The sequence below is a fragment of the Acinetobacter sp. I-MWF genome, from assembly GCF_025433935.1.
Taxonomy (GTDB): domain Bacteria; phylum Pseudomonadota; class Gammaproteobacteria; order Pseudomonadales; family Moraxellaceae; genus Acinetobacter; species Acinetobacter guillouiae.
On the sequence record NZ_JAMBAR010000001.1, the window covers coordinates 2,238,572 to 2,296,242 of the forward strand.

The 57,671-nt window shown below is 38.1% G+C and carries 51 protein-coding genes and 1 pseudogene (2 of these 52 running past the window's edge); 19 read left to right on the forward strand and 33 right to left on the reverse strand.

Features of this window, described 5'->3' with window-relative positions:
- On the forward strand, window positions 1-949 hold the 3' portion of the coding sequence (locus tag M2R48_RS10410; RefSeq protein ID WP_262086046.1) for an MFS transporter. It extends 215 nt beyond the left edge of the window; 949 of the gene's 1,164 nt are visible here — the last part of the coding sequence; its start codon lies off the left edge, out of view; it ends in the stop codon at window positions 947-949.
- Between the two features lie 54 nt (window positions 950-1,003).
- On the opposite strand, the gene M2R48_RS10415 is transcribed toward M2R48_RS10410, so the two are convergent.
- Complete coding sequence (locus M2R48_RS10415; RefSeq protein WP_004821497.1) at window positions 1,004-1,699, reverse strand: LrgB family protein; 696 nt, start codon at window positions 1,697-1,699, stop codon at window positions 1,004-1,006.
- On the reverse strand, window positions 1,699-2,139 hold the full coding sequence (locus M2R48_RS10420; RefSeq protein ID WP_262086047.1) for a CidA/LrgA family protein: 441 nt from the start codon (window positions 2,137-2,139) through the stop codon (window positions 1,699-1,701). Before M2R48_RS10420 ends, M2R48_RS10415 begins: the two co-directional genes overlap by 1 nt.
- Window positions 2,140-2,238: 99 nt before the next feature.
- Here M2R48_RS10420 and M2R48_RS10425 point away from each other — a divergent pair, with 99 nt between their 5' ends.
- Window positions 2,239-3,138, forward strand: coding sequence for a LysR family transcriptional regulator (locus tag M2R48_RS10425; RefSeq protein WP_262086048.1), 900 nt, complete (start codon window positions 2,239-2,241; stop codon window positions 3,136-3,138).
- A gap of 285 nt (window positions 3,139-3,423) precedes the next feature.
- Here M2R48_RS10425 and M2R48_RS10430 read toward each other — a convergent pair whose 3' ends face one another.
- On the reverse strand, window positions 3,424-3,762 hold the full coding sequence (locus tag M2R48_RS10430) for a hypothetical protein (RefSeq protein WP_262086049.1): 339 nt from the start codon (window positions 3,760-3,762) through the stop codon (window positions 3,424-3,426).
- A 416-nt stretch (window positions 3,763-4,178) separates the two neighbouring features.
- Here M2R48_RS10430 and M2R48_RS10435 point away from each other — a divergent pair, with 416 nt between their 5' ends.
- The 4 genes from M2R48_RS10435 (at window position 4,179) to M2R48_RS10450 (ending at window position 8,024) form a co-directional block, all read left to right on the forward strand.
- Window positions 4,179-4,748 (forward strand): TetR/AcrR family transcriptional regulator, encoded by a 570-nt coding sequence (locus M2R48_RS10435; RefSeq protein WP_034613038.1) that lies wholly within the window; start codon window positions 4,179-4,181, stop codon window positions 4,746-4,748.
- Between the two features lie 146 nt (window positions 4,749-4,894).
- On the forward strand, window positions 4,895-5,914 hold the full coding sequence (locus M2R48_RS10440; protein WP_262086050.1) for an MBL fold metallo-hydrolase: 1,020 nt from the start codon (window positions 4,895-4,897) through the stop codon (window positions 5,912-5,914).
- Window positions 5,915-6,111: 197 nt separating this feature from the next.
- Window positions 6,112-6,660, forward strand: a complete 549-nt coding sequence (locus M2R48_RS10445) for an RrF2 family transcriptional regulator (RefSeq protein ID WP_262086051.1) — start codon at window positions 6,112-6,114, stop codon at window positions 6,658-6,660.
- Between the two features lie 158 nt (window positions 6,661-6,818).
- Window positions 6,819-8,024, forward strand: a complete 1,206-nt coding sequence (locus M2R48_RS10450) for an NAD(P)/FAD-dependent oxidoreductase (protein WP_262086053.1) — start codon at window positions 6,819-6,821, stop codon at window positions 8,022-8,024.
- Between the two features lie 428 nt (window positions 8,025-8,452).
- On the opposite strand, the gene adeE is transcribed toward M2R48_RS10450, so the two are convergent.
- From adeE to M2R48_RS10465, 3 genes and pseudogenes are all read right to left on the reverse strand, one after another.
- Window positions 8,453-11,566 carry a multidrug efflux RND transporter permease subunit AdeE gene (gene adeE / locus M2R48_RS10455; RefSeq protein WP_262086054.1) on the reverse strand — a complete coding sequence of 1,038 codons (3,114 nt, stop codon included), beginning with the start codon at window positions 11,564-11,566 and terminating at the stop codon, window positions 8,453-8,455.
- Between the two features lie 11 nt (window positions 11,567-11,577).
- Window positions 11,578-12,702, reverse strand: a complete 1,125-nt coding sequence (locus M2R48_RS10460) for an efflux RND transporter periplasmic adaptor subunit (protein WP_262086056.1) — start codon at window positions 12,700-12,702, stop codon at window positions 11,578-11,580.
- Window positions 12,703-12,799: 97 nt separating this feature from the next.
- Window positions 12,800-12,982 (reverse strand): annotated as a pseudogene (locus M2R48_RS10465) (IS982 family transposase); the annotation flags it as partial.
- A gap of 91 nt (window positions 12,983-13,073) precedes the next feature.
- On the opposite strand from M2R48_RS10465, the gene M2R48_RS10470 reads away from it, so the two are divergent.
- Window positions 13,074-13,712: a TetR/AcrR family transcriptional regulator gene (locus M2R48_RS10470; protein WP_262086057.1), complete on the forward strand. Its 639-nt coding sequence runs from the start codon at window positions 13,074-13,076 to the stop codon at window positions 13,710-13,712.
- A 45-nt stretch (window positions 13,713-13,757) separates the two neighbouring features.
- Window positions 13,758-13,883, forward strand: coding sequence for a hypothetical protein (locus tag M2R48_RS10475; RefSeq protein ID WP_262086058.1), 126 nt, complete (start codon window positions 13,758-13,760; stop codon window positions 13,881-13,883).
- 120 nt (window positions 13,884-14,003) lie between these two features.
- On the opposite strand, the gene M2R48_RS10480 is transcribed toward M2R48_RS10475, so the two are convergent.
- Window positions 14,004-14,708, reverse strand: coding sequence for an SDR family oxidoreductase (locus M2R48_RS10480; protein WP_154130902.1), 705 nt, complete (start codon window positions 14,706-14,708; stop codon window positions 14,004-14,006).
- A gap of 120 nt (window positions 14,709-14,828) precedes the next feature.
- On the opposite strand from M2R48_RS10480, the gene M2R48_RS10485 reads away from it, so the two are divergent.
- Together M2R48_RS10485 and M2R48_RS10490 are read left to right on the forward strand one after the other, a co-directional pair.
- Window positions 14,829-15,743 (forward strand): LysR substrate-binding domain-containing protein, encoded by a 915-nt coding sequence (locus tag M2R48_RS10485; RefSeq protein WP_262086059.1) that lies wholly within the window; start codon window positions 14,829-14,831, stop codon window positions 15,741-15,743.
- A gap of 358 nt (window positions 15,744-16,101) precedes the next feature.
- Complete coding sequence (locus M2R48_RS10490; protein WP_410004160.1) at window positions 16,102-18,303, forward strand: TonB-dependent siderophore receptor; 2,202 nt, start codon at window positions 16,102-16,104, stop codon at window positions 18,301-18,303.
- Window positions 18,304-18,402: 99 nt separating this feature from the next.
- On the opposite strand, the gene metC is transcribed toward M2R48_RS10490, so the two are convergent.
- The 10 genes from metC to M2R48_RS10540 form a co-directional block, all read right to left on the reverse strand.
- Entirely contained in the window at window positions 18,403-19,575 is a 1,173-nt protein-coding gene (gene metC, locus M2R48_RS10495; RefSeq protein WP_262086061.1) for a cystathionine beta-lyase, read from the reverse strand.
- 400 nt (window positions 19,576-19,975) lie between these two features.
- Window positions 19,976-20,446: an Lrp/AsnC family transcriptional regulator gene (locus M2R48_RS10500; RefSeq protein ID WP_004720411.1), complete on the reverse strand. Its 471-nt coding sequence runs from the start codon at window positions 20,444-20,446 to the stop codon at window positions 19,976-19,978.
- Window positions 20,447-20,648: 202 nt separating this feature from the next.
- Entirely contained in the window at window positions 20,649-21,542 is an 894-nt protein-coding gene (locus M2R48_RS10505; RefSeq protein WP_081409302.1) for a LysR family transcriptional regulator, read from the reverse strand.
- Window positions 21,543-21,590: 48 nt separating this feature from the next.
- Entirely contained in the window at window positions 21,591-22,943 is a 1,353-nt protein-coding gene (locus M2R48_RS10510) for an MFS transporter (RefSeq protein ID WP_262086062.1), read from the reverse strand.
- A 45-nt stretch (window positions 22,944-22,988) separates the two neighbouring features.
- Window positions 22,989-24,275: a salicylate 1-monooxygenase gene (salA, locus tag M2R48_RS10515; RefSeq protein WP_262086063.1), complete on the reverse strand. Its 1,287-nt coding sequence runs from the start codon at window positions 24,273-24,275 to the stop codon at window positions 22,989-22,991.
- 485 nt (window positions 24,276-24,760) lie between these two features.
- Window positions 24,761-25,015 (reverse strand): hypothetical protein, encoded by a 255-nt coding sequence (locus tag M2R48_RS10520; protein ID WP_004720401.1) that lies wholly within the window; start codon window positions 25,013-25,015, stop codon window positions 24,761-24,763.
- Between the two features lie 165 nt (window positions 25,016-25,180).
- Window positions 25,181-27,388: a TonB-dependent siderophore receptor gene (locus M2R48_RS10525; protein WP_262086064.1), complete on the reverse strand. Its 2,208-nt coding sequence runs from the start codon at window positions 27,386-27,388 to the stop codon at window positions 25,181-25,183.
- A gap of 159 nt (window positions 27,389-27,547) precedes the next feature.
- The gene (locus tag M2R48_RS10530) at window positions 27,548-27,886 is read right to left on the reverse strand and encodes a DUF6616 family protein (protein WP_262086065.1); all 339 of its coding nucleotides are present in this window, start codon (window positions 27,884-27,886) and stop codon (window positions 27,548-27,550) included.
- Window positions 27,887-27,952: 66 nt separating this feature from the next.
- Window positions 27,953-28,444, reverse strand: coding sequence for a MarR family winged helix-turn-helix transcriptional regulator (locus tag M2R48_RS10535; protein WP_262086066.1), 492 nt, complete (start codon window positions 28,442-28,444; stop codon window positions 27,953-27,955).
- A gap of 424 nt (window positions 28,445-28,868) precedes the next feature.
- A complete protein-coding gene (locus tag M2R48_RS10540) occupies window positions 28,869-29,477 on the reverse strand; it encodes a TetR/AcrR family transcriptional regulator (protein ID WP_262086067.1) in 609 nt (202 codons plus the stop codon).
- A 179-nt stretch (window positions 29,478-29,656) separates the two neighbouring features.
- Here M2R48_RS10540 and M2R48_RS10545 point away from each other — a divergent pair, with 179 nt between their 5' ends.
- Genes M2R48_RS10545 through M2R48_RS10555 form a run of 3 tightly spaced genes read left to right on the forward strand, consistent with a single transcriptional unit; the run spans window position 29,657 to window position 32,524 of the window.
- Window positions 29,657-30,709 (forward strand): sugar phosphate isomerase/epimerase family protein, encoded by a 1,053-nt coding sequence (locus tag M2R48_RS10545; RefSeq protein ID WP_262086068.1) that lies wholly within the window; start codon window positions 29,657-29,659, stop codon window positions 30,707-30,709.
- 20 nt (window positions 30,710-30,729) lie between these two features.
- A complete protein-coding gene (locus M2R48_RS10550) occupies window positions 30,730-31,611 on the forward strand; it encodes an alpha/beta fold hydrolase (RefSeq protein WP_262086069.1) in 882 nt (293 codons plus the stop codon).
- Between the two features lies 1 nt (window position 31,612).
- Entirely contained in the window at window positions 31,613-32,524 is a 912-nt protein-coding gene (locus tag M2R48_RS10555; RefSeq protein ID WP_262086070.1) for an alpha/beta hydrolase, read from the forward strand.
- A 109-nt stretch (window positions 32,525-32,633) separates the two neighbouring features.
- Here M2R48_RS10555 and M2R48_RS10560 read toward each other — a convergent pair whose 3' ends face one another.
- From M2R48_RS10560 to M2R48_RS10585, 6 genes are all read right to left on the reverse strand, one after another.
- Window positions 32,634-33,659 carry an enoyl-CoA hydratase/isomerase family protein gene (locus M2R48_RS10560; RefSeq protein WP_262086071.1) on the reverse strand — a complete coding sequence of 342 codons (1,026 nt, stop codon included), beginning with the start codon at window positions 33,657-33,659 and terminating at the stop codon, window positions 32,634-32,636.
- 15 nt (window positions 33,660-33,674) lie between these two features.
- The gene (locus tag M2R48_RS10565) at window positions 33,675-34,448 is read right to left on the reverse strand and encodes an enoyl-CoA hydratase (protein ID WP_262086072.1); all 774 of its coding nucleotides are present in this window, start codon (window positions 34,446-34,448) and stop codon (window positions 33,675-33,677) included.
- A 55-nt stretch (window positions 34,449-34,503) separates the two neighbouring features.
- On the reverse strand, window positions 34,504-35,631 hold the full coding sequence (locus tag M2R48_RS10570; RefSeq protein ID WP_262086073.1) for an acyl-CoA dehydrogenase family protein: 1,128 nt from the start codon (window positions 35,629-35,631) through the stop codon (window positions 34,504-34,506).
- 73 nt (window positions 35,632-35,704) lie between these two features.
- Complete coding sequence (locus M2R48_RS10575) at window positions 35,705-37,357, reverse strand: AMP-binding protein (RefSeq protein WP_262086074.1); 1,653 nt, start codon at window positions 37,355-37,357, stop codon at window positions 35,705-35,707.
- 103 nt (window positions 37,358-37,460) lie between these two features.
- The gene (gene mmsB / locus M2R48_RS10580) at window positions 37,461-38,351 is read right to left on the reverse strand and encodes a 3-hydroxyisobutyrate dehydrogenase (RefSeq protein WP_004720378.1); all 891 of its coding nucleotides are present in this window, start codon (window positions 38,349-38,351) and stop codon (window positions 37,461-37,463) included.
- A 15-nt stretch (window positions 38,352-38,366) separates the two neighbouring features.
- Complete coding sequence (locus M2R48_RS10585) at window positions 38,367-39,884, reverse strand: CoA-acylating methylmalonate-semialdehyde dehydrogenase (RefSeq protein ID WP_262086075.1); 1,518 nt, start codon at window positions 39,882-39,884, stop codon at window positions 38,367-38,369.
- A 165-nt stretch (window positions 39,885-40,049) separates the two neighbouring features.
- Here M2R48_RS10585 and M2R48_RS10590 point away from each other — a divergent pair, with 165 nt between their 5' ends.
- Window positions 40,050-40,931: a LysR family transcriptional regulator gene (locus M2R48_RS10590; RefSeq protein ID WP_004720374.1), complete on the forward strand. Its 882-nt coding sequence runs from the start codon at window positions 40,050-40,052 to the stop codon at window positions 40,929-40,931.
- A 150-nt stretch (window positions 40,932-41,081) separates the two neighbouring features.
- Here M2R48_RS10590 and M2R48_RS10595 read toward each other — a convergent pair whose 3' ends face one another.
- The 8 genes from M2R48_RS10595 to M2R48_RS10630 all read right to left on the reverse strand — a co-directional run bounded on the left by M2R48_RS10595 (window position 41,082) and on the right by M2R48_RS10630 (window position 49,826).
- Window positions 41,082-43,286, reverse strand: coding sequence for an OsmC domain/YcaO domain-containing protein (locus M2R48_RS10595; RefSeq protein ID WP_262086076.1), 2,205 nt, complete (start codon window positions 43,284-43,286; stop codon window positions 41,082-41,084).
- Between the two features lie 249 nt (window positions 43,287-43,535).
- Window positions 43,536-44,126, reverse strand: coding sequence for a TerD family protein (locus M2R48_RS10600; RefSeq protein ID WP_262086077.1), 591 nt, complete (start codon window positions 44,124-44,126; stop codon window positions 43,536-43,538).
- A 17-nt stretch (window positions 44,127-44,143) separates the two neighbouring features.
- Window positions 44,144-44,860, reverse strand: a complete 717-nt coding sequence (locus M2R48_RS10605; RefSeq protein WP_004720370.1) for a TIGR00266 family protein — start codon at window positions 44,858-44,860, stop codon at window positions 44,144-44,146.
- Window positions 44,861-44,874: 14 nt separating this feature from the next.
- On the reverse strand, window positions 44,875-46,182 hold the full coding sequence (locus M2R48_RS10610; RefSeq protein ID WP_262086078.1) for a VWA domain-containing protein: 1,308 nt from the start codon (window positions 46,180-46,182) through the stop codon (window positions 44,875-44,877).
- Between the two features lie 116 nt (window positions 46,183-46,298).
- The gene (locus M2R48_RS10615) at window positions 46,299-46,877 is read right to left on the reverse strand and encodes a TerD family protein (RefSeq protein ID WP_004821595.1); all 579 of its coding nucleotides are present in this window, start codon (window positions 46,875-46,877) and stop codon (window positions 46,299-46,301) included.
- Between the two features lie 2 nt (window positions 46,878-46,879).
- Window positions 46,880-47,992 carry a DUF475 domain-containing protein gene (locus M2R48_RS10620; protein WP_262086079.1) on the reverse strand — a complete coding sequence of 371 codons (1,113 nt, stop codon included), beginning with the start codon at window positions 47,990-47,992 and terminating at the stop codon, window positions 46,880-46,882.
- A gap of 16 nt (window positions 47,993-48,008) precedes the next feature.
- Complete coding sequence (locus tag M2R48_RS10625; RefSeq protein ID WP_056511216.1) at window positions 48,009-48,584, reverse strand: TerD family protein; 576 nt, start codon at window positions 48,582-48,584, stop codon at window positions 48,009-48,011.
- Window positions 48,585-48,641: 57 nt separating this feature from the next.
- On the reverse strand, window positions 48,642-49,826 hold the full coding sequence (locus M2R48_RS10630) for a TerD family protein (RefSeq protein WP_262086080.1): 1,185 nt from the start codon (window positions 49,824-49,826) through the stop codon (window positions 48,642-48,644).
- A 365-nt stretch (window positions 49,827-50,191) separates the two neighbouring features.
- On the opposite strand from M2R48_RS10630, the gene M2R48_RS10635 reads away from it, so the two are divergent.
- From M2R48_RS10635 to M2R48_RS10655, 5 genes are read left to right on the forward strand one after another with little or no spacing between them, the layout of a single operon-like run.
- Entirely contained in the window at window positions 50,192-51,148 is a 957-nt protein-coding gene (locus tag M2R48_RS10635) for an ATP-grasp domain-containing protein (RefSeq protein WP_262086081.1), read from the forward strand.
- A 5-nt stretch (window positions 51,149-51,153) separates the two neighbouring features.
- A complete protein-coding gene (locus M2R48_RS10640) occupies window positions 51,154-52,275 on the forward strand; it encodes a phosphoribosyltransferase domain-containing protein (RefSeq protein ID WP_262086082.1) in 1,122 nt (373 codons plus the stop codon).
- Window positions 52,265-53,044 carry an HAD family hydrolase gene (locus tag M2R48_RS10645; RefSeq protein ID WP_262086083.1) on the forward strand — a complete coding sequence of 260 codons (780 nt, stop codon included), beginning with the start codon at window positions 52,265-52,267 and terminating at the stop codon, window positions 53,042-53,044. The genes M2R48_RS10640 and M2R48_RS10645 overlap by 11 nt, the downstream gene beginning before the upstream one ends.
- Window positions 53,037-54,203: a cysteine protease StiP family protein gene (locus M2R48_RS10650; protein ID WP_262086084.1), complete on the forward strand. Its 1,167-nt coding sequence runs from the start codon at window positions 53,037-53,039 to the stop codon at window positions 54,201-54,203. Before M2R48_RS10645 ends, M2R48_RS10650 begins: the two co-directional genes overlap by 8 nt.
- Entirely contained in the window at window positions 54,200-55,126 is a 927-nt protein-coding gene (locus M2R48_RS10655; protein WP_004821613.1) for an HpcH/HpaI aldolase/citrate lyase family protein, read from the forward strand. Before M2R48_RS10650 ends, M2R48_RS10655 begins: the two co-directional genes overlap by 4 nt.
- Window positions 55,127-55,153: 27 nt before the next feature.
- Here M2R48_RS10655 and M2R48_RS10660 read toward each other — a convergent pair whose 3' ends face one another.
- Both M2R48_RS10660 and M2R48_RS10665 read right to left on the reverse strand, forming a co-directional pair.
- Window positions 55,154-56,683, reverse strand: coding sequence for a helix-hairpin-helix domain-containing protein (locus M2R48_RS10660; RefSeq protein WP_262086085.1), 1,530 nt, complete (start codon window positions 56,681-56,683; stop codon window positions 55,154-55,156).
- Window positions 56,684-56,726: 43 nt separating this feature from the next.
- On the reverse strand, window positions 56,727-57,671 hold the 3' portion of the coding sequence (locus M2R48_RS10665) for a PP2C family serine/threonine-protein phosphatase (protein WP_262086086.1). The gene runs 933 nt beyond the window's last position; 945 of the gene's 1,878 nt are visible here — the last part of the coding sequence; its start codon lies off the right edge, out of view; its stop codon occupies window positions 56,727-56,729.

A 57,671-nucleotide genomic window follows, 5' to 3' on the forward strand; every position in this document is an offset into this window, starting at 1 on the left:
GTGGGTACGTGTGGCAACCTGGATGGAAGCTACAATCTGGTTTTTGATTTTTATTATTCCCAACAATATGCAATCAATTGCATTTCTGATGTTGATTTTTAGCTTCTTTCAAAATGCCATACTTGCGCAATTTGAAGGTGTAACGCTGTTTTGGCTGGGTAATCAACATACAGCATTGTATGGGAAAATTAGAAAATGGGGTTCTATTGGATTTATTATTGGCGTATTTAGTATCGGAGCGATTTTAGAAGTTATTGCAATTCAATATTTACCAATGATGTTGTTATGTATTGCATTTACAGCTTTTATTTGGTCCTTTTCGATTAAGGAACCCAGCACAGCACCGAGTGCACAAAAAATATTAGACCCATTACTTCCCATTCTAAAAAGACCTGTGGTTTTTTCATTTTTTATCATTGAATTTATTATGCTTTTTGCACAAGCACCATTTTATAGCTTTTATAGTAATTATTTAAAACTTGCTGGTTACAGTACAACTCAGATTGGCTTTTTATGGTCAGTCGGTGTGATTGCTGAAATTATCATGTTTAACTATGCAAATTTCTTCCTAAACCGTTTTTCATGGCGAAGCTTAGTCGCGCTTTGTTTAATCATGACCAGTATTCGATTTATTTTGGCAGGTTTATTTTCAGAAAGTTTCATTATTCAATTTATTTCTCAAACTTTTCATGCATTTAGTTTTGGTTTATTTCATATTATTGCAATGCGGGTCATTTTGCAGAACTTTGCAGCCAAACAACAGGGCAGAGGGCAAGCACTATACAGTACCATGTGGGGACTTGGCGTTGCGTCAGGCAGTATTTTAGCTGGGCAATATTGGGAAAAATTATCAGGAGAATATATTTTTATCATTGCTGGACTTTCAGCATTGCTTGGTCTGCTATTGATTAATTTTTTACCTAAAACATTACAAACGATTCAAAGATAAATGAATCTCTTTGCAGAAAAGAGATTCAGAACATTCAAATCGATACTGTACGGGTTAATTTAGTAAATAGACAATGAGGTGTACAATAAAAGGTCCAACTAATACCATAAAAATACCAGCTAAAACCATGGTTAAACTGGCAATAACACCTTCATCTTTATCACGCATATAAGCTTTACTTGTACCAAAACCATGTGCTGCATTACCCAAAGACGCACCTTGTGCAAAACTTGATTTCAGCCTTAACCCACCTAATACCAAATCACCAATTAACATACCAGTCACCCCAGTAATCATGGTGAATAAAATCACCAGTTCAACAGAACCGCCGATATGGGTTGTTAGTTCCATTGCAAATGGTGTAGAGATTGAACGAGCCATTAGACTATAGGTTGTTGTTTGGTCAAAATGAAATAACTTGGCAAGGTAGAATGCACTGATCATTCCAGCAAGCATACCAATAACCACACCCATAGAAATTGAAATGAGATGTTCTTTAATGATTTGGCGATATTCAAAAATTGGGATTGCAAAGGCAACAGTTGCAGGCCCTAACATCCATATAATCCACTGACTATCAAGCATATAAGCATCATAAGAAACATGCGCTGACAGTAAAATGGTGATTAAAACAATCGGAACCAAAATTGCTGGAGATAAAATTAAATATGGAAATTTACGATAAAGTTTTTTGACCAACACATACGCGACTAATGTGATCACTAGGCAAAATATTGAAATGGCAGACATTATTTATCTCCCTGTAATACATGTACGGTTTTATGAACATGACGTTGTTTCAACTTCCGCTCTAGTTTAAAACCTATATGAACACTATAAGCAGTAAATACCATCACACAAATTGTACCCAGTACAACCACAACAATCAGTTGCCAACCCTCAGTCATAAATAAGTTTTTATATTTCATTAATCCGATAAAACAAGGAATAAAAAATAGTACCAATTCACCTAGAATGAAATCTGAGCCTGATTTAATCCAATTTAACTTAAAAATACCTGTCATGAGCCCAATCAAAACCATAAATAAGCCAATCACAGCTGCCGAAATAGGTAAATTAAATTGTTTTTGAATGATTGAACCAATCCACCAAATCAAAATTAAAAGCCCAATTTGCAGTGTGACTTTATAAATTGATGAAATTTGATGGCTTTGAGTACACGTAGACATTTTATTGCAGATATTTAAAAAAGATGAGTTATTTTAGTTGCAAACATCACAGCATATTATGAATAATTAAACCATAATTATGCGTTTTTGGAATAATTCGTGGACATTAAGAATCTTAAAATTTTTGTAGAAATCGTCAATTGTGAAAGTTTTACTTTGGCTGCTGATCGTTTGTTTATGACACAGCCTACAATCAGTAAATCAATTAAACATTTAGAAGAAGAACTTGGCACAGCTTTGTTTAAAAGAGGTGAAGCAGGAAGAAAAAGGGAAGTTGCACTTACCTATATTGGTGAATTAATTTATCAACATGCTTTAAATATCTTAAATGAACAAAAGCAAATATTTGAAAATATTGATCAAGTACAGCAGTTAAAAAAAGGTAAATTAACCATAGGCTTACCACCATTAGGCTCGGTATTACTTAGCCCTTTAATTGCTTTATTTCACCAGAATCATCCTGATATTCAATTGAAATTCTTAGAAGTTGGTGCCAATGGTATTGAGGAAGCAATTGCTGATAAAAGTATTGATGTTGGGATTTTACTCGGTAATTTAAGACCAAGTTTTGCGGCAATTCCTGTGATAGATTCACCAATGTGTTTATTGGCTAAGAAAAATTCACATTGGAATCAAAGAGATTCAGTAAATTTGCATGAGCTTAGAGAAGAAACTTTTTTACTTTACGCTGATTCTTTTACATTAAATAAGATGATTATACAGGCTGCAAATTCTGTAGGTTTTGAACCAAAAGTGGTGTGTAAAAGTAGCCAGTGGGACTTTATCACCAAAATGGTGGAGTTTAATATGGGGATTGCCATATTACCCAAAATTTATTGTGATCAGTTAGATCAGGGGAAGTTTTGCTCAGTAATCCTTAATGAGCCTAAATTACATTGGACATTAAGTATGGCTTGGAATACGACTGTAGCAATGAGTCCAGCAACCAAAGCTTGGTTAACGATTGTAGAGATGCATCGAGATAAAATTCATTTCTAGATTAATTGATAGCTTTTAAGTCTTAATAAATTAAGATTAGTGTGGCTTAGGTTTAAATTTTATAATTATTAAAACTATTTATATCAAATTTTTAATTATATTAATTTCGCATAATGTATATTATGTTAAATAAGATATCTAAGACTGTGGCTACACAATGCTGTTGTTGCTACAGTTCAGCAACTTGAATCAGTAAAATTATCTTCAAGTTGCTGAGTATCCCAAGTAACATAATATAAGTTATGCTGAAATCAGATCGCTACTCGATTTTGTATGGTTATGACTTCAATGTACTTTCGTATTTGCTTCAGTTAAATAAGCTTTCTTCGATGTCTTATTCCATAAACACAGTTCTTGCCCTGTTTTGTTTTTCATATGTGCTTGCGGATATTTTCCTTGAATCAAGAGTGCCGAATATCTAACACGATCATCAAACAGCATGACATTGCTTACTGTCTTGGCATTTTTAAGTTGACTTGCTTTTATACAAGCCGCTTTTATTTCCTGATCATGCTTGTTCCATGCCTGCTCGGAACTTCCGAAAGCTACGCTAGTCGCAGCAGAACTTGCCACAAAACCTAAAATAGAAAGATATTTTAAAAATATACGATATCTCAATATCATGATGATTGTCCTGTAAATTCGAGTGTCTGGATCTATACTGAAACAATCTGATGAGATAATCTAGCAATTTACACATGCTGTAACAGCAGATATTCAGGATTTCACATATCTCTGAAAAGTTGTCGTGATTTAAATTTTAAAATATAGATCAAAGACTTAAAAATAGTTCTATTCTATAGAAGCATTACCTGACTCACGTGATTCCATACAGTGATCAATAATTTCTCGCGTCTTATCAGTTGCCGAAATTATAATTATGACTATTAATTAAAGCGCTAACTTTGCTGTGTGGCCCTGTCTATGTGATGCATCTATAGCTTGTGATCTTGAAAAGCCCATCCCTTTTAAAATATATATCTTGCGCTTTATCTATTTTTATGTATGATTGAGTAATCACTCAATTAATATATTTGTCTATGGCCCGTCCTCGTAGTGAAGATAAACGTAATGCAATTTTAAATGCTGCTATTGAAACATTGGCAGAACTTGGAGAGCGTGCATCTACTTCAAAAATAGCCAAAGTCGCTGGTGTAGCAGAAGGTACTTTATTTACTTATTTCAGTAATAAAGAGGAATTACTTAACCAATTATACCTTTCGCTAAAGGCTGAACTGCGTCAGGTCATAATGCTGAATTATCCGAACAATTCAGACCTACAAAGCCAAATGTTTTATATCTGGCAAAGCTATTTGGACTGGAGTTTAGATGCCCCACTCAAACGTAAAGTGATGGCACAGTTGTCGACTTCAGAACAAATTACAGAGCAGAGTAAACACATTGGTATGCAAACTTTTTGTGATTTTACTAGGACTATTCAAGAACATATTGATGACGGCAAATTAAGAGATTATCCACCCTTGTTTATCGGTTCGATTTTGGGTGCACTTGCCGAAGTCACACTCAACTTTATTGCTCAAGACCCTTCTCAAGCTGATCTTTATCGGAAGTCAGGTTTTGAAGCTTTTTGGCATGCAGTTTCAATGTAGATAAAGACTAAAGTAAGGATGTGCAGCATTCTTATTTTTTTAAATTAATTAATGAGTGATTAAATACTCATTTAAATAAATCAAAATAAGCACTTATCTCAAGTTCTTATTTACAGATATAGCTTGCTCCACTCAAGGAAAATAAAATGACAATTTCAAACGCAACAGACTTGCCTTCTCCCTTCATGTCATCACAGCAGCACAATGGGAAATATAGCAATACACGGCCGAATCTGCACATACATTCTTTCGGAAAAACGCTAGGCTTAATGTGGAAATTTTTATTTAACAAACCCAAAAATACGGTGCCAAGCCGAGAAATTCCTGTGTTAAGTTTATCAAAAGAACAACTCATGAGTGCACCAGACCGTTCTTTATTTCGTCTTGGGCATTCGACCATTTTATTAAAATTGCGTAATGAATTTTGGTTAACCGATCCTGTTTTTTCTGAACGTGCATCGCCTTTTCAGTGGATTGGCCCAAAGCGTTTTCACCAACCACCGATTAGCATTGCGGACTTACCTCCCATTAAAGGTGTGATTTTGTCGCATAACCACTATGACCATCTCGATTACCATGCAGTAATCCAACTCAAAGACAAAGTTGAACACTTCTTAACACCACTTGGTGTTGGTGACACACTGATTAAATGGGGCGTGCCAACTGAAAAGGTTCAACAACTTGACTGGTGGGAAACAACCCATGTAGATGGTCTTAAGCTGATTGCTACCCCTGCCCATCATTTTTCAGGCCGTGGTATGAGTGATAGCAACGCAACGCTTTGGGCATCGTGGGTGATTATTGATAATGATCTACGGGTGTTTTTTAGTGGCGATACTGGTTATTTCGATGGGTTTAAAGAGATTGGACATCGTTATGGTCCTTTCGATCTTACCATGCTAGAAACTGGGGCGTATGATCCAGAATGGCCAGATGTTCACATGCAACCTGAGCAAACTTTACAAGCGCATATCGATTTAAAAGGACGTCATTTGTTACCTGTCCATAATGGGACTTTTGACTTGGCCCTTCATGCTTGGGATGACCCATTTGAACGTATCGTGGCTTTGGCTCAGCAAAATAGCTTAGCAATAAGTACCCCTCAAATGGGTGAAGTATTGAACTTAAACCAGCCAAATGTCGAAAATTATTGGTGGCGTTCTTAATTTTTTTCAATCATTTTAAATTATTTACGTCCCTCAATTATCCTTTAAAAGTATTTATATATCAGTAATATAACCCTATTCTTATTATTTATTTTGTCTTTCAATAAAACTAGGACTAACTTTATCTTAGTTTTATGGTTGACTTAAAACACAGACTGCATTAGTCTGTGTTTGTAATTGATCAATTATGAAATGAAATGGCTTATATCACTAGTAGCGTCGAGTATGCGATTCACTGTCTTCTTTTTCTTGTAAATAATGAAGATAAACCATTGAGTAGTAAGGATTTAGCTGAATTGCAAGGTGTCTCTCCTAGCTTTATGGCCAAGATATTTCCTAAACTTGAAAAGGCAAAACTTGTTTTGGCGCAAGAAGGCGTTCGTGGCGGGTATTTACTGGCCCGATCTGCTCACGAAATCAGTTTTCTCGATATTGTGAATGCAATCGAAGGTGAAAAACCGCTTTTTGAATGCCAAGAAGTACGTGGAAAATGTGCAGTCTTTAATAATGCCCCACCCAATTGGGCAACAAATGGGGTTTGTGCCGTACATGCAGTTATGTTGCAGGCCGAGAAAGCGATGCAAGATGCATTAGGCGCGCACACACTTGGTGATATTGCAGACCGTTTTGGTCGTTATGCACCTGATGTATTTTTTAGTGATGTGAATGGCTGGATCAATAAACGCATCGAAGGAAGAACAGCAAAAATGCGGAAAAGTAAAATATCACGCGATATTCCCGACTAAGCAGTGATAGGACTTAGCGTCTTAAAGTAATCACTCCCCTAACCTTTTTAAACCCCTTCTCAGATTTTTCGGACAGTCAGAGAAAGGATTCGCTCACCCAAAATTTTGGGATGAGCTGGAATTTACATGTCCGAAAAATCTATCAAAAGGATAATCAAATGAGTAAGCGTATTATTATTGCAGGTTCTGGCTTTGCTGGTTTATGGGCTGCACTTGCCGCACAACGAGCAATTCATTTGGCTGCGCAAGAACAAAATATTGAAGTGCTGATGGTTTCCCCAAGCCCGAATGTTGATATTCGTCCTCGTCTTTATGAAGCTGTACTTGAAAATATGTATCCTGATATATTAGACATATTAAATGTCGTTGATGTTAAATATGTCGCTGGCTGGGTAAATGAAGTGAATGCTGCGGCTCAAAATCTTGTGATTACAACGATCCACGGCGATCAACAAAGCTTAAGTTATGACCGTTTTATTTTGGCAACGGGAAGTACTGGCTATATGCCGCCTATATCTGGTCTTAAAGACTATGGATTTAGTGTCAGCACTTTAGCAGATGCTGAAAAACTAGATCAGCATCTTAAAAGTTTAGCCAATAAGCCTATAAGTGCGGCACGTAATACCGTAGTCGTTGCTGGTGGTGGACTGACTGGGCTTGAAACAGTTGCCGAAATGCCTGAACGCCTGCGTAGCATTTTAGCTGAAACTGATGTTCGTGTGGTTTTAGTCGATTCATCAGCAGAAATTGGTGCAGCATTGGGTGACGACGCTGCAGTGGTAATTCAAGAAGCTCTTAGCGAACTCGGCGTTGAAGGTAAAGCTGGGCTACGCGTTACTGCACTTGATGCTTCTGGAGTAACGCTTTCTAACGGCGAAAGAATTGAAACAGAAACTGTCATTTGGACTGCGGGCATGCGAGCGAACTCGTTGACCTCTCAAATTGTAGGTGAAAAAGATAATTTAGGTCGTATTTTAGGTGATGCTTATTTACATGCACCAGAGACAAAAAATATTTTTGTGACGGGTGATACTGTAAAAGTTCCAACCGACAATTTAGGTAATTTTAACGTGATGTCATGTCAGCATGCCATGAGCCTAGGCCGCGTAGCGGGTTACAATGCCGCGGCAGAATTGGTAGATTTGCCATTACATGCGTATAGCCAACCAAAGTATGTGACTTGTGTCGACTTAGGCCCATGGGGAGCCCTTTACACTGAAGGATGGGATCGAAAAGTTCAATTTGTACGTCACGAGGCGAAAAAAATTAAGCAAGAAATTAATACAGTATGGATTTATCCGCCAGTTGCAGACCGTGAAGCTGTTTTTGCAATAGCAAATCCTGATTTTGTAATTGTCCCTTAAAATTAGTTTTGCTAATGCAGATCATTTTATTTAACTCTCCTAAAAGTAAAGCCATCACTGGTTTTACTTTTAGGTGTTTTTGAGTCATTAAGTTATGACCTTTCTAACTCTTTTATTATCGCTAAAGCCGTTTTTTAAGCAGAAAACGTGTTTTGTCCTGTAATTAATGTATGTTGAGATCATTGTCATTAGTTCATGAACTTAATTTACTATTTTTGAAAATTATCAGTTTAAATTATTAAATTTAATAAGTATATTTCTCCGTTCCTTATAATTATGAACTAGATTTTATATAAACATAAGTTAACTAAGATATCCAAGACTGTGGCTACACAACACTATTGCACAGCCCAGTAACGTGATAATCCAAGATTATACATCACGTTACTGGGTATCCTAATGAACATAATATAAGTAAGGGCCGTACATCATTTATTAGGAGAAACTTTCAATCTTATAGATACCTTGCGTACCAAAAAGAAAAATAATGGAACAAAGAAAATTGAAAGCAATGTGCCGGATATCATCCCTCCTGTTACAGCTATACCAATTTCTCTTCTACTCGCTGCACCAGCTCCTGTTGAAACTGCCAGTGGTAAAACACCAGCAACAAATGCCAATGAGGTCATGATAATGGGTCTTAATCTTTGACCTGCACCCTCAATAACAGCCTCCATTAATGACTGGCCCTCTGCTAGTTTCGCTTCTGCAAACTCTACAATAAGAATCGCATTTTTAGCTGAAAGACCAATGGTTGTCAGCATCGCGACCTGAAAATAAATGTCATTAACATATCCTGCAATACTGGCTGCAATAACAGCACCAATTAATCCAAGAGGGATAACAAGCAAAACGGAGAATGGAATTGACCAACTCTCATATAATGCAGCTAAGCATAAAAAAATAAATATGATAGATGCCAAATATAACCAAATCGTCTGACCACTCGCTAACTTTTCTTGATAAGACAAGCCACTCCATTGAAGACTAAAGCCTTGTTGTTGATCAATTAACTGTTGCATTTTATTCATTGCAGCCCCTGAACTTTCACCAGTTGCGGCAGAACCTTGAAGCTGAACAGATGAAAGACCATTAAAACGTTGCAACATCTGCGGTCCCATTTGCCAATTAACAGATGAGAAACTAGCAAATGGTGTCATTTCTCCTGTCGTTCCTCTTACATACCACTGACCAATGTCTTGTGGTAATGACCTATATGCCGCATCACCTTGTAAATAAACGCGTTTGACACGACCTCTATCAATGAAGTCATTAATATATGAACCACCCCATGCAGTTGATAAAGTACTACTAATATCAGTCTGTGCTAAACCGAATGCACTTGCCTTACGTTGATCAATATTGACCTGTAATTGAGATTTATCTTCGAGTCCATTTAATCGAACCGCAGCAAGTCCAGGATCTGCACTTGCCTCTTTTAGAACCGTACTTTGTGCAGCTAACAAAGCATCACGCCCTTTACCCTCCGCATCTTGCATCCATAATTCAAATCCACTGGATTGACCTAATCCACGTACCGCTGACGGAGAAAGTACTTGAACCCGCGCTTGTTTCATTGAGCGAAAATGTGCATTTGCACGAGAAATAATTGCCTCGGCAGTATTATCTTCTCCCTTACGATCATCCCAATGTTTTAGACTGGCAAATGCCATACCTACATTCTGACCGCTACCAGCATTATTTCGTCCCATAACCATAAAAATAACATTTAAGTTATCTTTCTCATTCGTCATGAAATACTCTGAAATTTGGTTACCTATTTCTTGGGTTTCAGCTAAGGTCGAGCCCACAGGCGTACTAAATTGGACCATGACAGAACCCTGATCTTCTTGTGGGAGGAAGCCCGTATTCATTCGTGTGTATTGCCACCCTAATAAAGCAGTGATCACAACAAATAAAACCACAAATATTTTAGGTTTATTGATGATCTTAACGAGTACATTACGGTATTTGGACTGACTTAGCTCTACTTTTTGATTGAACCAAGTAAAGAAACGTCTCTTTTTATGCTGATGATTGTTAGGTCTAAGTAAAGTAGCACATAAAGCTGGAGATAAAGTTAGGGCAACCACAGCAGAAAGCACCATCGCTGAGACTAATGTCACAGAAAATTGCCGATAAATCATCCCTACGGAACCACCAAAAAAAGCCATCGGTAGAAATACAGCAGACAAGACCATCGCGATACCAACTAACGCACCTGAAATTTCTTTCATAGAAATAAGCGTAGCTTCTCTTGGATCAAGACCTTGCTCATGCATTACACGCTCAACATTTTCTACAACGACAATTGCATCATCAACCAAGAGTCCAATCGCCAATACCATCGCGAACAATGTCAATGTGTTAATGGTATAACCCAATACACTCAGAATTCCAAAGGTACCTAACAAAACCACTGGAACAGCAATTGCAGGAATTAATGTGGCGCGCCAACTTTGTAAAAACACGAACATCACAATAATGACAAGGAAGATTGCCTCAGCTAGGGTCTTAATCACGCCTTGAACAGATGCTTCTACAAATGGAGTACTATCACGTGGATATGCCACCTTTAAACCTGCTGGCATGGATGCTGTTAATCTTGAAACCTCTGCTTTAACACGTTCAGCTGTTTCAAGAGCATTTGCACCTGACGCTAACTGAATTGACATACCTGAAGCATATTTACCATTCAATCTCGTGGTCGTCTGATAATTTTCTGCGCCTCGTTCGACATGAGCAACATCTTTTAGCAATATTACACTGCCATTTGGCTCAGTCCGCAAAATAATATTTTCAAATTGACTTACCGTTTGTAAACGAGACAATGCAGTAACAGTTGCATTTAAAGCTTGGTTTTCTTTAGTCGGTAAAGCTCCAAGCTCACCTGCTGTGATTTGAGTATTTTGAGCTTCAATAGCAACTCTAACATCGGATGGCATCAAGCTATAACTATTTAGCTTATGCGGATCAAGCCATATTCGCATCGCATATTGCGCACCAAATACTGTGACCTCACCAACCCCATCTACCCGACTTAGTGGGTCTTGAAGTGTACTTACCATGTAATCAGATATATCAACATCTGATCTAGCACCACTTTCATCATAAAGAGCAAAAACTAACAAACTGTCTCCTTGAGACTTTGTAACGGTTATGCCCTGTTGTTGAACTTCTTGTGGTAAACGACTCAATGCCTGATTTACTGCGTTCTGTACCTGGACTTGAGCTGTATCAGGATTCGTATTTTGATCAAAACTCAAACTAATACGAGCCTGACCGGCTGAACTACTTGTAGATGAAAAATAAAGTAAACCATCAATTCCTTTAATTTGTTGCTCTAATATTTGAGTAACACTATCTTCAACTGTACTGGCTGATGCACCAGGATAGTTTGCTGTTACATTTACACCGGGAGGTGCAATATCAGGATATTGCTCAACAGATAAAGTGAAAATGGAAATTGCACCCATCGCCATAATGCATATGGACAGTACCCACGCGAATATCGGACGAGCGATAAAAAAACTAGACAGCATACGAAAATTCCTCAGCGAATGAGTGTAGGCTCAACGGTCATACCTGCACTTAATCCTTGCAGACCTTCGACAACAACTTTATCTCCAGAACGCAAACCAGATAATACTAACCATCGATTGTCTATGGCTTCGCCTAACGTAATCGCTCTTTGTTCAATTTTATTCCCTTGTCCAATAACCCATACAAATGCCTTACTATCAGCATTTCTAATTTCAATCCCTTGGGGAATTAATAAACTTTTTGGACGTGGTCCTGTACCAAGTTGTGCCCGCACATACATTCCTGGCAATAAAGATTGATTCGGATTTGCAAATGAAGCTCTTAATGTGATACTCCCAGTTGCTTCATCTACTGTGGTATCACTAAACTTAAAAGTTCCCTTTTCTTGATAGTTCATTCCATTATTCAACTCCAAACTTACAGTTAACTCCTCAGGCTCTATTCCATCTTCTGTAAGTTGTTTCCGAAGCGCCATATATTCATCACTGGATTGAGTTAAATCTACATACATTGGATCTAAATTCTGAATAGTTACTAGAGCATCTACTTGACTAGATGTTACAAGGGCTCCACGGGTAATCGCAGATCGACCGATTCTCCCCGAAATTGGAGCTGTGATTTGAGTATAGTTAAGATTGGTTTGTGCAGTTTTTAACAATGCTTTATTAACGTTCACTGCAGCCTTTGCTTGCGCATAAGCTGCTCTCGCATCATCAAGCTCCTGACGACTAACACCATTGACACTAATTAATTGCTCATAACGTTCAGCTTGAAGGCGAGTTGAATTTACCGTTGCCTGAGCCAATTCAAAATTACCTAATGCCTCTGCAAGACTGTCTCGATAAAGCGTTGAATCAATTTTATAAAGCGGCTGCCCCTTTTTAACATATGAACCCTCTTGGAATAGCTGCGCAACAACTACACCATTTACTTGAGGTCTAACTTGTGAGACTTCAGATGCAACTGTCCGGCCAGCTAATACGCGGTCAGTTTCTATAGTTTCAGGAGTTATCGTCATCACACTCACCTGCTGTGTGGCTTTTTTTACAGGTTGGTCTGAATCACACCCATTTATAAAAGGGAGTAAAACAACGGAAAAAAATATTTTATAACAAGGAAATCTCAAATCAGGCATATCTAGAACCATAGACTTATAGATAATTTATTTACTTTACTGTAAAGTAAATAATATTGATAGATTGAAAATTGTAATTAACCTGAATCTTGCTTTTGATCAGATGAATTATATGTTGATAACAAGGTAGGCTTCTAAACAAATGGGACGAGTTAATACTGAGCATTGAGTGAGGAATCCTAAAGCATCTATGGTTTTGCTTTAAGAATTTCCAATAAATTGATTCAAATTCTAGAAAGAAATCATCAATTAGACAGAATAATTGGGTACTATCTAACATAAGGACTGGGTTGTGAGTTTTGTGTGGTAACTCAACTGATGCCTCTATCCTCTTTTTTTAGTCAATTTCTTATCCGCGATTCAGGTTAATTATGTTAAAGAAAAGTCGAGGACGTCCTTCTAAAGCTCGTCCAAATATTATTTTGGCAGCACGTGAGCAATTTCTTGAACATGGTTTAGATGTAAGTCTAGATAAAATTGCGGTAAAAGCAGGAACTACGAGACAGACACTTTATAATCACTTCCCAACAAAAACAGCTCTACTCATTGAAATTTTTGAAAACTTCAAAGCAGAAATGGAGACACCATTTGATGAGAAGAATAATTTAAATGAAATAATGATGTTAGAGCAGCTATTAATACAAATAGGCCAAACTGTTCAAAATCATTTCTATAATACTAACGTAATACGTCTTCAAAGGTTAATGATTATAGCATTAGTAGAAATGCCAGAAATACTTGAGCAGGTTCAACAACGTACGTATGGAAGTATCAAAAAATCGATGATCAATATTCTCGAATCAGCTAACAATGCGGGAATTATCAAAATTTCAAATTCTGAAGCAGCAGCTAAAGCGTTCCTTGGCGCTGTTATGGGCTATGCGTATCCTGCAACATTATTAGGTGGTGCAGTTCCCACTTCTGAAGAGTTACAACAGTTGAATGAAGAAGCCTGCCGTACTTTTCTAAGCGCGTGGCAATTTAAAATTGAAATGGATAGCTCGAAATAATTAGATTTTGATGAGCGTAAATATCTGAAATTAACACATCAGATATTGCCTCTAGGCGAACTTACGCCTGCACGTGATGTTGCCGAAATGGTTGCTTTTCTTGCAACAGGACGCTCCTGTCATAGTACTGGTGCAACAATTGACATTACCAGCGAAGATTACGCGCGTTAGACATTTAATATAGTAAGCAAACATAAATTCAATAAAATTAATCATGTATCTAATCATTAGATTATTCTATTCAGCCTTATAAACTCATTGATAAGGCTGAACTAAGGTCATCATCATGAATTAAACTGAACGAGTGATACCGCCATCTACACGAATATTTTGCCCTGTGATATAACCTGCGCCTTGTGAAGCAAGAAAACTGATAGTTGCAGCAATTTCTTCACTGGTACCATAGCGTTGCAACGGCACAGATTGGCGACGTTGTTCGGTTTCAGGCAAACTATCAATCCATCCTGGTAAGATATTATTCATACGAATATTTTTTGCCGCATATTGATCCGCTAAAATCTTAGTAAACGAAGCCAGTCCTGCACGAAAAATAGCTGAGGTCGGAAACAGGTCACTGGGTTCAAATGTCCACGCACTCGAAATATTGATAATCACCCCTGCATTCTGTTTTTCCATGATCGGAATGACTAAGCGAGTGGCACGAATAATATTCATTAAATAAGTATCTAAACCTAAATGCCATTGTTCATCAGTGATTTCCAAAATAGGTGCACGTGGACCGTGTCCTGAACTATTGACTAAAACATCAATCCTCCCCCATTTTTGATATGTTTGCTCAATCAGCTTGTTGATATCAGCTGTAGATTGATTGGTACCTGTCACACCAATGCCATCGAGTTGTTTAGCAAGCTCTTCTCCTCTACCTGAAGAAGAAAGAATACCGACATGGTAGCCATCTTGATGTAATTTTCGTGCTGCTGCTGCACCCATACCACTTCCACCAGCCATGATTAATGCTACTTTTTCTACAGTCATTTGTGCTATCCTCTAAACGTTTTATGATCGAATATATATGAATACTGCAACTAGAATAGCATTAAGCTCCGTTGATCTGGTTTGACCTTTTCTCTTAATTGAATGTAGAAAAACTATAGTATGACGCTACTTAATCGCTTACCACCTTTGAACGCATTAAAGGCCTTTGAGGCCGCTAGTCGGCATTTAAATTTTAAATTCGCTGCCGAAGAGTTACATGTCACTCAAAGTGCAATTGCGCAACATGTCCGTCATTTAGAAGAAGAATTGGGAATAAAATTATTTGAGAGACATCCGAAAGGCGTAAACTTAACAGCGAATGGTCGAAAATATGCCGCGAGCATTACTCAGGCTTTTAGTTTAATTTTTGAGGCAACTCAATCGTTTCACCATTCAAATCAGCAGATTACATTGAGTGTTACACCAACTTTTGCAGCGAAATGGTTAATTCCTCGACTAAATCAATTTAGACAATCTCATCCTGATATTGACTTGCAGATTTTGGCTACAGAACGAGTCTCCCACTTTCAAAATGATGCTGTTGATTTGGCAATTCGTTATGGTAAACCACCATTTGGTACAGGTTTAAATACTGAATTACTGTTGCAAGACACCTTTATTGCGGTGGCAAGTCCTGAGTTAATCAAGTCACTTAAGCTATCAAATCAGAGATCTTTAGAGATCAGCACCTTAGACCAGTTCACCTTATTACATGATGCACATAATCTTTGGCCGCATTTTATTGAGAAATTAAAATTCAAGAATACGCAAAATCTATTTAAAAATATCCGCTTTAATCAGACTGCACTTGCGATTGATGCTGCTATTGCTGCTCAAGGAATTACTTTAACCCATCCAATATTTGTACATTCAGAGTTAGCGTCTGGAATACTTATTAAAGTTTTTCCACAGGAGTTAGCCATGGAAACAGGATTTTATGTCGTTTATCCACGTCATACCGTTGGTGCTGAAGCCTTATCGAAAGTTCATCATTGGCTATTTACTCAATTTGATCAGCCAAAAGCATCTGATTAAACTCGTGTTGAAGATGAGGCTTAGTATGTTGATATTAAAATATTTTTTAAGTTCATAGTTAATTTAAAAAGATATTCAGTTTTTCTTTATAAAAAATAAATTCGCAATTTTCACCCTATTCTATACAGCATAACAAAATTCAAAATCTTTTATAAAAACATGACTTGTTAACAAAATTAATTATATATTTTATATATAAATAATAAGAATAATGATTTATATAATTTAATGAGAATCATTATTGATAATTAATTATCCATATGTTACTTTTTGTAACGCTTTTCCGTCCGTAACAGGTTCAAAGCAATAGAAAGGCAGAAAACCGATAGCGCGCATTTTTTATTATGGAATTAATCTTATGTACAACTTCTTCCCTTTGAGACATGCATTTAAAATGCATCCTCTAGTACTTTCTATGGCTTTAACTATTCCATCTGTTGTTTATGCGGAAGAAAAAACAGAAACAGTGGCTTTACCAACAATCAAAATACAAGCAGAAAGTGAAAATTCAGCGATTACAGAAGGGACACAAAGCTATACAGCCAAAAGTACAAATACTTCAACAAAATTAAACTTGTCCCTTCGTGAAACACCTCAATCTGTCAAAGTTTTAACACGTGAATATTTAGATGACCGAAACATTGATTCTTTTCAAGATTTAATGAATACCATTACAGGTGTTTCAACCTCGCGTACCGATGAACGTCAGTCTGTTTACGCTCGAGGCTTTCAGGTCGATTACTATTTAATAGATGGAATGCCGAGTACTACAAACTTAGGTGCAGGTGACCTTGATTTAGATATTTATGATCGTGTAGAAGTTGTTAAAGGTGCAAATGGACTTACCACAGGTGCTGGTAACCCTGCAATGGGACTGAATATGGTCCGTAAACATGCCAATGCAAAAGAATTGACGGGTAATCTGAGCACTTCATTCGGTTCTTGGAATGCATGGAGTAGCTCTGCGGATATTTCTACTCCACTGAACGAAGATGGTTCACTTCGTGGACGTATGTTCGTCAAACATGCTGATGAAAAATCCTTTATGGATTTTTATGAAAAAGAACGCAATGTATTTTATGGTGCGATTGATTACGATTTGAGTGATAAAACTAGTATGTCACTTGGCGCAACTTATCAAGAGTTACAACGTGATGGTATTCGTTGGGGAGGCACTCCAGCATTTTATGATGATGGAAGTCGTACTAACTTTGATCGAAGCTTAACGGTAACTGCACCTTGGACTTTTTGGGATGTAAATACCACAGCAGTATTCGCCAATTTAAAACAGAATTTATTCAATGATGTTAATTTAAATGTTGCATATACCTTTCGTAAAGAAGATGTAAATACCCTTCTGCTTTACACTGGAGGGCAAGTAAACAAAGCAACCAATACCAGCCCACTGAAAAATAAACCTGATCCTAAGACAGGTAAAATCACAGATAATGTTTCAGTATATGGCTCTGAAGCAAGGAATGAAGAAAATAACATTGATCTTTTCATCAATGCGCCTTTTACACTATTTAACCGCCCACAAGAAATAATTATTGGTGGTTCATGGAATAGAAATGAGAAGACCAAGGATATTTTTGGGGGATCCAATACTAAAAATGAAATCGAGAAATATTTAGGCGGTCCGCTCGACTATAACAATATGGCACAACCACTACTTCAATCTGTCATTTTGAATGGTGTAAATGCTCTGAATCAAACGACTCAAACTTCAGCTTATATTTCTGGTAAATTTCAAATTCTCGATCCATTAAAAGTGATTGCAGGTACACGTTTATCTAATTGGAAATATGAGTCTGAAAATGGTGTAGGCAATCGTGAATTTAACAACGAAGTCACGCCTTATATTGGCGCTATTTACGATTTTGCAAAAGATCACTCAGTCTATGTCAGCTATACAGACATATTTAAACCGCAAAGCCGTAAAGATGTAAATGATCAATATCTAGATCCTGCGAATGGTAAAAACTATGAAGCAGGTTTGAAAAGTGAATGGTTTGGTGGACGTTTAAATACAGCTTTATCACTATTCCGCATTGAACAATCTAATTTTGCTGAAGCAATAACAGGACAATTTATTGTACGTAATGGTCAGCTTACAAATGAACAAGCTTATCGTGGTGTAGATGGAGTTGAAAGTAAAGGCTTTGAATTTGAAGCAGATGGGGAAATTAATGAACACTGGGGCGTTAATTTTGGTATTGCTAATTTTGAAGCAAAAGATGCAAAAGGTGTAAAGGTTAATACAACGAATTCACGCACAACATCTAATCTATTTGTGAAATATAAAGTAGATCTATGGAGTGCTGGACTAGGTTTAAATTACAAAAGTAAATACTATACGGGTACTGGAAATACACGTATAGATCAAGATGCTTTTATACTTGCTAGTGCGATGTTAGGTTATCAAGTTGATAAAAATATTAAGCTTCAGCTGAACGTTGACAATATTTTTGACAAGAAATACTACGAAGGTATTGGTGCAAACTCTATGAATTGGGGTACACCAAGAAATGCCACATTAAGTGTCCGCTATAATTTTTAATCCATTTTAAATTAAACCCTCTATTTTATTAGAGGGTTTCTTCTATAGTCTTGCTATAATGGATATTTAAGGTCTCATTTTACGATAAGTATAATGAAATTAAGCTATCGCACACTGCGCAGCAACAGCCAAAGCCTCATCCAAATCCGCTTTTAAATCGTCTACATGTTCAAGTCCTGCATGTAGGCGCACCAAATATCCACGACTAGGCAAATGACTTTGAGTGCGATAAGGTGTTCCAACTGGCAAAATCAGACTTTCAAATCCACCCCATGACAAGCCGATGTGGAAAAGCTTTAAAGAATCAAAGAAAGCCTCAACAAAACACGGATTGTTTTGTTTTAGGTAAAAGGAGAATAAGCCTGTAGAACCAGAGAAGCTCTGTTGCCATAGTTTGTGATATGGATTCATTGCTAGAGCTGGGTGATTTACCACATCAATTGCAGGATGTTCATTTAGATAATGAGCGAGTATTACACCATTCTCCTCATGCTGTTTTAAGCGAACGGCTAAACTACGCAACCCACGTGATGCTAGATAAATATCATCTGGACTAGTCGTTTCACCAAAAAAGTGAACCACTTTATTTAATTGCTCTATGGATGCTGCATTTGCTGTTGCAGTTCCCATTAGAATGTCAGAATGCCCACCAATATATTTTGTGACAGCCTGAATTGAGACATCTGCTCCATGTTTTAAAGGTTGAAAAAACAATGGCGTTGCCCAAGAGTTATCCACTAAAACCTTGGCATTCATTCGATGGCTTATTTCTGAGATTGCGGCAATATCGCTAATTTCAAAAGTAATTGAACCTGGTGACTCTACAAAGACCACACTGGTTTTTTGATTAATTTTGTTGTTTAACTCATCTAAATCACATGAGTTAAAGTATTCAACATGGATTCCCAGTTTGGGCAACATACTGTCTGCAAAACTTCGTGTTGGCCCATAAATATTATCAGCAATCAGAACATGATCACCTGCTGCAACAAATGCCATTAATGCATGAGTACAAGCCGATAGTCCAGATGGGAAAACCATGCATCCTGCACCATCTTCTAATGCATTAATTGCACTTTCAAAAGACTTTGCTGTAGCAGCACCAAAACGGCCATAATGTTTATAAACACCACCATTTTGCTTATGATCTTCCCATTCTTTAAAACTATCGACGACGATAGTTGAACCTCGATAAACAGGTGTGTTCACCAAACCATCAAAACGCTGAGGGGTTCTTCCCAAATTTATGACTTGTGTACAAAAGTGATTCATAGCAGCACCAGCATGATTTCTAACAAATATTTCTACAACTAATGATAGATAAAATGCATAGAATTTTTATTTTAAATAAATCACTATTTTTCAAATAATATAGAATATAAATCCGTATTTGAATATTTAATGGGAATTTTATTCCCATAATGACATGATAAGGTAAATATTCATAATGTGGCTGATTGATATGTTCAATGCGTTATTGAGTAGTTTTTTAAAGTCATTTACTTAGAAAATATGCCTAGCAAATTTACTTTGTTAAATGTTGATTTAATTTTTTATTGTCATAAAGGGAGATAGTACGATTCTTTCTTAGTAAAATGCGGAACAAATCAACCCTAAAATAAATACATCTTATTGAGACCTAGCTTTGATTTTTATGAAAAAACATCAATGATCAAAGAAAATTTAAAGGTAATTCAGTCGTATATTTAATTTGTTCCATGGCAAAACTGGAGCTCACGTCAGTAAGGCCAGAAATTTGAATTATTTTTTTATACACTTTGTCATACTCAAGCACATCGGGTACAGCGACTTTTAACAAATAATCAGTCTCTCCAGCCATCCGATACACTTCTATAACTTCATCGATTGTATGGATATGATTGTGAAATTTTTCAATCCATTCTGCATTATGTTGTGCAGTTTTAATAAAAACCATAACAATCACATTGATATTTAGTTTTTTACGGTCTAATAAAGCAACTTTAGCGCGAATGATGCCTTCTTCTTCCATTTTATGAATGCGTCGCCAACATGCTGTATTACTTAATCCAATACGATCTGCGATATCGCCAATCGCCCAGGTACAATCTTTTTGTAATAGTTCTAAAATGCCACGATCGTATTTATCTAGCTGTAATTTCATGCAGTTCACTTTATATAAGGAATTAAAAAAATAAGTCACTGATTTATCTATGATTGGAATGATATTCTATTTTTGACAAGATAAATAGATTTTTAATTCTTAATGCTGATTACTTGAAATTCTCATTCAAATAAAGAGCAGTTCAGATAAGTTATGGCTCTATTCACTGTTTTTTTAATACATTGCAAATAAAAATACGGCGTTAAAGCGATTGGAAAAGTTCTTGTAGTGTTTGGATAAACCATGTTCTGGCTTCTATGTCATCTCGATGGTTATACCAATTGGCACTTACATTAAACGGTTTAACTGAAAATGGTAATTCAAAAATATTGACATCACCATTACGCGCATATACTTTTGCTGCCCTTGAAGGCAAAGTCACTAATAATTCAGAACTGGTCACAACATCTTGTAAAACACTAAAATGAGGAAGCTCAAGCATGATTTTTCTTTTTAAGCCCAATTCTTTCAGCCTTTGATCAATTTCAATATGACCTGTTGAAGATTTAATAGCAGCATGATTTTCTTGAAAATATTGTTCTAAACTCAGTGTATCCCTTATACGTGGATGGTACTTATGCGCAATGCACATATAGCGTTCTTCAAATAAATTACGTGATTCAATTTTAGGCATAACAGTATAACTACTATTGAATACAGCAACATCTAAAAAACCTTCAGTTAGCCATTCTTCTACTTTATGCGATTGAATTTCTTCAATTTCCACCTTAATAAATGGTGCTTCTTTAGAAAGGTATTGAATTAAAGAAGGTAGTAAACATATTTCACCCAAATCAGATAAGCCTAAACGAAATATCCGAGTTGAGGTTTTTGGGTCAAAGTATTTAGACGCTGTAATTGCCATTTCAATATCGGTAATTGCTTGCCTAAAGCTTGGGTATAAACTTTGTGCCAACTTGGTCGGTTTGACTCCAAATTTGTCTCGTTCAAATAAAGGGTCATTTAAAAATTTACGTAGGCGATTTAGATTATAGGTGACAGAAGGTTGGCTTAAATTGAGGCGCTCAGCTGCATGACTAATATTTTTAGTTTCAAAAACGATAATAAAAACTTTAATAAGACTTAGATCAATCAATTGTAATATCTCTATTGAATGAGGGAGGTAGACCTCCCTACTCTACTTTTAGATTTGTAGCGCTTTCACCGCCAATTTTGTTTTTTTCAAGCGTAAGTGAATCATTGAAACACTCATTACTGCAATAACACAAGGGATTGATAATGCGATAAAATTATAATTAATGGGCAGACTTAAGCTTAACAGCCAACCACATAGGATTGGCCCTAAAATTGCGCCTAAGCGCCCCACACCTAACGCCATTCCTAAGCCTGTTGCACGAATATTGGATGAATAAAATTGAGACATATACGCCAATAATAAGATTTGCCCACCAATTGATGCAGCACCAGCAACCGCAATACAAAAATAAAGAATGACCATTGGTAAATTATAACTCAGTAAGATTAATGCGATCGCGCCACTTAAAAACAGTGAGCATAATACCTTTGCCAGATTAAAACGATCCGCTAAGTAGCCACCACAAATTGCACCAAGCATTCCCCCAATATTTAAAGCCAATAGAAAAACCAGACTGGTTGATAAATCATAGCCTGCTTCTACCATCAATTTAGGTAACCAATTACCTAAAGCATAGACCAATACAAGCGCCATAAATACGCTGCCCCAGAATAAGAGTGTCACCATCCCACGATTTTCTGCAAATAAATCCTTGATCGGGGTTTTAGAGGTAGATTGATTGTCTTGATGAAGACCAATTTGAGTCTGAGACGTATAGGTAATATTGCCGTCAATTTGTTTAAGGATCTCAATGGCTTGGTCAGTTTTATCACGGCGCACCAAATAATCAATCGATTCGGGTAACAGCTTCCAGATTATCGGAATGAGTAAAAGTGGCGTGCCTCCTAGAATAAACATGATTTTCCAACCAAATTGCGGGACTAACCACATTCCTAATAAAGCTGAACACATTCCACCGACTGCATAGCCACTAAACATTAAGGAAACCAAGGTTGAACGTAGTTTTTTAGGTGCGTATTCAGTCATCAAGGCGATTACATTTGGCATAACCCCGCCTAAACCCAAACCAGCCAAAAACCGAAAGACTCCAAAACTTTGTGGATTATTGGCATAACCACAAAGTAAAGTAAAACCACTGAATAAACAGATACATAAAATAATTAATTTTTTGCGGCTAAATCCATAGCTTTCTAATTTATCACTCAGGCTACCGAAAATAATTGCACCAAACATCATCCCAAATAAAGCGACACTGCCCAGAAATCCAGCCGTAATACTGTCAATTTGCCATTCTGCCATCAACTTGGGTAAAGCAACACCGTAAATCACTAAATCATAACCATCAAAGATAATGATCAATGCACTGAATAAAATCACCCGCCAATGAATGGCTTTTAATTTGGCATGATCAATAATTTCATTTGCATTTATGGTTTGCATAATAGACCTCCCTGGTCATATTGTCCTGTTTGTAATCTTTGTTGTTTAAGTCGTCATTTCAGTGTGCTGTAGTTGTTTTGCTAATGCTGCTTTAGCTGTCTGAATATCATTTTCAAGCGAATGCTGCCACAACCAGTCAAAACGCTGTGCCAAATGTTGGCCTATTGACTCAAAATCAGGATATTTCGATGAATATAGCTCATAGATTTCACCTGATTCACGCGAGGTATTTTGAACTTTCACGGCGCGCGCTAATCGAACTTGCTCATAGATTTCAGATACAGCTTTGATAGATTCAGATGTCAACTCAGGGTTTTCTAATAATTTAGCTAAAATCAAAGCATCCTCTAAACCTTGTCCAGCACCAGCACCTTGATGCGGTAACATGGCATGAGCAGCATCGCCAATCAAAATCACATTATTGTTTTTGTTTTTATAGGTTTCTAAAGGTTGAATTTCATGTAATGCCCAAATGGTTGGTGAGTCGATCAGATCCAATAATGCCTTACAACTCTCGCTCCAGTCTGCAAAATCAGCTAGCATGGCTTGTTTTGAAACAGGCGATGTCCATGGTGTATTCTCTGCTAATACGGTTTGCGTGCGATCTGACTTAAACGCGACAATGTTAATTTCTTCACCCTGACGGATTGGGAAAGTTAAGATATGTTTATCTTTCCCTAAAAGCATTTGTGGTACATCGGCAATTTCTGCATCATTTCCCAGTTTTGCAATAGCTTGCTTAAAATCTTGAAATTTAATAATTCCACGATATGCCCAAGTCCCCGAAAACTGAGGTTCAACACGCGCTAATTGATTAGAGTCAAGCACATGGTTTCGAACAACTGAACGGATCCCGTCACAACCAATCACATAATCAAATGTAATGTGTTGACCATCAATAAAGTGAATTGTCGCTTGTTCTTCATCTGCCTCAATTTCTTGTACACGTTTATTAAAATGTACATTTGTTAAAGGCACTAACGGAATTAAGCGATCGAGAAAATCTGCACGATGTACCGAAGACTGTCCAACTTGTGGCGCAATCGATGCAGATAGATACTCATCGGTATAACCATTACGCCATTGAAACCAAATATCGGTGTATGGTGCCTTTACCTGATCTGCAATAGATTCATACTCTTGGCTTAGACCTAATAATTGAATGGCTTTAACTGCGTTGGCACCAAACGAAATCCCTGCGCCAATCTCGGAAAACTGTGATGCGGACTCAAAGAGATGTACATCTAAATGTTTATTTTTGACCAATTGAGTGGTGAGTGCTAATCCCGCAATACCGCCACCAATCACAGCAACTCTAATTTTTTTGTCCATTTTTAGCATTCCTTACTAAATTGCTTAGAATTCTATGATTGGTTATTTTTTAGAATAAATCCAATTTATATTTTTAAGTTTATACTATCTATTTTTTTGATATTTATTTAAATAAATCTCTTTCATAAATGAAAAAGTAATCATGTAGCGTGAATCATATTGCGATTGAAAATCCCTTCTCCCTTTGGGAGAAGGCTAGGATGAGGGGAATTTTATGTTGATTTTTAGCTTTAAAAAGGTCTTATGAAATAATCTTAAAGTATTGATATAACTAAATTAGTATTTTATTTCTTGAAGGATATTTTAAATATCACGTTTAGTTGTATAAATTTATTTGAAATTTAAATAAAATATTTAAGAACCTTGTCTATACAACACTATTTTTTCTTATTGAGATCACTTTTTAGATTTTGGTTTTTAAAATACAATTTTTATCTTTTCTGAAATTGCGTAAATAACCATTTGTCTCAAAATCATTAAAAGGATCAAACATGTTGAGTTTCATCAAAATAACGGCCAAGCAAAATCAACATTTGTGAACCATCGATCACATTTGCTCGACGTAAAGCAATCACTAATTTTTCAGTTTCGTCTGGTTTAACATCATCATCAGCTAAACGAGTAATCGTTTGAGCCAATAGACTACTTCCAGTATTGATATAGCTTATATGGTTTTGACGTGCAAGTTTCGCTATATATCTTTTCAACCCTTTATGTGGAATTTCATTCACATTCAGCATCACAAAGTTCCTTAATAAAACTGCCTCTCTATTATAACATGGGTAACTTCTACGCTAATAAAAAATGAGATGCTATTGACGGTTCGTTAATTAAATTATCTAACCGTCAAATATTAACTTAGTTTACATCTCAATTTAAATTACCAATAGGCTCAGCAAGTTACTTTAAAAACCCACAGTCCACGAGAGTTGCGCTGTACGTGGTGCACCAAGAAATAAATAGTCATCGCCTAAGAAACTCCCTGCATCGCGCCAGTATTTTTTATTAAACACGTTATCAACATTAAATCGAAGCGTATTGTCATAACCATAAGCACGGAAGTTATAAGCTGTACCTACATCAAACACGCTATAGCCTGATACTTTTACTGTACCTGTTTTATTGGCATATTTACTGCTGCTGTATTGCATGCCAGCCAATAAACGTAAGCCATTCACTTGTGATACTTGATAAGACAGATGATTAGCAAAACGAACACTTGGTACATTCTGAGTTTGATGACCTTGATAATCAGCCACTTGTATTTCTTTTAAACGTGAACGAATCAAAGCTAAAGAAGAGGTTATATCTAGATTTTGCCCTAAACGTCCTTGTAAGCCCAATTCCAAACCAAGGTTATGTTGCTTACCATCCGTGACAAAGTAATTGCTTGAGTTGGTGTATTGATTGTCTTGGGTTAAATCAAACAATGCCGCGGTAAACAGTAATGTTTGCCACTGCTGCTTAATCCCCAATTCATACTGAGTTGAATTTATCGGTGCTAACGTTTTAAAAGCATTACCTTCAATACCTTGATCAGGAATACCAGTAGCAAACCAAGGGGCTTGTCCACCATCACTTAATCCTTTGGCATAAGAAGCATAGAGATGTGTCTGTTCCCAAGGTTGATACATCAACGCAAACTGCGGTAAGAAACGATTGAAATTCGTTTCTCGGATGTTGTTTGCATCTTCATCATAGGCATTTTCATTTAAATGCATCAGCCTACCACCCAACAGCATTGACCATTCAGTGTTAAAGTCAACATGGTCAAGTAAGTTCAATGCGGTTTGTTGACTGTCTAATGATTTATAATGTTTACCTAAAGTTTTATCAGTAGGCGCATACGTTATAGGATCATTATAAATATTTCCTGTACCGACCAATTCATTGATTGCATTATATTGTGTATGCCGTTTCCCTGTATGTGACAGTTCTAAACTTAGCTTATGCTGCCAAGCCCCAGTGCTAAACTTGCCGTTTAATCCTACTTTAAATTGATTGGTTAAGAAGCTGTCGTCAGGATTACGGAAATCATAAATATCATAGTTACCATTTTGGTCAAAAGTATTACCTAAACCTGTCGTTTGGCAAGTACTGCTATAACAACCCCACGGAAATGCTGAATAATCATCAATCACGACACGGCTTTGTGCAGCAGACAGATTTGTTGTCCAGTTGTCATTGACTTGGTAAATATATTTTAAGCTGGCATTTAGGCTTTCATTGGTCACGGGGTTACTCCAGCTTTGATAGCCAAGTAAACGATCCCATTTAACCCCAGTGGGTACAGTTGTACCATCCAGTAATTGATAACCAGCGACTGAGCGCTGACGTTGACGCTGTGATTCAATGTCAAATTCTAATTTTGAGCGATCTGAAATCTTCCAATCTAACGCCAAAGCACCAAACAAACGCTGCCCATCTGCATGCTCAACATAAGGATGAATTTCTTCTTTGGCCAGATTCAGTCGATAACCAAACTGCTGATCTTCTCCCAACCAGCCACCCAAGTCAGTTGCAACACGATTGCCACCATGACTATCTACTTCAACGGTAATAGCATGAATGTCTTCTGGGCGTTTAGTGACATAATTGATGACACCACCCGGTGTTGACATCCCACTTTGAATCGCACTCATACCCTTTAGAATTTCAACTTGTGCTTTGTTCTCAAGTGCCACATTTTGCTCGCCACGCAACAAATGACCATTGAGCAAATAACTTGACCCTAAATTTAGGTTAAAGCCACGCATAATAAAGTTTGGATAGTAACCAATGGGCGCATAACCATCGCCGATTGCTGCATCATTTTTAACAACATCCGTCAGGGTTTTTGCATGTTGGTCAGCGATACGTTCCGCGGTGACTGTACTGATAGATGCAGGGATCTCAGCAAGATTTTGCTGAGTAAATCCTGATAAATTTACCTTGGGTTGATAATAAGCAGTTGGTGTTGTTTCTTCTGTTTGAACGCTTACTTTAATTGTTTTAAGTTGCTGTGTATCTTTTTCAGTATCAGCATGTGCCAATGCTGAACTTAGCCCTAGACATGAAAATGAACCAACTGCCAATAATGCTTTTTGTAAACGAGAAAATGGATACGTTTTCACAGTAATTGTCTAACCCCAAAAGATAATCTTACAGCCTAAATTTATGCGCATGAGTATTCACAATTTTCTTCGATTGAACAAGCATTTCTATAAGATATTTAAGCTTTAAAGAACACTTTGATATGACCTTGAAAATAAATAAGCATCTTAGAAGAAAAATTAAAACTTCGCTAAAGCATCAAGGTGTTGCTGGAAATCACCTTCCGTCCCTGCTGCATTTACATGATCGAAGTAGTCATACCAACCACTTGCTTGAATACCTGTTAACAATGCATCCCGTGCCTGTTGATTTGGAAAGCGCCAAATCCCGATAAAGCGATGATGACTACTTTGATCAACGGCAGTATCAATCTCGGTGAGTGTTAAAAGCTCAACACCCAGATTAGACAAGCCTCCCATAGCCGCGCCAACATCACCCAAATATTGTTGGCGCTCTTGTGTAGGTAAAGCTTGCCAAACTGCATTTGGTGTATAGAGTTCAATTAGATAGTGATTCATGATTTTTCCTTGATTTAATCAACGTTTTATATCGATAATTTAAAAAATTTTTATGTAGATATTTTATCAGCGTTTATCAACAAGATTTTTCGCTACTTTCTCAAGTAAACCTGTTAATTGCTCACGCTCAGCTTGGGTTAAACCAGCAAACAGGCTGGCAATCCAGCGACTATGCTGATCAAACACAGTTTTTGCGACTTGCTTGCCCTTTGCCGTCAGCTGAATACATAACGCGCGACGATCTTCTGGATCTGCGTGACGTTCTACCAATTGTTCACGTTCTAAACCATCCAGTAGTCCAGTGACTGTGGCACGGGTAATTCCCGCTTGTTCAGCTAAAGTTTTAGGCGCTACAGCATCATTAGCTGCATCAAGGAGAAATAAAAGCACAAATCTCCCTTCAGATAAGCCATAAGGCGCAAGCTGTGCGGCACAATCTCGATCAATACTTGAAGCGAGTGAAAGCGTTTGAAAACAGAGGCGCAAATTTTCAATATCTGCCATTTTACGGCGTTGCGCTTCATGCAAAAGCGCTGTGTATTTCTGTTCTAGATTCATTTAGTATTTAACCATATAGTATGGCAGCTAATTATATATTGAATATTTTATCTGTGTCAAGATAGATTCTTTACCAGAAAAACAGTGCTTAAATTGATCGATTTTAAACGGACTAAAACAGATTTTTTCAGATTAATTTTTATGTTTACTTTATCTTGTGTTAAATCGATAAAATATTTCTTAGTGTTATTTTGAATAGGATAAAACCTAGCTCATAAAGTTTTATAATTTATTGAAATATATATTTAAAATTTAATTTATTTGTAAATTAAACCCTATTCAATATTGCCCTTGCAAAGTGATGAGACGCCCATTTATTCGCCGTAAAGCAATGTTTAAAAACTCAACAAAATAAGTCGCAATCATACGATGTATATTCCAAGTCAATATTCATCACTTATACATTGTTACTGCTGATCTAGGTCTAAGCTTTTGAAGATGAAACCAGATATTGATCTAAATTTTTAAGGGAAAAATCGATGATTTGCACAAGCATTTGTTCTGAATAACCATCTCTGGCTTGAACGGATAATCCATGTAGCACTAGTCCGTAATATTGCCCTAATATTTCAGGATCAGCATGTTCTAATAATTGTCCATCTGCTTTCGCCTGTTTAAAACGCTTAACCAGACTTTGACCACGTTCAATACGTTGTTGCTTCATCCAGTCTAAAAGGCTTTGATTTTCCTGACTTAATACACTTGCAGATGACACAACCATACAGCCATATGAATGATTATTCTGGGTATAAAGTTTGATTGCTTCTTGAAATAATTGGCTGATCGCATCCTTAATATTTGCTTGTTGTAAAGCGTGGATCGCAAAGCCGCCTTCATTTTCTTCGTAGTGTATAACAGCTTCTCGAAACAACGCTTCTTTAGAGCCAAAGGCTTTATAAATACGCGCTGAAGCAATACCTAAGACCTCGACTAAATCTGACATCGAAGTCCCTTCATAGCCATGTTGCCAGAAAAAATCACGCGCTTGAATCAGTGCTTTTTCCCTATCAAATTCTCTTGGTCTACCAGCCATAACGACGCTTCAATCCGATTTAGTGTTTTTTATTATCATTCGAAAAAATAAATTTCGCAAATAAATCAATAGGATTTGTTGGACAGTCTGCCCTTTTTTAGATTCTTTTTTAAAAACTTGTTGTTTTTATTCAAAAGAAAGCCTATTGTTTGTCGATCAACAACCAATTGAGTTTAGCTATGCAAACCATCAAAGGTCCAAGTATTCATCTCGCACAATTCAGTGATGATATTTTCCCATTTAATAATTTAGAGAGCATTGCTGCATGGGTTTCGGACAAAGGCTTTAAAGCTGTACAACTACCAGCATGGGACAAACGTTTATTTGATGTTAATTTAGCAGCCACAAGCCAAGATTATTGCGATGAAATACAAGGGGTTTTACAAAATAATGGTTTAGAAATTAGTGAGTTGACAACGCATATTTTTGGTCAACTTATGGCTGTGCATCCAGCTTATGATGCTTTATGTGATGCTTTTGCACCTTCACATTTACATGGAAATTCAGTAGCTAGAACTCAATGGGCTGAACAACAAATGTTGGCTTCTGTTCAAGCATCTGCCCACTTAGGTTTGCAAGATATGGGAACTTTTTCAGGTTCACTGGCATGGCCTTATATCTTTCCTTTTCCTCAACGCCCCGCTGGACTTATTGAAACTGCTTTTGATGAACTTGCACGTCGTTGGATGCCGATCCTCAATGCTTGTGATGAACATAATGTCAATCTGTGTTACGAAATTCATCCTGGCGAAGACTTACATGATGGCATTTCCTTTGAAATGTTCTTAGAACGGACACACCACCATCCACGTTGTCAGATTCTTTTTGACCCGAGTCATTTTATTCTGCAACAACTGAATTATTTGGAATACATGGATATCTATAAAGATTTTATTCGGATGTTCCATGTTAAAGATGCGGAGTTTAACCCGACAGGTCGTCAAGGAATGTATGGGGGCTATCAAAATTGGGGAGATCGTGCAGGTCGATTCCGTTCTACTGGAGATGGTCAGGTTGATTTCAAAGCAATTTTCTCAAAATTGGCACATAACGACTATCAGGGCTGGGCAACTTTGGAATGGGAATGTTGTTTAAAAAATAAAGAAGATGGCGCAAGTGAAGGTGCTGAGTTTATTCAACAACATATTATTCATGTTACTGATAAAACCTTTGATGATTTTGCCGCAGCGCCTGTCAATCAATTGCAAATAAATCAACTTTTGGGTATCTAAGGCAGAGATTGGAATTTACTATGACAACCATTACAACACATGAAAATTTAGTTGATCAATTTCAGCATCATTACATTCATATAGACAGTAAAAAACTTCATTATGTCTCTACAGGTCGTGGTCCTGTTGTATTACTTATCCCCGGTTGGCCACAAACATGGTACGCATGGCGAAATGTAATGAGCGTCTTGGCGGCCAACGGTTATCAGGCAATTGCTGTGGATCCACCGGGAACAGGATATTCTGTTCCGCTGAATGGAAGTTATGATACGGGGCGAATTGCGACAATTTTATCCAGCTTAATGTCAAAACTTGGACATGATACTTATTCAGTGATTGGTCACGATATCGGGATGTGGGTTGCTTATGCACTTGCAGCTGATTTTCCCCAATCTGTTACTTCTCTGGCTGTGACTGAAGCCGTTATTCCCGGATTGGCAACACCACCGCCTATTTTTGTTTCAGCTGATGAAAATATTTTTCTATGGCATTTCATGTTTAATCAAGTGATGGACTTACCTGAAGCTTTGGTCAGTGGACGTGAAGAAACTTATCTTAATTATATTTTTGATAAGTGGTCGTGGCACAGAGATAAAGTCGCCGCTGAAACGTATATTGAGGCTTATAAAGTATCGGGACGTTTAACGGCTGGTTTTAATTACTATCGTTCAATCCCGGAAACCATTCGTCAAAATAAAATCCGCGCAACTAAAAATCTAGAAATGCCTGTATTGGCGATTGGTGCAGAACAGGCAACCAATGATGCACCTTATGAAACCATGAAAAAAGTTGCACCACATTTAACCAGTGCAATTGTCAAAGATTGTGGTCATTTTATTATGGAGGAACAACCCGAAGCGTTTTGTTCCCTGATTTTAGAATTTCTACAACAGGAGCAATAAGATGCCTTTAGATCATCAAATTGCAGACTGGCTTAACGCTAGACCTGCTGCAACAGCTGCAAATACGCTTTGTGAATTAAGAGCGCAGGTAAATCAGGACATCATACAACAGCAAGGTATTGAGCAAGATCCCAGCTATCAAACCAGTTTTTGGATTACAACTTCTGATCAAGCTCAAATCCAAGTTCGGGTATATACGCCCTATGCTTTGGTACAGCTACAAAGCAACCCAGCTTTAGTATTTGCCCACGGTGGTGGATGGTGTTTGGGGAGTTTAGATGCGTGGGATCGTTCATGCCGCTTACTGGCAGAATCAACACAGCATGTTATCTTTTCAGTGGATTATCGCCTAGCGCCTGAATTCAAATTTCCAGTACCGCTGACAGATTTTTTTACAGCACTTCGTTATATTCAAGAACATGCTTTAAGTTTAGGGCTTGATCAAAATCGTATTGCTGTGGGTGGTGATAGTGCGGGAGCTAACCTTGCAGCGGCTGCATGCTTACTCGCTAAAGCGCATCCAGAAATCAAAATTAGTCAACAACTGCTGTTTTATCCAGCCTTAGATGCCACGATGCAGGGTAAATCCTATGAAACTTATGCGGATGGTTATGGCTTAACGACTGCAACAATGGCGTATTGTTGGGATCAATATTTAAATAGTGATTCTGACAAAACCAATGAGCTGGTGAGTCCTCTACTGGCACAATCATTACAAGGCTTACCTGAGGCAACAATTTTTGTCTGTGAATATGATCCACTGCGTCATGATGGCGAACAATATGCTGAAAGATTAAGAGATGCTGGTGTCTCGGTGAAATTTCATCTTCTAGCAGGAATGATTCATGGTGCAATCCATATGACTGCAATCACAGAGAAAGCCAACGCTATATACGATAAGATCGATTTATAGGTGCTTTTGATCATCGTGAAAAAAGGAAATCGCATGATTTCCTTTTTTTGTTGCCTTTAAGCGTATCTGAATGTTTTTAAAAACAGAACTGATATACGCATTAAAGATATTAACCTAATTCAGCCAATATTTTATCTAGCGTTGCATTCTGTTGCTGCCATTTGGGCTGTTTATCTTTGTCGACAATTAAAGCACGAACACCTTCAAGAATATCGCCATGTTCAAACCAGATATCCTGTAAATTTCGTTCCAACTGCATACATTGTTGTAATGACAATCCCCGTCCCAAGTATTGCAGTCTTAAACTGGTCTTTTTCGCCACCCAAGAACGTTGTTGCAAAGTGCTTAAGACTTTGCTTGCCCAGGCTTGATGCTGTTGGTCTTTTTCATTTTCAAGACTTTTTTCAATATCTTGCAAATTTTCAAAGCCAAAATGCTTACGAATGTTCTCAACCGATGCACTGAGTTCACTTTCTACAGGACGGGTAATAAATTTAGAAATTATCTGTTCAATATTGTCTTTGCTTAAATTGCTTGATTGGCTCAACGCATCAAGTAAGGCATGAAACTGTTGGCTAGGAACATGATAATCAATCAAATCTAAATATAAGGCATCACTGCTACTGATTTGGTCGCCAGTGGTTGCCAAATAGACCCCAATATCATCTAAACGTGACAAGAAATGCGTTGCTGCAACATCAGGAAAGAAACCAATCGCCGTTTCAGGCATGGCAAAACGTGATTTTTCACTGCTAACAATAATATGACAGGCCTGTGCCAGACCAAAACCGCCACCTAAGACATAGCCATCTAACAATACCACAACCGGTTTTTTAGACGCGCGAATGCTATTCAACATGTCATATTCAGCGATAAAATAGCCTTTATGGCCATCTGTACCATTTTGATAACAATCATAAAGATAACGAATATCACCGCCTGCACAAAATGCTTTTGGGCTATTAGATTTGATCAGTATCGCTTGAATGCCAGCATCATTTTGCCAAGTTTCTACTTGTGTGCGGATACCATTGATCATATCCAAAGTCAGTGCATTCAGGCTGGACACTCGATCTAAGCTAATCACACCCAGAGCTGCGTTCTGTTCGATAATTAAATGATTTTCAGTATTCATCCGATCTTCATCCTGTTATTGATTTTTAAAGTTGGCTTGGCGTTTATCAACAAAGGCTTGCATGCCTTCTTTTTGATCCAAAGTAGCAAAAATTGAATGAAAGGTTCGTCGTTCAAAACGTAAACCTTCCGCCAAACTCACTTCAAAGGCACGATTAATTGATTCTTTGATCATCATTGTCGACACCAATGATTTTTCAGCAATTTTTTCAGCAGCACTTAAAGTCTGGGTTAAAAGCTCTTCAGGGCTAAACACACGGGCAACTAAACCACTCAGTTCTGCCTCAATTGCCCCCATTTGTCGAGCGGTTAAACACATTTCCATCGCTTTGGCTTTACCTATGGCAAGGGTTAAACGCTGTGTACCCCCAATGCCTGGAATCACGCCTAAAGTGACTTCAGGTAAGCCAAATTTGGCATTATCCGCACAGTAAATAAAATCACACATCAGTGCCAACTCACAACCACCACCCAAGGCATAACCACTGACAGCTGCGATTAAGGGTTTACGGCGTTGCGCAATTCGATCGGCAAGGTTAAAAAAATCATCAAAATAAATATTGGGAAAGTTCAATCCCGCCATTTCTTTAATATCAGCACCTGCTGCAAAGGCTTTTTCTGAACCAGTCAGCACCATACAGCCAATATCCTGATCCTTTTCTAAGTCATCTAAAGCTAAATTTACTTCTTGGATTAATTTTGAATTTAATGCGTTTAAAGCCTTTGGGCGATTGAGTGTAATTAAACCTACACCTTTATGTTTTTCCAGTAAAATCGTTTCAAATTGCATATTCATTTCCTTATCTGTTTTATCTCATCATCTGATACACAGCGATTAACTCTATTTATAAACTTCGCGCAATCACTAAACGCTGGATGTCACTGGTACCTTCATAGATTTGGCAAATACGTGCATCACGATAAATTCGTTCAATTGGAAAATCTTTTAAATAACCATAACCACCAAAGATTTGTAGTGCAGCAGAACAGACACGCTCTGCCATCTCTGAGGAAAATAATTTTGCCATTGAGGCTTCATTGAGACAGGGCTTGCCTGCTTCTTTCAATCGTGCGGCATGATGGACCAATTGACGAGCTGCTTCGATTTCTGTTGCCATACTGGCCAAACGAAAAGCGATTGCCTGATGTTCAAAAATCGGTTTTCCAAAAGTAATCCGTTCTTTGGCATATTTGCTGGCTTCTTCTAAGGCCGCACGTGCCAAACCCACCGCTTGCGCAGCAATACCAATACGACCGCCTTCCAGATTAGACAGTGCTATTTTAAGCCCTTCACCTTTTTGACCTAACATTAAGCTTTTGTGTATACGCACATCAGTCAATGCAATTTGGCAGGTATCTGAAGCATGCAATCCCAGTTTTTCTTCAGTGCGAATCACTTCATAGCCCGCAGTTTTCCGTGGCACAATAAAGGCACTGATACCTTTTTTACCAGCACTTGGATCGGTCACTGCAAATACAATAATTACACCAGCATTATTTCCTGAAGTAATAAATTGTTTTGCGCCGTTAATAATCCAATCCTCACCATCTTTGACAGCTCGGGTTTTCAGTGCTGCTGCATCAGAGCCAGTATGCGGTTCGGTCAATGCGAAAGCACCAATCATTTCACCTTGTGCCAAAGGCAATAAATATTTTTGTTTTTGTTCTTCACTACCAAATTTAGCAATCGGAACACAACCGACTGAATTATGCACACTCATAATGGTAGAGGTTGCGCCATCGGCCGCCGCAATTTCTTCAAGTGCAAGGACATAGGCTAAGTTACCAGTATCTGAACCACCCCATTGCTCTGAAATCAGCATCCCCATAAAGCCCAATTGCCCCATTTGTGACAAGGTTTCTTTGGGGAAAATGCTGTGTTTATCCCATTCCGCAGCATTTGGTTTAATTTGTTCTTGGGCGAAGCTTTTCGCCATGTCCTGAATCAATAATTGTTCTTCAGTAAATTGCATTTCATATTCCTTAGCATCATTTAACATCCTACATTCGGCAAGTTTAGCTTGTCTAGGATGATCCTTACTGGCTTTATACACTTAATTGTTGTTTAGCAATTTCTTGATTTCGTAGTAAAAAGCGTTGAATCTTACCACTTGGGGTCTTGGGTAGCTCAGTGACAAATTCAACTTGTCTAGGATAAGCATGGGCAGACAGACGTTTTTTGACAAATTGCCCAAGTTGTTCAGCCAATTCCTCAGACGGTGTTTTATTTTCAGCCAAAATCACAAAAGCTTTAACGATTTCTGTTCGCTCTGGATCAGGTACTCCAACAACAGCAGCTTCAATCACTGCCTCATGTTCAAGTAATGCACTTTCTACATCAAAAGGTCCAATACGATATCCAGAGGTGGTAATCACATCATCACTACGTCCAACAAAGCTCATACTCCCATCTGCATGTAATTCAGCAGTATCACCGGTCAAATAATAATTTTTGATAAACGGTGATTTACGACTTTCTTTATAGCCACCAAACCACATCATCGGTGATTGACTGATATCTACCGCTAAAATTCCAGCGGTATCGGCAGGCAACTCATTGCCTTGATCATCTACCACAGCAACACGATAACCTGGGCTGGCAAAACCAGCAGCGCCTGCACGGACGTCATGGCTTAAACCATGATGGTTGCACACCACCATGCCCACCTCTGTCTGTCCATAATGATCAAAAATAGGCGCATCAAGCACTTGTTTAAACCAACGAAAAACTTCTGGATTTAAAGGTTCACCAGCACTGCTCACAACACGGAATTTACCCTTTAGTTGTGCCATTTGAGCGGGATCCGCGGCCATCATCATCCGATATGCCGTAGGTGCACCTGCCAAATTGGTAATTTTATAATCATCAATAATTTGACATAAACTGTCTATGCTAAAACCACCTTCATAAAACAAAGTGGCATGACCTAACAACAAGGGTCCAGTGATACCGTAATAAAGTCCATATGCCCAACCTGGATCAGCAATATTCCAAAATGCATCATCTGCACGTAAGCCGATCGCATCTTTCATATAGTTGCCAAAAGCAATTAAGGCTTTGAGAGGAACTTCCAACGGTTTTGCAGGCCCCGTGGTGCCTGAGGTAAACATCAGTAAAAATGGATCTTGAATGCTTTGCATGACCAGATCACATTGCTCAGCATATAGATTGAGTTCTTTCCAAAAATCTAAATCGCCTTGTTGTATAGCATGACCCTGTTGATCAGCGACAGTCATAATTTGTGGACACTGTGCAACTTCATCCAGTTTGCTACGATTGCCGATATCGGTCACAACCAATTTGCTTTTTGCCAGCTGAACTCGATGTTCAATCGCCTTTGGGCCAAATGCAGTAAATAGCGGTTGATAAACTGCACCAATTCGCCAAGCAGCGAGAATCACCACCAATAATTCGGGAGTTCTTGGTAATAAACCAGAGATACGATCACCGGCTTGAATACCCTGTGACTTAAAAAAATTGGCAAACTGACTCGACCATTTTTTCAGTTGAGCAAAGGTATATTGCTCTTTACGACCATCTTTAGCTTGCCAATATAGGGCAACTTTTTCGCGATCTGCTTCCGCATGTCGGTCACAGCATTCATAACAGGCATTCAGTTGATCGACTGAACCTGAGAGCATTTCTTTAACCGCACCATCTAAATTAAATGTTTTAGCAACATCCTGATAATTCAACATATTATATACTCCGGCCTGGATTTATTGTTATTCATGACACGAGTGAATCTATTGGTTTTTCACCACCCATGGGTGGTGAAATTGACTATGCTTCGATTGATGATTAAGTTTCTTTAGGCAAATATTGCTGAATAATGCTGGAAAAATCGAGTTGAGCATTACCTTGCATACACAGTTGCTGATAAAGCTGCTGTACCAAACCACCTAAAAGCAAAGGTTGTTTGACTTGGCCTGCGGCTTCAACAGCCAAACCCAAATCTTTAAGCATCAGTTGAGAGGCAAAGCCATCACTATAACCACGTCCAGCAGGTGCATTTGCAGAAATACCCGGCCATGGGTTACACACTTCCGAGCTCCAGCAACGACCACTTGAACTATTGATTACACCTGCTAATGCTTGTGCATCGATACCGAGTTTTGCCCCGAGCGCCATGCCTTCAGCCACTGCGGCCATTGAAATGCCTAAAATGAGATTATTGCAAATTTTAGCAATTTGTCCTGCACCCACTTCACCACAGTGCACGATGTTCTTACCCATTGGTGCAAGCACAGATTTTACTTGTTCAAAAGCTTTATCATCAGTTCCTACCATAAAGGTTAGCGTACCTGCTTGAGCCCCGATCGTGCCACCTGAAACAGGTGCATCACAAATTTGAATTCCTTGCTCTGCACCAATTGCAGCAATGTCTTTAATAGTTTGTGGATCAATGGTACTGCTGTCGATACATAAGCTGCCTTGTTTAAGCACAGCAAGTACCCCATTTTCACCCAAATACACCTCTTTAACATGCTTTGCGGCTGGCAGCATGGTAATTACCACATCTGCATTTTCTGCTGCTTTCTGTGGACTATTACAAGCAATTCCACCTGCTTCAGTGAAATGTGCGATTGCAACATCACTTAAATCAAAGCCATAAACCGTCAAGCCTGCTTTGAGTAAATTATGGGCCATTTTACCGCCCATATTGCCTAAACCAATAAATGCAATATTCATCCTTGAACTCCTATATTAACGCAAGCTGATGGTGGTATTCACTTCACCTTTTTCTTGTGTGTCTTCGAACCAACGACTGGTAATAGTTTTGGTTTGAGTATAGAACTGTACTGCTTGTTTACCATAAGGCCCTAAGTCCCCTAATTTTGAACCTCTTGACCCGGTAAAGCTAAAGAATGGAACCGGCACAGGAATTGGAATATTGATACCAACTTGGCCGATATCAATAGTGCTTTGGAAAGTACGCGCTGTTGCACCACTTTGAGTAAATAAACCCACACCATTCCCGAACGGATTGGCATTGACCAATTCAATGGCTTGTTCAAGCGTATCAACATGAATAATGGCTAAAACAGGACCAAAAATTTCTTCTGTATAGATGCGCATATCAGTGCTGACTTGATTGAATATGGTTGCACCAACAAAATTGCCATTTTCGTAGCCTTGGACTTGTACGTCTCGACCATCGAGTAAGAGTTGCGCACCTTGTTCAATACCGCTATTAATTAAATCCATAACCCGAGCTTTAGCACGTGGTGAGATCACAGGACCAATATCTGTTTGCGGTTCATGCCCAGCATTGACTTTCAGTGTTTTGGCTTTTTCAACTAACTCATTCACCCAGTTTTTAGTTTCACCGACCATGACAGCAACTGACAATGCCATACAACGTTGTCCAGCCGCACCAAATGCAGCACCAACTAAAGCATTTAAGGTTTGTTCTTTGTTGGCATCTGGCATGACCACGACATGGTTTTTTGCACCCATCATCGATTGCACACGCTTACCATGCTGACCCGCTAAGTTATAGACATGCGTTCCTACTGCTGTCGAACCTACAAATGAAATGGCTTTAATGTCTGGATGCGTACATAGACGATCTACCACTTGCTTGCCACCATGTACCACATTGAGTACACCAGCAGGTACACCTGCTTGTAATGCCAATTCAACCAGCATCATGGTCGATAGTGGATCTTGCTCAGACGGTTTAAGTACGAAGGTATTGCCGCAAACAATCGCCATTGGAAACATCCACAATGGGATCATGGCAGGAAAATTAAAAGGGGTAATTCCAGCACATACACCCAATGGTTGTTGCAAGGTATAAGTATCTACACCACGAGCTACACCTTCAGTATATTCACCCATTTGCAAGGTGCCAATCGAGCAAGCATGTTCAACCACCTCTAAGCCACGTTGGATATCACCTTCTGCATCAGCCAAGGTTTTACCTTGTTCTGCGGTCAAAACACGGGCGATATCTTTCATATTGTCACGAATCAAATCTTGCAGTTTCAGCATGATACGCATACGGGCTTGAATCGGTGTAAAACGCCAAGTTTTAAATGTTTCTTGTGCAGCAGCAATTGCAGCATCAACTTCGTCTAGAGTTGCCATTGGGACACGACCAAGTACCTCTTGGGTCGCTGGATTTAGAATGTCTTGCCATTCAGTAGTATTTGATTCGGTAAATTTTCCATTAATTAATAATTTAGCCGTCGTTGAATGAATATTTGACATTGTGTTCATAACCTCTCCATAGGCAATATTTTTTGTTGTTACATTCTTAGAAAATAGCCAAAAGCAGTATTTTCATCAGTGCTGTTTCAAATCAAACTAACAAAGAAAATATAGATGACCAATAGAAATTAACGCACAATGAATGTGCAAATATGCACAAGGATGTCATACACAATGAAAGTCGATTGGGATCACCTACAGTTTTTTTTAGTTTTAGCGCGTGCCAAGACGTTAACCAATGCAGCTCGTATTATTGGGGTCGAACACAGTACCGTATCTAGACGGATACAGGCGCTAGAATTAGCTTTAGGAACACCGTTGTTTAGACGCGAAGCCACAGGTTATGAACTAACTATGGAAGGCTTGGCGTTGGTGCCCCGTGTCGAGCAAATGGAGCAAGCTTTTTTGCAAATTGAAAAGCCCAACTTACCTTTACAAGGACATGTGCGAATTGGCACACCAGAGGGTTTTGGAACAGCATTTTTAGCCCAGCTATTGGCAGAACTGTCTAAACAATATCCTTTACTCACGATTGATCTTATCCCAGTTCCAAAAATGATTAAGCTGTCGCATCGTGAAGCCGATATTGTGATTTCCATCGATCGTCCTAAGTCAGGACCTTATATTATTACCCGTTTAACCGATTATTGTCTTAAAATTTATGGCAGTAAAAGCTATTTAGAAAGTACCCAAGCGATTAAAAAACTTGAAGATTTAAAAAACCATCAGTTTGTAAACTATATTGACGATTTAATTTACAGTCCTGAACTGTATTGTTTAGAACGTCTGCCATTACAGCTCAATGCGAATTTTAGAAGTAGCAGTATTTTGGCCCAACAAGTTGCTGTGAGTGCAGGTGCTGGATTGGCAATTTTGCCAAAGTTTTTGGCAGAAAATAAACCAGAACTTAAACAGGTGTTACAAGACGAAGTTCGTTTTATTCATACCTTTTGGATGCTAACTTTAGTCGATTTACAGCATGAACCGCGTATAAAATTGGTTTGGGATTTTTTAAGAACACAAGCTGATAAATATCAAAATTTATTGATGGATTAGTTATTATTTTGTTGTTAATGATATTCAGGAATTACCCATTTCATCAGCAGTATAAATTTAAGCCGTTGAATGATTTATCAAATATCATTTTGAAAAATAAAACCCAAGACGAATCTTGGGTATTTCACTTAAGTTATCAATAAAACGCGTTTAACTTGCTAAGCCAACTGCTTTAGCACGTGCCTTATGTAATTTCTTATAACTGTCAATAAGTCTTAAATGACGATCAAGCCCTTCAAGCTGCATACTGGTTTCAGTCAAACCATAAAAACGCATACTGCCGTCTAGAGAACCAATAACTGCATCCATTCGTTCATCACCAAACATACGACGGAAATTCGCTTCATAGTCATCTAAATCCATGTCGTCATCTAGTTCAACTTCAAGCATCACATTCATACACTGATAGAACAAGCCGCGTTCTACAGTATTGGTATTGTATTGCAGGAATTGTTCAACTAAATCTTTGGCTTCTTCAAACTGTTGTAAAGCAAGATAAATCAACAGTTTTAACTCAAGGATGGTCAGTTGTCCCCACACTGTATTATCATCAAATTCAATACCAATTAAAGTCACGATATCAGTGTAATCGTCAACTTCAACCTCTTCAAGACGTTCGACTAAAGCTTCCAGTTGCTCATCATCCAAACGATGAAGATTTAAGATATCTTCACGGAATAACAATGCTTTGTTGGTATTGTCCCAAATTAAATCTTCAACCAAATAAATTTCAGAATAATCAGGTACAATGATACGGCAAGCTGTCGCGCCTAAGTGCTCATAGACTGCCATATAGACTTCTTTGCCCATTTCCTCAAGAATGTTCAACATGGTCTTTACTTCTTCAGCATTGGCATTTTCACCCGCACTGCTAAAATCCCATTCAACAAAGTCATGGTCTGATTTTGCACTAAAGAAACGCCAAGACACCACACCACTTGAATCGATAAAATGTTCAACAAAATTATTCGGTTCAGTCACCGCATTACTGCTAAAGGTTGGTTTAGGTAAATCATTTAAACCTTCAAAACTACGACCTTGTAACAATTCAGTTAAGCTACGCTCTAAAGCAACTTCAAGCTTAGGGTGTGCACCAAACGATGCAAATACGCCACCTGTACGTGGGTTCATCAACGTGACACACATCACTGGAAATTCACCACCCAACGATGCATCTTTAACCAAGACTGGAAAGCCCTGTTCTTCTAGGCCTTTAATGCCCTCAACAATACGCGGGTATTTTGCTAAAACATCTTCAGGTACATCTGGAAGTGCAATTTCTCCCTCTAAAATTTCACGTTTAACCGCACGTTCAAAAATTTCAGATAAACACTGCACTTGAGCTTCAGCTAAGGTATTTCCTGCACTCATACCATTGCTTAGATATAAGTTTTCAACCAAATTTGATGGGAAATATACAACTTCTTGATCTGATTGGCGTACAAATGGTAATGAACAAATCCCACGCTCAGTATTACCAGAGTTGGTGTCATACAAATGTGTACCTAACAATTCATTGTCTGGGTTATATACCTCTAATGTATATTCATCCAATATTTCTTTAGGTAGCGCTCCATTTGGTCCTGGTTTAAACCATTTTTCATCTGGATAATGTACAAACTCAGCATTGGCAATGTCTTGCCCCCAAAACTGGTCGTTGTAGAAGAAATTACAATTTAAACGCTCAATGAACTCGCCTAATGCCGAAGCCAAGGCGCTTTCTTTGGTTGAACCTTTACCATTGGTAAAACACATTGGAGATTGCGCATCACGAATATGTAATGACCATACATTTGGAACAATATTTCGCCATGAGGCAATTTCAATTTTCATTCCCAAACCTGCCAGAATCTCTGACATATTGGCAATAGTTTGCTCTAAAGGTAGATCTTTACCTTCAATATAAGTTGAGCTTTCTTGTGCTAAGTTTGGCATGAGCAATGCTTGTGCATCTGCATCAATACTTTCAACTTCTTCAATAACAAATTCAGGACCTGTTTGGATGACTTTTTTAACGGTACAACGATCGATCGAACGCAAAATACCTTGACGATCTTTATCTGAAATATCCGCAGGCAGTTCAACCTGAATTTTAAAAATTTGTTTATAACGGTTTTCAGGATCGACAATATTGTTTTGCGATAAACGAATATTATCTGTTGGGATATCACGAGCTGCACAATACACTTTGACAAAGTAAGCAGCACATAAAGCAGATGATGCAAGAAAATAATCGAAAGGACCCGGCGCAGAGCCATCACCTTTATAGCGAATGGGTTGATCAGCAATTACTGTAAAGTCATCGAACTTGGCTTCTTGTCGAAGATTGTCGAGGTAATTGACTTTGATTTCCATGTGGGCACCTAAATATTCTTATGTGTTGGCATGGACACATAAAATTTAAATATTGAAAAATAAGCCGAATCACGGAGAAGAAATTGACTTAAAACGAACCAACCTCAACTGAGGTCAGTAATAATGGACGCTATTATAGAATTATTTTACACAATTGATAACTTTAGAATGGAAAGTTTGAAAATACTTTAAACAAAAGCCATTCCTAGAAATGACTTTGTTGATTAAAAATTTTTACAGCCGCGCTTATTATAGCACTGGAATGATCGAAGGAAGCATGTCGTGAATGGTCTTACCATTACAGGTATCGCCAATTGCAGACATTTTCCATGCGCCATTGTGGCGATAAACTTTAGCGATAATCAAAGCAGTATATTTACCTTTCGCTGAAAGGTTATATTTTGCGATTTCAGTATTGGTATTTGAGTCGACTAAACGACAAAATGCATTTTCAACTTTTTCAAAAGTTTGACCACGGAAACTACTAATTGTAAAAACCAGTGCTTTGACTTGTGGTGGAATTTTGGTTAGATCAACATGGATCACTTCATCATCGCCATCACCAGCACCTGTACGATTATCCCCTGAATGCCAAATACTGCCGTCCTTACTTTTTAATTGTCCAAACCATACTGCATCAAGTGGTTGGTTGTTTTCGTCAAAAATAATGACAGACGCATCAAGGTCGATTGAATCACCACCACCGCCACCAAAAAGACCACCTAAAAATCCGCCACTCTTCGCCACATCCCAGCCTGCACCAAGATAAATTTTGGTCAAGGATGAACCATCACCTTTTTCTAAAGAGATTTTTTGACCTTTTACTAAACTAATACTCATGTGTTTCCCTCATAGATTTAATTGTTTCTATTTAAATTTAATGCTGAAGATAACCATGTGAGGTAACTCTTGCGATTTCGGGAACAAATAATGACTTTGCCATTGCCCCTAAACTTAAGCACCATACCTTCACCACTGGTAAAACTGTTTAAAAGATTTCCAACAATTCCGCGGTTTTGTGAACTTGGCATACCAATGTTGTAACTTAAAGACGAATCCCATGCCACAACATGACCATTATCAATGGTGGTTTCTCCATTCTGGGTACTGACATCGACTTCCATCAAAGTACCACAGCCTGAAATACACAGTTGTCCTTGTCCAGATGATTCCATCACCACAAAACCACCTGTATCACCAAAGAATCCACCACCTAAATTTGCTTGAATCTTGGCTTTGACATTGACATGTTCTGTTGCTGCAACAAAAGCCCCATCAGATAAAGTGTATTGCTGAGGTCCTATGTTAAGAATTTGCATATCACCATCTATGTTTGGAGAAAGCAAACACTGTCCATGACCAAATGATGCTTTGATTTCTTGCTGAAACAGCGATTCACCTGTGGTAAATCTACGCATAAATGATTGAAATAATCCGCCGCGTAAATTTCCTGCCAATTCTAAATTTTGCTCAATCATGACCATTGCATCAGATTCACAAAATATTTTTTCTCCCTGTACCAAATCGACCAATAGAAATGGTTCTGGACTGCCTACAAGTTCAAATTTAGCCATTGATTGCCCTCACTTTATCGAATAATGTTTTTATTTTTCGCTTCTTTTAACCACAGTGGAAATTCCTGAAGCAGTGCATCATACAGTTGCGCTTCAGGCATACTTTGAATATTGCTCATTTCAAAAAAATTGCAATTATCTACTACTCGCCCATCCATGGTATCGAGTTGTTCCAACACACCATAGTTACGGCCGCCGATACCCACGAACTGCCAAAAAATAGGAAAACTGGACGCATTTTTAAGAATATTTTTAATCTTTTTACTTTCACTGACCCCGCCATCTGAAACAAATACCACGTATACCGGTAAATGAGATGGATTTTCTTGGGTAAAATATTGGATCACGGCTTCAAGTACAGCGGGTTCATTATTGTAACGTGCACCAGCTTTCCACTTTGGATGACCGCCTTGATCTGTATTGACAAAATTTTCTAAGTTGTTCAAGGTTACATCGCTTAAACGCAAGGATTTTTCTGCAAATGCCCAGCACTCAAAACTGCCATCATCATCAAAATTGACTGCCAAGGGCATAATTCGGTCAAGTACTTTTTGCACATCACCTTTAATATACTGTTGGTGCATTGAACCTGAATAATCGAGCACTAAAGCCACACGAGCTTTTACATCGAGTAAATTGTTTTTTTCTAAACTGATCAAAGACTTTTTAGTAATGTCTACCAAATGCGGTGCTGCATTTTGGATTTTATCCAATACCACTTTCTTTTTCAGATCAATCGTAGATGCGCTATTGCTTATCGATGGGTTTGCTGTTGATGGAGTAGCTGCTGCACTTTCTTCAACTTCTCCCCCAAAGTGCTCAACTAAAGCTTTTAAGCCACCATTAAAACCTTGACCAATTGCAGTGATACGCCAAGCATCACTTTTAAAGTAAATCTCAGTCAGCATCACAGCTTTTTCTTGGCTAAAATTAGAACCATTTAAACGATAACTGGCAACAACCTGACCCTGTTGATTAGCTAACTCAACCTGAATCGATTGTATATTTTGGATTTGAGACTGTTCATTGGCTAAGGTTGCACAAATAACAAAACGTGACGTTCGTGTTGCGTCTATCTTGTTTAAATCAAAGGTAAAGTTATGTATGTTGCCTTGAAGCTGATATTGAACTTCGCCTTTCGGAGTCTGTGGCTGATTATAGAAAGTCATATAATCATCATGGAAAAGTTTATCGTTTGGCGCAATACCAAAACTAGAAATATCGATTTCAAAAGGTGCTTGAACTTGTACACGTACTTTAAACTGTGTCTCTGTCTGCAACAATTGGTGAAGTGCCAGTTTTTGGCCAGTGATGAATTGCATTGTTGTTCTCTATTTAGTACTTGAAAATAATTTTTACTGTGTTCATAAATGAACCGATTTAAACCGAATCACTTTCAAGTACTAAAAGATAAATCTTTTAGTACTGATTTTAAAAATTAAACTGCAACACCATAACTTGCAGCCAAAGCGCCTAAGCCGCCGTTAAAACCTTGACCAACTGCTTTGAATTTCCACTCGCCGCTATGACGGTATAATTCACCAAAGATCATCGCAACTTCTGTACTACCGTCTTCAGATAAGTCAAAACGAGCAAGTTCTTCTGCATTGCTATCTTTGTTGATTACACGGATATAGGCTTTGTCGACCATACCGAAGTTTTGACCATTTTGTTGGCCTTCATGAATGGTTACAGCAAATACAATTTTAGCCACATCTGCTGGAACTTTAGATAAATCAACTGAAATTGTTTCGTCATCACCATCACCGTCACCTGTACGGTTATCACCGTTATGGTTGACAGAACCACAAGGAGAAGTTTTTTGGTTAAAGAAGATGAAGTCGCCATCTAAACGAACTTTGCCATTTTCACCAGTCAGAAAAGCAACAGCATCCAAGTCAAATGCTTTACCATCTGTCACACGAGGATTCCAGCCTAAACCTAAGTCTACTTTATTCATTGTAGGCGCTGTTTTAGACAGGTTGATGTTACCGCCTTTTGATAAATTAATAGCCATTTTTAGTTTCCTTTGTCAGTTGTTGTTTCAAGAGATTGTTTTTTACTATAAGAAATTGATGAGATCACTGCCCAAACAATAAACGCGACACCAATCAGACCTGTTACGACTTCAGGTACATGTAAGCCTGTACCACTTGCAAGCATAATGAATGCAAGTGCACCAATCGCATAATGCGCGCCATGTTCTAAGTAAACATAAGCATCAAGCGTACCTTTTTCTACAAGGTAAACCGTCATCGAACGCACGAAGATTGCACCGATTGCCAAGCCCAGCATAATAATTACCACATCACTGGTAATTGCAAAAGCACCGATTACACCATCGAAACTAAAAGACGCATCAAGTACTTCAAGATATAAGAAGCCACCGATACCGCCTTTGATAATTGTACCTGTTACGGGTGCACCATTATTTGAACTGGTTTGTTCAGTCGCTTGTTCTTGCTCATCATCATGTGAACCGCCTTCAAGCAAGTGTCCGATCACCTGAACACCAACATAAACCACAATTCCCCAGATCCCTGCCATAGTTACAACAAGGCGAGAAGATTCAGGTACAAAATTAGCCATAACCAATAATGCACATAATGAGATAAACACTGAAATCGCTTGAATATTGCCTAGATCAGCGAGTTTTGACTCCAACCAATGGAACCAATGCTCATCTTTTTCATCATCAAATAAGAAGTTAAGGAATACCAAAAGTAAGAACATACCACCGAACGCTGCAATTTCAGCATGGTGTGCCATGAGCTTTTCAGAGTAGGTTTTTGGATCGTTCAGCGCAAGTTTTGCAACCTCTATCATGCTCATGTCTGCAGTGACGCCAACAATGAGTAATGGAAAGATTAAACGCATACCAAATACAGCGATAACAATACCGACTGTTAAAAATAAGGTTCGCCAGAAATGATTCCAGTGTTTAAGTACCGAAGCATTTACTACAGCATTATCAAACGATAAAGAAACTTCCATCACTGCAAGAATCGCAGTAATTGCCAATGCCTTGAACATGGTCATTAGGCCGGCTTGGGGACCATGTGTAAAACCCCAATACGCAGAAATTGCTAGACAAATGATGGTAAAAAGAATCGAAAAGCGAAAATGTTTCATCCATTGAACTCTTATATTAGATGCTTATACCGAACTGTTGGCACATTGCGCTTAAACCGCCAGCATAACCTTGTCCTACAGCTCTAAACTTCCACTCACCATTGTGGCGATATAATTCACCAAAAATCATGGCAGTTTCTGTTGAATAATCTTCATTCAAATCGAAACGAACAATTTCAGTATTGCTTTGATCATTTACCACGCGAATAAAAGCATTTTGAACTTGACCAAAATTTTGACCGCGACTTTCACCTTCATGAATGGTGACTGTAATCGCAATTTTTTGAACATCTGCAGGTACTTGTGCGAGGTTAATGCGAACCGCTTCATCATCACCATCACCCGCACCTGTACGGTTATCGCCTGTATGTTCAACAGAACCTTCAGGTGAACGTGTTTGGTTATAGAAAATGAAATCATGTTCACCACGGACTTTACCGCTTTCGCTTAATAAAAATGCCGAAGCATCTAAGTCAAAATCTGTTCCGTCAGTTGCACGCGCATCCCAACCTAGGCCGACCAAAACTTGGTTTAAACTTGGGTCAGTTTTGCTTAAAGATAAGTTGCCACCTTTGTTTAATGAAATTGCCATTTATATTTCCTCTACTTTATTGCAGTGTGCATTGGTTGTTTAAATATATGTAGTCGATTAATTTTTAGAACCATGTGTCCATCGGAAACCGAAACCATAATGTTCATCTAAATATTTTTGATCTTTAAAATAACGAACTTCTCGGTTGGCTTGTATAGTGCCATTGTTATTCTTTAATTCTACAATAGAACATGTTGTCAATTGATTACCATCCGTCAAATGAACTTCAATTTCAGGTTGGTCTGGGATCTTAATGGTGACCACGCCATCCGTTGCTGCCCATTGCGCAGCACCTTGATAAATATAAGCATAAATCACAATACGTTCAATTTGATCCCACTGATTACCATTAATGTGCAGATTTTCACCCTGTACAGATGAACCAGTACGATCATCGCCATCAAGCTGAATAAATGGTTTGATCTCAAAACGACCAAAACGATTGCCCAACGGTTGTACTAAATCAATTTCACCATTTTTAAGTTGCACCATCGCGCCAAGGTCTAGATCGATTGCACTTGAACCCGATAGTTTCTGAAAAAATGATTGGGATTTGGGTTGGCTTTTATTCCAGTTTAAATTGACTGAAATTTTTCCAAAACCATTACCTTTTTTGCTTAAATTGATGCTTGAGTTGTTTTTATCCAGTCTAATTTTAGACAAATTAATATTTGAATTTGTAGGTGTAGGTGTAGGTGTAGGTGTAGTATTTTTCACTTCATCGGCAATCACAACACCAAAGTTTTCTGCCAATGGCTTTAATCCGCCATTAAATCCTTGGCCAACAAAGCGAAACTTCCATTGGCTGTTATGTAAATAAATCTCTGCAAGGATTAAGGCTTTTTCAGTTCTATTCCGAGTATCCAAATGTGCGGTCGCAATACGCTGTTGTGCTGCATAAAGTTCAATATCAATCGGGACAATATTTCCAATGGTATTTGGTTCATTGATCGTGACACAAATAGCGATTTTTTGAATTTGTGCATCTAAAAGTGCAGTATTGATTTTTAATTTGGTGAGATTTGGATTCTTCGATGACGATTCTAGCAAAACCACACTTTGATTGGGTGTTTGACGTTGCCCATAAAAAATCATGTCCTGATCACCACGCACTTTAAGCGTGCCTTGGGCAAGTAAATACGCCGTAACATCTAATTCAATCTCAGAAGAAAAACCTGTTTTAATACAAATTTCAATATCCTGAGCAGGTATTTGAATATTTCCACCAGCAACCAGCTGCATAAACCCTCCACTTTATAGATATATTATCGCTTTTTGATAAAATGAGTTTAAAATCATACGTTATTCAAATGAAGTTTTTTAAATGAACTTTCTTTATAAAAAACAAATAAAAATAGATGTGTTATGTTTTACCATAAAAATGACTAATCTCAAGTGTTTCAGTGTTTTTTTTCTTGAGGTTTGATTACTTTTACAAAATATTAAAATTAAATATTGTATCACTACGGGGAATTGTTATATTTTCCAGCGCATCAGATTAATCGCTTTAAAAACTTCGTTATTCTTTATAAAAATTTGAGATTAAATTAGCCGTGCTACAGCAATATAAAATTTGGATCGCCGAGTGTTATTCCTGTCAAAATGATATGATTCAATTACTGAAAAGTTCGAGTATATCAAAACAACTGACTATATTTTGTTCTCACAGCCGTAATCGCCCCGAACTTGCCTTAAGTGCTGATGTTTATCTTCAGCAACCTGCCATTTCAAAGAGCGCTGAATGGTTATTAGAACAATGTATTGAACATAATATTCAACTGCTCTTCTGTGGAAAACATAGCCAACATATTGAGCCGTTTAGAGCCCAATTTGAACAACATGATATTCAGTTAATTACTGGTACACTCAGCTTAGAACAGCATGAGTTGATGAACAATAAATATCAGTTTACCTTACATTGCGAAGCGCAAAATTTATCTGTCATTCCTGCGTTATTAGCAAACTCCACAGAAACGCTGAAAAGATCTATTGAAACATTGCAGCTACAACATAGTGAGATCTGCGCTAAGCCTGTTTATGGGGTCTATGGTGCCGGCTTTGTCCGTTTACAGAATCATGTGTCGTACTTTAAAAACTTTAGCTCACCGACCAAATGTAATACTCAGCAATTTATTGAGGCATATAGTCAACAGGAAGAGCCTGTTGAATATCTGATTATGCCTTATTTGGCTGGGCAAGAATGTTCAGTTGATATTGCTTGTAGTCAAGGAAAGATCATTGCTCAAGTAACTAGAATCAAACATGTTTATTTTCAAGAGTGTTTATTGCAACATCCTTGTCATCAAATTTGTATAGATTTAGTCGATTATTTTCAATGTGATGGACTAATTAACATCCAATTTAAACAAGATGAAAGCTTACAATGGCATATTCTTGAGATCAATCCACGCCCTGCTGGTGGTTTTGCTTATACACAACATACGGGAGTCAATTTGATTGCCGAACTGATTGCTGAAAAATTAAATTTGAATTTAGTTCGAGCACCACACCAATCGCCTGTAAAAGCTTTACCGATTGCCCATAGTATAAAATTGGATTTGTAATATAGATGAAGCATATAGATTTAAGTCGTGGGCGAATCACTGTTCAAGTTAACCAACAACATAGCCACTGGGCTTTAGATGATTTATTAGATTTTGCAGAAAGAATTAATCCTAAAAGAGCATTTTTATTTGTTTCCAAAGTATTGGGGAAACATATTCCTGTCGCACCCTCTGTCATGCAGCGCAGTTATAGCGATTTAGCCAGTTTAGTACCTACAGATTTGGCTGGGCCAATCTGTGTCATTGGTATGGCTGAAACAGCCGTCGGTTTAGGTGCTGGGGTTTATCGTGAATTAAAAAAACAACATGGCAAAAATGCGATTTTCTTAACCACAACACGACACCCTGTATCGACTTTACCTACGTTAGGGCTTTTTCTAGAAGAACATAGCCATGCACAAGATCAGTTTATTCTAAGCAGCCATGATCCAGTTAAACATCAGCAAGTGATTGATTCAAAGACTTTGATTTTAGTTGATGATGAAATTTCGACTGGAAAAACCTTTAAAAACCTGATCAATAGTTTAACCAATTCCGGTTTGCAGCAAGTTGAACGCGTGATCTTGGTCACGTTGGTGAACTGGGCCGAACACAACCTTGCAACGGATGAGCTTGATATCCCTGTGGAAGTGGTTTCATTATTGCAAGGGAATTGGCAGTGGCAAGCGAATCAACACAATATTCAGATTAATATGCCCAATGTCAGCTCCACTGAGCAACAGACACAGAAAATTATTGCACCGAATAATTGGGGACGTGAGCCAGGTTATTTAGAATGTACGCCATGGGAACATATTCACATCAATCATCCAGGTGAAAAAATACTTGTGCTTGGTTCAGGTGAGTTTAGTTGGGTCCCTTTTCTTATTGCAGAACAGTTGGAACAACAAGGTGCTGAAACTTATTTTAGTTCAACAACCCGTTCACCAATCATGCAAGGACATGCGATAAAAAGTATTTGCCAGTTTCATGATAATTATGGGCTTAATATTCAAAACTTTGCTTATAACGTAAAGCATCAAGAATTTGATCGGGTGCTTTTGGTGATTGAAACACACCAAAATAGTGTAGACCCAAGTTTGTTTGAACAAATTAAAAATTTGGAAGTGATCAGTTATGAACCCTAAACCTTTAGTCTTTGTCGACTTGGATGACACTTTATTTCAAACTTATCGAAAACAGCAACCAACACCACAACATCAAATGGTGACTACGGATGTTTCAGGACAACCGCTTTCATATATGAGCCCAAAACAACAGTCTTTTTTGAATTGGTTGCTTGAATCTGCTGAAGTTGTGCCTGTGACTGCTCGTTCAGTTGAAGGCTTTAAACGTGTACAAATCCCTTTTCAATATGGTGCGATTTGTTCCCATGGTGGCACGATTCTAGGTCAGAATTTAGCCGTGGATACAGACTGGTTTGATCTTCAGAAACAATATGAAATTCAACTCAATGGCATACTGACTGACTTGCCAGATGCTTTGCATGACTATGCCAAAGATTTGGGTGCAGTCAGAACTTGGACCTTGGTTGAAAATGAACTGAGTATTTATTCTGTTGCAAAGCAAAAGCAAGCTGGTGTGTTATTTTTAGATCAGCTTGTTGAAAAATTACCTAAAACGCTACTAGAACAATGCTATATCCATATCAATGGCAATAATCTGGCGATTATTCCACATCATGTCAGCAAACAAAGCGCGGTTGAGTTTTATATTCAAAAACATGATCCGCAACGGGAACGTATTATTTTAGGTTGGGGCGATAGTCTATCAGATGCTGGATTCCTCAGCTGTTGTGATTGGTTTGGAATGCCGAAAAGCAGTCAGTTGGATAAGTTTCTCAATACACAATTAAGCCATGATTTTGATACTAAAGGATATTTAGGTCATGTCTAATGCATTGATTACACCACTCAATCCAATCTTGAACGAACTTGGCTTTCACGGTTCATATCGTCCCGAAGATGTCACTTTTTTGATGCAGATTGATGATATTGAACCAACCGCAGTTGAAGAAAAAGAATATCTGATCCAGTCAGGAAAAATGCACTATTCACAAATGATCAGTGCTGAACATCCGCCAACGGATGAACAGATGCAACATTATCAGTATGCCTTTGAACAAGGTGCACGGCGTCTTGCCGAAGAAGTTCAAAAAATTGGCAACAGTTTGATGCAACGTTTTCCCAAACAAGAGATTGTTTTGGTGAGCTTGGTTCGCGCTGGTGTTCCTTTAGGTGTATTACTCAAGCATTACCTTGAAAAGCATCAGCCTTGTTATCACTATGGTATTAGTATTATTCGTGATCGAGGTGTCGACTTTGCTGCACTGCAAGCGATTATTGAACAACATGGTGCTCAGAATATCGTTTTTGTAGATGGCTGGACAGGTAAAGGCGCAATATGTAAAGAACTCACAAAAAATCTACAAGATATTCCTGAGCTCTTTGATGAAAATTGGCAGATCCCGCGTTTAGTTACCTTGTCTGATTTGGGCGGGTATTCTTGGTTAAGTGCCAGTACAGATGATTGGTTGATTCCATTTGGTATATTGGGTTCTGTGATCTCTGGATTAACTTCTCGGACGATTCTAAAAGAAACGATTGAACAGCAAGATGCCCGTAAAAATTGCTACCAGACACAAAAATGGCATAGTTGTTTGATCTATGATCAGCTAAAACCTTATGACCTTTCTGTCAATTTTATTGAGCAAATACGACTGTTGATTGAACAAAACCCAACGGATAAACAGGTGAACTGGAACAATCAAATTCGTTTAGCACAACAGCAGCAATGTGCAGAAACGATTGACTGGATTGCAGTACAATATGCAATTCAAAATATTAACCATATAAAACCCAGTATTGCTGAAGCAACACGTGCAGTTTTAAGACGCGTACCTGAGCGAATCTTATTGAAAGACGAATCTAACCCTCATGTACAATTATTATTGCACTTTGCACGTGAGCGAAATATTCCAGTCGATATTTTGGGAACAAAATTAGGTCCTTATCACGCAGCAACATTGATAAAAAAAGTAGAGAAAAACAAATGAAGCCACTTTTACACGCCATTGAGCTTGGCGCGACCATGTATATTCCTGCAACACATGAACAATTGTGGGAAGTTACCCAAGGAATTAAATTTCCGCAGATTAAATCAATTGCGGTATGCCTTGAAGATGCTGTACTTGAATCAGATGTCCAAACGGCGATGGTGAATTTAAAACATTTATTGCAAAGACGACTGGATGAACCCAGTTTAAAAGCCCCTGCCATTTTTATCCGCCCTAGAAATATGGAAATGGCAAAGCACATTGTCGACTGGGATCTAAATCAAACATTTAATGGCATGATTTTGCCTAAGTTTAATGTATTTAATCTAAAAAATTGGATGAATGTATTACCTGCCAATTTGCAATATATGCCAACCCTTGAAACCAAAGAAATCTTTGATGTGGCACACAATATTGAACTTTACCAAGCCCTTAAATATGACTTTCATAAAACATTATGTTTAAGAATTGGTGGCAATGACCTCTTGTCCTGTTTAAATTTGCGTAGACCCAAAAACACCACGATTTATCAAACGCCCGTGGGCATTTTGATTTCACAATTGGCGGGATTATTTATTCCCAATGGTTTTCAGCTGAGTTCGCCCGTGTGTGAACATTTTGAAAATACACAGCTATTGATGCAAGAGCTTGAACAAGACATGAATAATGGAATTTATACCAAAACGGCAATTCACCCTGCTCAAATTGGTCATATTCATCATGCCTTACAAGTTCAACCTGAAGAGTTTCATGAGGCTCAGTTAATCTTAGCCCACGATGCTAAAAGTGTATTTAAATGTCATGGTTCAATGATCGAACCTGCAACCCATAAAAACTGGGCTGAAATGATTTTACTCAGATATAAAACTTTTGGTTTAGTCAAATCATCGTGTTCAACACATGACAAAATATTGGTGGTATAAGCCTTGATTAGTGGTTGAAGCAGCAAATTATGCTTCAACCATTTGTACTACAGCTAAACGACCACCATCTTGTTTAGAAAATAAAATTTGAACACCATCTTTTAATTCAATTTTACCGCCAATCGGGATCTGCGTTTTATTGGTAACATCAGTAAGATCAGGCATATCTTCATTGACCAACCACCATACATCATTATGTAAGACGAAATAGCCTTTTCGCTTGGTCTGTTCTGCGGTCAAGCGTTCATTCGGTGCAATCATATTATTGGTATGCCATGCGTAAATAGATTGACCTGTCCACACCATTAAACGATGATTATCAGGTCTAAAATTACCTTGCTGCCGTGCTGAGTATAAATTGAGAATAGGTAATTTACCTTTAAACGGCGTATGGCAAAATGGACATTCAGGTTTAGTGGAATTATCAAACACATACCACTTTTGACCACAACGGTGATTATGACAAGGCTGAATCAAATCCACTGTTTTAACCAAAGCTGTTTCCCAGTCGTTGGCTGAGGGGCGCTTGGCAGGATCATGTAAACCTTCAACAAAGCTTTTCATAAAGAGCTCAGACAAATACGGTCCAGTCACTGTAAATGGTACTTTTGCAGGATCCCCCCACGGCTGCTGACTGACTTTAAGTTGAGTCGGTTTCACCTGATTACTATGATCTGTTGGGTGTTCAATAAACAGCGCTTTTTCACCCATTCCCAGCGTTTCATCCTTTTGCGGATCATTCATATCATGAATTTTTCCACCTCGTAACGGATGTCGATAGAGCAAATACATATAAATCAATACCGCCAAAGCATGTTTATCTGTCGCAATACTGGGTAAATAACGATCAGGATTGTCTTTGGATAAATGGCTGGTGCGTACCACTTCTGGCGCAATAAAATCAGGAGTACCGACAACGTCTGGTGGGTATTTTCCAGGTACCACCAAACCATCAACGTCGATAACGCTGGCACTCCCAGAAACAGGATCGACCAAAATATTTTTATAAGATAAATCTGAGTGGGCCAAACCCGCAGCATGCATACGGCGTACTGCGCGGGAAATTAGAATTCCTATTTTAAGGTAATTTAGCCAAGTACCTTTTTCTTTATCGTCGAGAAATCTGTTTTGGTTATTTGCACTTGCAAACCATTTTCCTTCTTTTTCTTTACCTTTGATTTGCAGAAAATCATTATTTTTTGAACCATATTCAAAGAAAAATTGTTTTCTATAGGTTGGGGCGGTAATCCCAAGCAAATTATTATATTCAACTAAACCGTCGGGCCAACAGAAAATATTTTTCCAATAATCCCCACCAATCCCATTAAAGATACTTTGCCACTTATTGCCTACAATTTCTTTTAAACGATCTTTTTGCTGCTCAAAGGTGGCTTTAGATTCATAAAATTTATTCTTTTCTTTACTGAAAAAGCACACCACATAACTACGATCAGGTGAAAAATATACATCTTTCATTGCACCTGAACCGATAATTTCATCTACAAATTCTATTTCACGTCCATCAACGGTGGTACATTTAATAATTTTTGCTGACATACTTGTCACCTTACACTATATTTTTCAAATACTTAGATGTTATTTATACAGATATTGTTGAATGCTTATTCCATAATACGGCCATGGTACGATCGTCATGATGCCCAGCTGTAAAGAAATGCATCCATTCCAACAATGCAGTATCAGCTGCTTCATTCTGTAGCAACGGATCCAGTTCACGGTATAAACTTTGCCATTTATCAAAATTGGATAAGCCAGAATCTGTTTCAAATTTTGGATCTGAAATACCATCTGTCATCAACATAATCGCATGGGTATCTTTAAAGCAGCCTATTTTTAAACGGTTTGGAAATTCTGTTGCAATACTCAGATCTAGAAACTTGGTCTGTCCTGCATATTCACCACCATCTGGAACATTCATTAGGCGCACATTGTCCTCGCTATATACTGCGATTGCACCGTCTCCCACTGAGAATGCACTGATAAAGGTTTTGTCAGCTAATTTACATACGACTGCAACCAGCAATGTGGTTGAAAAATCTTTAGTATTTGCTCCAATCTGCTCTGCTTGTAATTTGATTTGGTTAATAATTGATTTATAAATTTCATAATATACATGATGAAACTGCTCATTTAACTTCTTGGCAACTGCAACAGTTTCAGCATCCTGACTGCCCACTTGCCACTTTTCTAAATCAGCAATCAGGCTTTTAACCGTGTGTGGGTTTAAATATTTTTTAAACTCATTTTCAACAATCTCTACCGCAATTCGAGAGCCTTCTCTGGAGTATTGCGCACTTCCCGCACCATCTGCCACAGTCAAGACCGACCAAGGTGTATTGTCAATTAAGGTAATGGAAAAATCGTCATCTCTAAATAAGCCTGCGTGTTCATGTGAACGACCACGACGACTTGCAGCGATAATTTTATAGTCCACGGCATCAATTAAGGCTTGATCCAAATGTGGCTTGCTAAATTTTTGCCCAGACTCAGGTTCAATGACTTTCCATAAACTACGTGGGTCTGC

Excerpts from the sequence above, each read along its gene's own strand:
- M2R48_RS10415 (WP_004821497.1), bottom strand. The coding sequence starts at position 1,699 with ATGTCTGCCATTTCAATATTTTGCCTAGTGATCACATTAGTCGCGTAT.
- M2R48_RS10420 (WP_262086047.1), bottom strand. The coding sequence starts at position 2,139 with ATGTCTACGTGTACTCAAAGCCATCAAATTTCATCAATTTATAAAGTC.
- M2R48_RS10430 (WP_262086049.1), bottom strand. The coding sequence starts at position 3,762 with ATGATATTGAGATATCGTATATTTTTAAAATATCTTTCTATTTTAGGT.
- M2R48_RS10435 (WP_034613038.1), top strand. The coding sequence starts at position 4,179 with ATGGCCCGTCCTCGTAGTGAAGATAAACGTAATGCAATTTTAAATGCT.
- M2R48_RS10440 (WP_262086050.1), top strand. The coding sequence starts at position 4,895 with ATGACAATTTCAAACGCAACAGACTTGCCTTCTCCCTTCATGTCATCA.
- M2R48_RS10445 (WP_262086051.1), top strand. The coding sequence starts at position 6,112 with ATGGCTTATATCACTAGTAGCGTCGAGTATGCGATTCACTGTCTTCTT.
- M2R48_RS10450 (WP_262086053.1), top strand. The coding sequence starts at position 6,819 with ATGAGTAAGCGTATTATTATTGCAGGTTCTGGCTTTGCTGGTTTATGG.
- adeE (WP_262086054.1), bottom strand. The coding sequence starts at position 11,566 with ATGCTGTCTAGTTTTTTTATCGCTCGTCCGATATTCGCGTGGGTACTG.
- M2R48_RS10460 (WP_262086056.1), bottom strand. The coding sequence starts at position 12,702 with ATGCCTGATTTGAGATTTCCTTGTTATAAAATATTTTTTTCCGTTGTT.
- M2R48_RS10470 (WP_262086057.1), top strand. The coding sequence starts at position 13,074 with ATGTTAAAGAAAAGTCGAGGACGTCCTTCTAAAGCTCGTCCAAATATT.
- M2R48_RS10480 (WP_154130902.1), bottom strand. The coding sequence starts at position 14,708 with ATGACTGTAGAAAAAGTAGCATTAATCATGGCTGGTGGAAGTGGTATG.
- M2R48_RS10485 (WP_262086059.1), top strand. The coding sequence starts at position 14,829 with ATGACGCTACTTAATCGCTTACCACCTTTGAACGCATTAAAGGCCTTT.
- M2R48_RS10490 (WP_410004160.1), top strand. The coding sequence starts at position 16,102 with ATGTACAACTTCTTCCCTTTGAGACATGCATTTAAAATGCATCCTCTA.
- metC (WP_262086061.1), bottom strand. The coding sequence starts at position 19,575 with ATGAATCACTTTTGTACACAAGTCATAAATTTGGGAAGAACCCCTCAG.
- M2R48_RS10500 (WP_004720411.1), bottom strand. The coding sequence starts at position 20,446 with ATGAAATTACAGCTAGATAAATACGATCGTGGCATTTTAGAACTATTA.
- M2R48_RS10510 (WP_262086062.1), bottom strand. The coding sequence starts at position 22,943 with ATGCAAACCATAAATGCAAATGAAATTATTGATCATGCCAAATTAAAA.
- salA (WP_262086063.1), bottom strand. The coding sequence starts at position 24,275 with ATGGACAAAAAAATTAGAGTTGCTGTGATTGGTGGCGGTATTGCGGGA.
- M2R48_RS10520 (WP_004720401.1), bottom strand. The coding sequence starts at position 25,015 with ATGCTGAATGTGAATGAAATTCCACATAAAGGGTTGAAAAGATATATA.
- M2R48_RS10530 (WP_262086065.1), bottom strand. The coding sequence starts at position 27,886 with ATGAATCACTATCTAATTGAACTCTATACACCAAATGCAGTTTGGCAA.
- M2R48_RS10535 (WP_262086066.1), bottom strand. The coding sequence starts at position 28,444 with ATGAATCTAGAACAGAAATACACAGCGCTTTTGCATGAAGCGCAACGC.
- M2R48_RS10540 (WP_262086067.1), bottom strand. The coding sequence starts at position 29,477 with ATGGCTGGTAGACCAAGAGAATTTGATAGGGAAAAAGCACTGATTCAA.
- M2R48_RS10545 (WP_262086068.1), top strand. The coding sequence starts at position 29,657 with ATGCAAACCATCAAAGGTCCAAGTATTCATCTCGCACAATTCAGTGAT.
- M2R48_RS10550 (WP_262086069.1), top strand. The coding sequence starts at position 30,730 with ATGACAACCATTACAACACATGAAAATTTAGTTGATCAATTTCAGCAT.
- M2R48_RS10555 (WP_262086070.1), top strand. The coding sequence starts at position 31,613 with ATGCCTTTAGATCATCAAATTGCAGACTGGCTTAACGCTAGACCTGCT.
- M2R48_RS10560 (WP_262086071.1), bottom strand. The coding sequence starts at position 33,659 with ATGAATACTGAAAATCATTTAATTATCGAACAGAACGCAGCTCTGGGT.
- M2R48_RS10565 (WP_262086072.1), bottom strand. The coding sequence starts at position 34,448 with ATGCAATTTGAAACGATTTTACTGGAAAAACATAAAGGTGTAGGTTTA.
- M2R48_RS10570 (WP_262086073.1), bottom strand. The coding sequence starts at position 35,631 with ATGCAATTTACTGAAGAACAATTATTGATTCAGGACATGGCGAAAAGC.
- M2R48_RS10575 (WP_262086074.1), bottom strand. The coding sequence starts at position 37,357 with ATGTTGAATTATCAGGATGTTGCTAAAACATTTAATTTAGATGGTGCG.
- mmsB (WP_004720378.1), bottom strand. The coding sequence starts at position 38,351 with ATGAATATTGCATTTATTGGTTTAGGCAATATGGGCGGTAAAATGGCC.
- M2R48_RS10585 (WP_262086075.1), bottom strand. The coding sequence starts at position 39,884 with ATGAACACAATGTCAAATATTCATTCAACGACGGCTAAATTATTAATT.
- M2R48_RS10590 (WP_004720374.1), top strand. The coding sequence starts at position 40,050 with ATGAAAGTCGATTGGGATCACCTACAGTTTTTTTTAGTTTTAGCGCGT.
- M2R48_RS10595 (WP_262086076.1), bottom strand. The coding sequence starts at position 43,286 with ATGGAAATCAAAGTCAATTACCTCGACAATCTTCGACAAGAAGCCAAG.
- M2R48_RS10600 (WP_262086077.1), bottom strand. The coding sequence starts at position 44,126 with ATGAGTATTAGTTTAGTAAAAGGTCAAAAAATCTCTTTAGAAAAAGGT.
- M2R48_RS10605 (WP_004720370.1), bottom strand. The coding sequence starts at position 44,860 with ATGGCTAAATTTGAACTTGTAGGCAGTCCAGAACCATTTCTATTGGTC.
- M2R48_RS10610 (WP_262086078.1), bottom strand. The coding sequence starts at position 46,182 with ATGCAATTCATCACTGGCCAAAAACTGGCACTTCACCAATTGTTGCAG.
- M2R48_RS10615 (WP_004821595.1), bottom strand. The coding sequence starts at position 46,877 with ATGGCTATTAATTTATCAAAAGGCGGTAACATCAACCTGTCTAAAACA.
- M2R48_RS10620 (WP_262086079.1), bottom strand. The coding sequence starts at position 47,992 with ATGAAACATTTTCGCTTTTCGATTCTTTTTACCATCATTTGTCTAGCA.
- M2R48_RS10625 (WP_056511216.1), bottom strand. The coding sequence starts at position 48,584 with ATGGCAATTTCATTAAACAAAGGTGGCAACTTATCTTTAAGCAAAACT.
- M2R48_RS10630 (WP_262086080.1), bottom strand. The coding sequence starts at position 49,826 with ATGCAGCTGGTTGCTGGTGGAAATATTCAAATACCTGCTCAGGATATT.
- M2R48_RS10635 (WP_262086081.1), top strand. The coding sequence starts at position 50,192 with ATGATTCAATTACTGAAAAGTTCGAGTATATCAAAACAACTGACTATA.
- M2R48_RS10640 (WP_262086082.1), top strand. The coding sequence starts at position 51,154 with ATGAAGCATATAGATTTAAGTCGTGGGCGAATCACTGTTCAAGTTAAC.
- M2R48_RS10645 (WP_262086083.1), top strand. The coding sequence starts at position 52,265 with ATGAACCCTAAACCTTTAGTCTTTGTCGACTTGGATGACACTTTATTT.
- M2R48_RS10650 (WP_262086084.1), top strand. The coding sequence starts at position 53,037 with ATGTCTAATGCATTGATTACACCACTCAATCCAATCTTGAACGAACTT.
- M2R48_RS10655 (WP_004821613.1), top strand. The coding sequence starts at position 54,200 with ATGAAGCCACTTTTACACGCCATTGAGCTTGGCGCGACCATGTATATT.
- M2R48_RS10660 (WP_262086085.1), bottom strand. The coding sequence starts at position 56,683 with ATGTCAGCAAAAATTATTAAATGTACCACCGTTGATGGACGTGAAATA.